Source organism: Sphingobium chungbukense, assembly GCF_001005725.1.
In the GTDB taxonomy this organism is placed as follows: domain Bacteria; phylum Pseudomonadota; class Alphaproteobacteria; order Sphingomonadales; family Sphingomonadaceae; genus Sphingobium; species Sphingobium chungbukense.
In genome coordinates this window covers 218,304-273,565 of the sequence record NZ_LBIC01000003.1, presented here as the reverse complement: position 1 = coordinate 273,565, position 55,262 = coordinate 218,304, and the positions used below count along the sequence as shown (strand labels likewise).

Genomic DNA, 55,262 nt, shown 5'->3' with positions numbered 1-55,262 from the left:
CGGAGCGTGATTTGGTGGCGGCGGCGACTTCGCTTCGGGAGGGGCATCCGCAATGGTGGATCGCGGAAACAAGGATCAGAAGCGCATGAACGAGGCCTATACGGAGGTTGACGGCGGCGATCTCGATATATTGATCATCGGCGATCATGCCTCGGCCCGCGTCCCGGTTGATGTCGAACTGGGCATCGATCCCGCGCTGCTGAACGATCATATCGCGATTGACATCGGCGTGGCCGAGGTCAGCACGCTTCTCGCCCGACAACTGGGCTGCACCGCCATATTGGGTGGTGTGTCCCGTCTCGTGATTGATCTCAACCGGGAAGATGACGCTCCCGGCCTGCTTCCCGTGATGAGCGACGGCCACGCCATTCCCGGTAACCGTCATGCCGACCTTGCCGCGCGGATGATCCGTTTCCACCATCCCTATCATCATCGGATCGGTCGGCTGCTCGACGATATGGGATCGCCCTTCATCCTGTCGGTGCATAGTTTCACACCCCGACTGGCAAGCGATCCCGATCAGCAGCGCCCGTGGGATATCGGCATTCTTTATAATGAGGATGACAGGGCGGCGCGCATCGCCATTCCCCAGCTGGAGGATGCGGGCCTGAAGGTTGGGGACCAGCAGCCCTATTCCGGCAAGTTGCTGAATGCGACGATGAACCGCCATGCGGAGGATAACGGTATCCCCTATCTTGGTGTAGAGATGCGGCAGGATCTGGTTGGCGATCCGGAGGGCCAGGCGCGTTTCGCCAGGATATTGGGCCCGATCGTCCTGGAATGCCGCAACCAGCTGGCATGACGAGCATGCCGAGATATGGCCTTGCAGCGGGTACGATGGCGCTTTTCCTGGCGTTGACAGGATGCCGCGCGCAACCGGGGGCGGGTCATGCCGAACAAACGGTGGAATGCGCGATCGGCATCGGCGCCGACTGGACCGGCCATTGCCCCGTCGAGCGTGATGGCGATCTTCTGACCATACGCCATGCCGATGGCGGGTTTCGTCGCTTCCTGATCATCCAGAATGGGCAAAGCGTCATGCCCGCCGATGGCGCGGAGGAATCGAGCAATCGCAGGGTGGACGGGGACAGGACGGAATTGAGCGTCGGACCTGATCGTTATCGTCTGCCCGCGCGGTTCGGCGAGGTGCTGAAATGAGCAAGGCTGAGGCGATCTTGACTGCCGCGCAAATGCGAGCGGCCGAGCAGGCGGTCTTTGCGACCGGCGTGCCCGAATATGAATTGATGGAGCGCGCTGGCGCGGCTGCGGCGGAGATTGTCTGGCGGGCAGGCGGCAAGAGGGACCTTCTGGTGCTGTGCGGACCGGGCAATAATGGCGGCGACGGTTTCGTGATCGCCCGATTGCTGCGCGCGCGCGGTGTGCCGGTCCGCGTCGCTGCATTGGGTGAAAGCCTGACACCTTCGAGCCTCAAGGCGCGGGCGTGCTGGGCGGGGCCGGTGGAGGATATCTTCAGCGCCGCACCGGCGACCCAGATTGTCGATGCCCTGTTCGGAACCGGTTTGTCGCGGGGGTTGGACCCTGTCCTGGCCGATCGCCTCTGCGCGCTGACGGCCAGCGCCGGTTTCAGCTATGCGGTCGACTTGCCCAGCGGCGTCGATACGGATAGCGGCGCCCTGCTTTCGGCCGTTCCGGCCTTTGGCATATGTGTTGCCTTGGGCGCCTTTAAATCCGCCCATCTGCTGCAACCGTCCGCGAACTGCTGGCAAAGGCTGATCTGTGCAGATATCGGCATTGATGTGTCGGCTGCGACGGTTCATCGCCTGTCTCCGCCACCCATGTTCCCGCCGAAACCGTTGGACCATAAATATAGCCGCGGCCTGGTCGCGGTGGTTGGCGGCGAAATGGCGGGCGCCGGCCAGCTTGCCAGCCACGCCGCTGCGCATTCCGGAGCAGGGATGGTTCGTCATATTGCGCGCGATTTGGTCGGCGGCGGCCCCGATGCCATCATCACGCAAAAGGCCGACGGCGCTGGCGATGTCGGGCGATTGCTGAATGATGCCCGGTTCAAGGCCGTTCTGGTCGGGCCGGGGCTGGGCCTTGATCAGGACGCGACCGCGAGGCTGGAGGCGGCGATGGTGAGCGGGCACCCCCTGGTGCTGGACGCGGACGCGCTTACCCTGCTTGCGGGCAAGGGTGTCGACGCCATTCCGGCTGGCGCGATCCTGACTCCGCATGAGGGCGAATTTGTCCGCCTGTTCGGCGACTTGCCGGGCAGCAAGATCGACCGCGCGCTGGAGGCTGCGAGGCGAGCCGACGCGATCCTGATCTACAAGGGCAGCGATAGCGTCATCGCTGCCCCCGACGGCCGCGCAATGATTGCATCGGGCAGTTCCGCCTGGTTGTCGACGGCAGGCACTGGCGATGTGCTGGCGGGGCTGGTGGCTGGCCGGCTTGCCGTCACTGGGGACAGATATCGCGCAGCTTGTGAAGCGCTGTGGCTCCATGGGGAGGCCGCGCGAAGGGCCGGGGCTGCATTCGTCGCGGATGATTTGCTTGTGGAACTGCCAGCGGCTATCGCCTCGCGCCTGTAATCAAGGCCAAGAGCGTGACCGACATCGAAAACGACATCATCGTTCGCATTGCCGCCAAGGGCGACGGCGTGACGGCCCAGGGGCGCCATGTCCCGTTGAGCGCGCCGGGCGACCGCATCAATCCTGACGGATCGATCCTGCGCGGCCCCCACCATGTCGATCCGCCGTGCCGCCATTTCCCGTCCTGTGGCGGCTGCGAATTGCAGCATGTGGATGAGGCCAGCTATGCCGATTTCGTGATCGCGCGCGTGACCGGGGCCTTGGCCGGGCAGGGTGTGATAGCCGGTAGCATTTTGCCGCCGCATATCTCGCCGCCACGCACGCGACGGCGCGCTTCGCTGCGAGCGAGCAGGCAAGGGCGCAGGGTGGTCATCGGCTTCGCGGAGGCCGGGAGTCATGCGCTGATCGACCTTTCCATGTGCGAGATACTCGATCCCCGCCTGTTCGCCCTGCTGGAGCCTTTGCGCGCGCTTTGTGCAACGATCCTGCCGGATCGGCAGGCGGCGCATGTGCGCATGTCGCTGACCGATCAAGGAATCGATCTGCTGCTGGAAGGCGTGAAGGTCGAAGGATTGGCGGCGGACGAAGCCCTGCTTGGCTTCGCACAGGAACAGGCGCTGGCCCGGCTGACCGTCGATGAAGGCGATGGCCCGCAGACCCGTTGGGAGCCGGAACTCGTCACCGTCAGCTTCGGTGGCGTGCCGGTGGCCTTTCCGCCCTATGCCTTCCTCCAGGCCACGCCTGACGGCGAGGCGGCGCTGGTGGGAACGGTGCGCGATGCGCTGCCGAAGCAGGGTGTGGTGGCCGACCTGTTCTGTGGGCTGGGCACTTTTGCGCTGGCGCTGGGGGAGGCGCGCCCCGTCTATGCGGCGGAAGCGGCGCGCGATCTGGTGCTGTCGCTCAAATCGTCGGCCAATCGCGCGCAGCGGCGGATGGTGGCGGATCATCGCGACCTGTTCCGGCGTCCGCTGACACCGACGGAACTGGACCGCTTTGCCGCCATCGTCATCGACCCGCCCCGGGCGGGCGCCAGGGAGCAGGTGATGCAGATCGCGGCCTCCGCCGTTCCGTCGATCGCCTATGTTTCGTGCAATCCCGCGAGTTTCGCGCGCGATGCGGTTCATCTGATCGGTGGGGGCTATCGGCTGGAAAGCGTCCGTCCGGTCGGGCAATTCCGCTGGTCGACCCATGTGGAACTGGTCGGGATTTTCCGGCGCGGATAAGATTAGCCCCCCGCCGCGGGGGAGTGCGGCGAGGGACCTTGCATCCTCTCCCAAGGGGAGGCCTGAGCCTCTACCCCAGCTTGATGACAGTTGCGCGACGGCGAACCGGAACAGCATCGATATAGAGGCTGGCCATCGGCTCATCTTCCACTTCGACGATTGCTTCCGATGTGAAGCCGTTGAAGCCGGTACGCATCGCAGCGCCGTAGGCTCCGAGCATCCCGATCTCGATATAATCGCCCGCCCGCACATCTTCCGGCAGCATGAAGGGCCCCACCATATGGTCCATGTCGTCGCAAGTGGGACCGTAGAAGGAGAAGCCGGTCAGTTCCGCCTCGCTCTCTTCCTCGCGCAGCAGGGCCACGGGAAAGCGCCAGCCGATATGCGCCGCGTCGAACAGCGCGCCATAGGCGCCGTCGTTGATGTAGAGTTCCGAGCCGCGACGACGCTCCACGCGCACCACGACGGAGCTGTATTCCGCCGACAGAGCGCGGCCCGGCTCGCACCACAGTTCCGACGAATAGCTGACCGGCAGGCTTTCGAAGCCGCGATGGATCGCATCGAAATAGGCCTCCAGCGCGGGCGGTTCCATGCCGGGATAGACAGACGGAAAGCCGCCGCCGACATCGATGATGTCGACCGTGACGGCCGCGTCGACGATCGCGGCGCGCACGCGTTCGATGGCGTCGCTATAGGCCTGGGGCGACATTGCCTGACTGCCCACGTGGAAGCAGATGCCGAGCGCGTCCGCCGCTTGGCGGGTGGCCATCAGCAGTTCGCGGGTTTCGCCCAGTTCGGCGCCGAATTTGGACGCGAGGCTGAGTTCCGAATGTTCGGAGGAAACGCGCAAGCGCACGCACAGCTCAAGGTCGGTCGCGTCGTTCGTGGCGCGCAGGATTTTTTCCAGCTCGTCGAGCGTGTCGAGCGAGAAGGTGCGCACGCCATGGACATGGTACGCCTCTGCGATCGCTTCCTCGGCCTTGACCGGGTGCATGAAGCAGAGCTTGGCCTGAGATCCGTCAGCATCGGCCAGCGTCTCAGCGACAAGCCGCACTTCCGCGATGGAGGCCACGTCGAAATGCGTGATCCCGCTGGCGAACAAAGTGCGGATCAAATCGGGAGACGGATTCGCCTTGACCGCATAGAGCGAGCGCCCCGGAAACTTCTCCGTGAAGAAGCGGGCGGCCCGGGCAGCAGCCTGGGGACGAATCAGCGTTACCGGTGCTGCCGGTGTGAGGGTGGTCGCTACCCCCAGCGCGCTATGATGCTTGTGCAACTCAAGGGACCTCCAGTGTAGTCGTTGGCAAAGAAGCTGCCTTGCGGTGGAAGTCCCATGGGGCAGCGGAGGGCCGATATATGCCCGCCATCCCCCCCTGTAAAGCGCGTGCGTAAATTTTGTTGCGCGGCCGACTACGAAATGTGCGTCAGGAGAGACGGGACTTGAAATCCTCATAGGAAAAACGGCGGATTTCCTTGAGTTCGTCGGTTTCCGAGTTCCACAGCCAGATGGCGGGCAGGGGCACGCCGTTGAATGTATTGGTCTTTACCATCGAATAATGTGCCTGGTCGAGGAAGGCGATCCGCCGTCCCGGAGTCGCGCCGCCGGGGACTCGATAGTCGCCGATAATGTCTCCCGCGAGGCAGGACGGACCACCGAGTCGAGTGGCTTGCCCTTCCGAATCCTCATGCAGCATGGCGGGGCGATAGGGCGCCTCGATGACATCGGGCATGTGGCATGTGGCGGAAATGTCCGTGATGGCGACCGGCATGCCGTTGTCGATCACGTCGAGGATTTCGCCCACCAATATGCCGGCGTCGAGCGCCATCGCCTCGCCCGGTTCGATATAGAGTTCCAGGCCGGTCTGCGCCTTGATGCGTTGCAGGAAGGCGATCAGCAGATCGATCTGGTAGTCGGCGCGGGTGACATGGTGGCCGCCGCCGAAATTGAGCCATTTGAGGCGGCCGACATGCGGCATGACGCGTGACTCGATCGCTGCCCAGGTGCGTTCGAGCGGCAGGAAATCCTGTTCGCACAGATTGTGGACGTGCAGGCCATCGACCCCGTCCAGATGTTCGGGCCGCAACTGGTCGACGGGGAAACCAAGCCGGCTGTGGGGTTGGGAGGGGTCGTATTTGGGCACTTCCCCCTCCGCATGAAGGGGGTTGATGCGCAGGCCGATGTCGAAGTTCACACCGTTCAGACGCGCTTCGTCGATGACGGGACGCAGGCGGGCGATCTGGCCGGGGCTGTTGAAGATCACATGGTCGGAGATCTTGAGGATTTGGGCCAGATCATCGGGCTTGTAGGCGGCGCAATAGGTCGCGACCTCGCCGCCATATTCCTCCCGACCCAGACGCGCCTCGTAAATGCCAGAGGCGCAGACGCCGTCGAGATATTCGGCAACGACGCCGCCCAGCGACCACATGGAAAAGGCCTTGAGCGCGCCCAGCACCTTGATGCCCGCGCGTTCGCCGATGTCGCGCAGGATCGACAGGTTGCGCCGCACCGCCGCCTCGTCGACGACGAAGGCGGGCGAGGGGACGCGGTGGAGATCGAAATGCGCGAAGGCGGCGGGATCGCCGGCTTTGGTTTCCATGGGGCGCTCCCCTTGAGGATCAATAGGCAGTGCCCCGGCGCGATGGCCGGCGCGATGGCCGGGGCGATGGCCGGGGCGATGGCCGGGGCAATGGTCTGTCGTTTCGTGCGGCTCAGAAGTCGAGCGGCGCGTCCAGTTCCTTGACCTGCCAGGGCAGGCCATGCTTGTTCAGCATGTCCATGAAGGGATCGGGATCGAGCTGTTCGATGTTGAACACGCCCTCACCCTTCCACGCGCCGGTCAGCATCAGCGCGGCGCCGATCATGGCCGGGACGCCGGTGGTGTAGCTGACCGCCTGGTTGCCGGTTTCGGCATAGGCTTCCTCATGGTCGCAGACATTGTAGACATAGACGGTCTTCTGCTGCCCGTCCTTCTCGCCGGTCGCGATGTCGCCGATGTTGGTCTTGCCCTTGGTCGTGGAGCCCAGGCTCGACGGTTCGGGCAGCACGGCTTTCAGGAACTGGAGCGGGATGATTTCCTGGCCATTGTAGACGACCGGGTCGATCCGCGTCATGCCGACATTCTGGAGCACCTCCAGATGCTTGAGATAAGCGTCGCCGAAGGTCATCCAGAAGCGGATGCGCTTGATCTCCGGGTAGAATTTGGCGAGCGATTCCAGTTCCTCATGATACATGAGGTACATGTTCTTCTCACCCACCTGGTCGAAGACGAAGGGCTGCTTGTGCTTGAGCGCCGGACCTTCGACCCACTTGCCGCCTTCCCAGTGGCGTGACGGCGCGGTCACTTCGCGGATGTTGATTTCCGGGTTGAAGTTGGTGGCGAAATGCTGGCCATGGTCGCCGCCATTGCAGTCGAGGATGTCGAGCGTGTCGATCCGGTCGAGCAGGTGCTTCTTGATATAGCTCGCAAAGACGCTGGTGACGCCGGGGTCGAAGCCCGAACCCAGCAGCGCCATGATGCCCGCTTCCCTGAACCGATCCTGATAGGCCCACTGCCAGCTATATTCGAACCGGGCGGTGTCGCGCGGTTCGTAATTGGCGGTGTCGAGATAGTCGGTCTTGGTCGCAAGGCAGGCGTCCATGATCGCCAGATCCTGATAGGGCAAAGCGAGGTTGACGACCAGCTTGGGCTGCACCTTCTCAATGAGGGCGATGGTTTCGGCGACATTGTCGGCATCGACCTGCGCCACGTCGATGGTGACGCCGGTGCGCGCCTTCACTGATTCGGCGACCTTCTCGCAGGAGATGATGCGGCGGCTGGCGAGCGTGATATGGCTGAAAATATCAGGATTTTGGGCCATCTTGTGAACCGCGACAGAACCCACGCCGCCCGCGCCAATGACCAGTACCTTGCTCAATTCAACTGCTCCATAGCTGTGCCGCGCATCAGGCGCGAAAGCGCCCATATAGGGGCTGCGCGTGACAGCGCAAAGTCACAGGTTGGGCGGGCGCGATCCGCAGGGTTCGCAGCCCCGAAGAAGGGACGAAATTTTCAACTGACCAGCCGCCGCAGGCCCGCCACCGTGTCCGCTTCATTTGCCGGTTTGTCGCGGCGTATGCGGGCGATGCGGGGGAAGCGCATGGCGAGGCCCGATTTGTGCCGCTTGCTGTCATGGATGCTGTCGAAGGCGACTTCCAGAACCAGCGACTTTTCGACTTCGCGCACGGGGCCGAAGCGGTTGACCGTGTTGGTCCGCACGAAGCGGTCGAGCCATTTCAGTTCCTCGTCGGAGAAGCCGGAATAGGCCTTGCCCACGGGAAGCAACTCGCCGTCCTGCGTCCAGCAGCCGAACGTATAGTCCGAATAGAAGGATGAGCGTTTGCCGTGGCCGCGCTGCGCATACATCATCACGCAGTCGGCGGTCAGCGGGTCGCGTTTCCATTTGTACCAGAGCGCGGCCTTGCGTCCGGCGACATAGGGACTGTCGCGGCGCTTGAGCATCACGCCTTCGATCGAAGCGTCGCGAGCGCCCGCGCGGATCCCGGCAAGGGTCTCGAAATCGGGCGCTTCGATCAGGGCGGAAATATCGAACCGGTCGGGGTCGAGGGCCGGGACGGTGGTTTCGAGTGCCGCGCGGCGTTGTGCCCAGGGAAGCGCACGCAAGTCGTTTTCCCCGTCGAGCAATATGTCGTAGAGCCGGACGAAGGCGGGATAGTCGCTCATCATCCTGGCCGTCACCGCCTTGCGACCCAGGCGTTGCTGGAGGGCGTTGAAGCTGGCGGCTTCACCGCCCTGAAACTCCCCCTTGACCAGCAATTCGCCGTCAAGGACCGCGTGATGGCGGAAGGCCTGCGCTATGTCCGGGAAGGTGGCGGTGATGTCGTCTCCCGCCCGGCTGTAGAGACGGGTTTCCCGCCCGGTCCCGACGATCTGGACGCGGATGCCGTCCCATTTCCACTCGGCGGCATAATGGTCGAGGTCGACGCTTTCCGCCTCCAGCGGGTGAGCGAGCATGAAAGGGCGGAAGAAAGGCGTGCCGGCCGGATCGGGACGGTCGGCCTTGCCCTCGGCCCATCGGAAGAGATCCGTATAGGGGGGAGCGAGGGCGTGCCAGCATTCCTCCACCTCGTCGACGTCGAGGTCGAACGCCTGGGCGAAGCCGGTCTTGGCAAGGCGGGCGGAAATGCCGACGCGCAGGCCGCCGGTGGCGAGCTTGAGCAGGGCGAAGCGGCCGGAGGCGTCGAGATGATCCATCATCCCGGCAAGGACGGCCGGGGCGGAAGCGCGGCTGACGGCGTGGAGGCGGTCGACAATGGCGGACAGGGTGAGGGTGGCGTCGTCCACCTCTTCAGCCTGGCCCTCTGCCCTGGGCCAGAGCAGGGCCACGGTTTCGGCGAGGTCGCCGACATAGTCGCGGCTCATTTCGAAAAGGACCGGGTCCGTGCGGGCGCGGGCCATTGCACCGATGGTGGAGGCCTTGACGGCATTAAGGTCCAGATTGCCGGTGAGCGCGGCCAGCGCCCATCCCCGGTCGGGGTCCGGGGCGGTGCGCATATAATGGGCGATGAGGTCGAGCTTGCCATTGCGGGACCGGGTGTAGACGAGGCCGTCGAGCAATTGCGAGAAGGCGCGCATCACCCCTCATCCTCATCTTCGCGGCCCACCAGGGCCAGGGCGCGGGCGCGCATCTGACGGGTCATGCACCAGTGGAGCAGCGCTTCCTCCCGCCCGTGGGTGATCCAGGTTTCCGATGGAGCGACTTCGCGAATGGTATCGGTCAGCTCGTCCCAATCGGCATGGTCGGAGATGACGAGCGGCAGTTCGACATTGCGCTGGCGCGCGCGCTGGCGGACACGCATCCATCCCGACGCCATGGCGGTGATCGGATCGGGCAGGCGGCGGCTCCAGCGGTCGTTGAGCGCGGAAGGGGGGGAGACGATGATGCGCCCGCGCATCTCCCTGGCCGGCACGTCCGTGGCAGGGCGGAGGTCGCCCAGTTCGATCCCGAACTGGCGGTAGAGGTCGCACATCCGTTCCAGCGCGCCATGGATGTGGATGGGATCGTGATGGCCGCGCCCGCGCAGTTCCATGATGAGCCGCTGGGCCTTGCCGAGCGCATAGGCCCCGACGAGGACGCAGCGGTCGGGATGGGCGTGCAGGGCGGCAAGGAGGCGATCGACCTCGCTGCCCGTGTCGGGATGGCGGAAGACGGGGAGGCCGAAGGTCGCTTCGGTGACGAAGATGTCGCAGGGAACGGGCTCGAACGGCTTGCAGGTCGGGTCGGGGCGGCGCTTGTAATCGCCGGTGACGACGACGCGCTCCCCCGCATGGGAGAGGACGATCTGGGCAGAGCCCAGGACATGGCCGGCGGGCACGAAGCCGATCGTGACGCCGCCCATGCGGACCTCTTCGCCATAGGGGACAGGCGTACCCGATGCCGTGCTATAGCGCAGGGCCATGATGGCGAGGGTCTCCCGCGTGGCCCAGACATGGCCGTGCCCGCCGCGCGCATGATCGGCATGGCCGTGGGTCACGAGGGCGCGTTCGCGCGGGGTGGAAGGATCGATCCAGGCGTCGGCGGGGCGGACGTAGATGCCGGTCGGGTGAGGTTCGATCCAGTGGGGCATGGCTTGTTGGAAAAAGTGGAGCGGGCGGGTTGGTTCCGCAAGGGGCTTCATATTGCCGTAACCTCAGAGTCACGCCAGCGACATCCCGTTGCCCTATGCGCCGCCCCACGACCCGGCAGCGAGGAGGCGCGGACTATGGCATCGAGGGCTCATCGGAATGTTACCCGCGCGGTGCATCGGCACCGGCATCTTTCCCGGCAGGGCTTGCTGGAGCGCGCCTTTACCTTCGCGTTCCGGGGGCTCGTCTATGCACAGATCTGGGAGGACCCGGAGGTCGACATGGAAGCGCTGGCGATCACGCCGGACTGCCATGTCGTCACCATCGCCTCGGGTGGATGCAATGTGCTGAGCTATCTGACCGCCGATCCGGCGAAGATCACGGCGGTCGACCTGAATACGGCGCATATCGCGCTCAACCGGCTGAAGCTGGCGGCGGCGCGGACCCTGCCCGACCATGAGGCGTTCCATCGCTTCTTCGCCAGGGCCGATTGCCGGGAGAATGTGGCGGCATACAGGATGTTCGTGGCGCCACATCTGGACGATGCGACGCGGCGTTACTGGGAAGGGCGCGACTTCATCGGGCGGCGGCGCATCGGCGGGTTCGCGCGCGGCATCTACAAACATGGGTTGTTGGGGCGCTTCATCGGCGCGGCGCATCTGCTGGCGCGGCTGCATGGCGTCAATCCCCGCCGAATGCTGGATGCTCGGAGCCGCGAGGAGCAGCGGGCGATCTTCGAGACGGAGCTGGCGCCTGTTTTCGACAGCGCCTTCATGCGCTGGCTGACGAGCCAGCCCGCTTCGCTCTTCGGCCTGGGCATTCCGCCCGCGCAATATGAGGCGCTGGCCGGGGACGAGCGGATGGACAGCGTGTTGAAGGCGCGGCTGGAGAAGCTGGCCTGCGACTTCGACCTTAAGGATAATTATTTCGCGGTTCAGGCCTTTGGCCGGGGCTATGCCGGGGGCGAGGGGCCTTTGCCGCCTTATCTACAGGCGGCGAACCATCAGGCGGTGGTCGAACGCGCGGAGCGGGTGGATGTGCGGCATGTGAATTTCACCGATTTCCTGGCGTCGCAGGATGAGGGGTCGGCGGATCGCTACATCCTGCTGGATGCGCAGGACTGGATGGACGATGCGCAGTTGAATGCGTTGTGGGCGCAGATCACGCGGACGGCGCGGCCGGGGGCGCGGGTGCTGTTCCGGACGGCGGGAGAGCCGAGCATCCTGCCGGGGCGGGTCGATGACGCGATCTTGTCGCGCTGGGATTACCGGGCCGCTGAATCGATCGATTATACCGCGCGGGACCGATCTGCCATCTATGGCGGCGTGCACCTCTATGTGCTGAAGGGCGCCTGATGAGCGCCGAGCATGGCGGGCTGATGGACAGCGTCTATCGGCATCAGCGGCACATATACGACCTGTCGCGGAAATATTATCTGCTGGGGCGGGATGGATTGATCGCCGATCTCGCGCCGCCGCGGGGCGGGGCCGTGCTGGAAATCGGCTGCGGGACCGGACGCAACCTGATCGCGGTCGGCAAGGCGTGGCCGGAGGCGCGGCTCTATGGCATCGATATTTCCGAAGCGATGCTGGAAACGGCGCGCAAGGCGGCGGTTAAAGCGGGCATGGCCGATCGCGTCGTGCTGATGCAGGGCGATGCCTGCGGATTCGAGGCGCAGGCGCTGTTCGGGCGCGCGGATTTCGAGCGGGTATTCATCAGCTACGCGCTCTCCATGATCCCCGATTGGGAAAAGGCGTTGCGGCAGGCCGCGCGATGCGTGGCGCCAGCCGGGAAGCTGGAGGTGGTGGACTTCGGACAGCAGGACGATCTGCCCGCTTTGTGGAAGCGGGCGCTGTTCGGATGGCTGGCGCGGTTCCATGTGTCGCCGCGTGCCGGGCTCAGGCAGGCGATCGAGGGACTGGCGGCCGACATGGGCGGCTTTCCGTACAGCCGAATGCTGTATCGCGGCTATGCGGTCAGGGGTGGGTTGATCCGGGTGTGACCCGGATCAGGCCGCCTTCCTCAGTTCCAGTTCCAGCCGGTCCCAGATTTCCACCAGCGCGGAGACGAGGTCCTGCATCATCTCTTCGGTATGCGCAGGGCCGGGGGTGAAGCGCAGCCGTTCCGTGCCGCGCGGAACGGTCGGGTAATTGATCGGCTGAACATAGGCGCCATATTCGGCGAGCAGGATGTCGCTGATCCGCTTGGCCTTGACCGGGTCGCCCACCATCAGCGGAACGATGTGCGTGACCGATGGCATCACCGGCAGGCCGGCATCGGCCATCAGCCGCTTGAGGGTGGCGGCGGATGCCTGTTGCCCTTCGCGTTCCTCGCTCGATTGCTTGAGATGGCGGACGCTGGCGAGGACGCCTGCGACCAGCACGGGCGAGAGCGAGGTGGTGAAGATGAAGCCCGGCGCGTAGCTGCGGATCACGTCGACGATCATCTGGTCGGCCGCGATATAGCCGCCCATGACGCCGAACGCCTTGCCCAGCGTGCCCTCGATGATGGTCACCCGATCGGCGACCTCGTCCCGTTCGGAAATGCCGCCGCCGCGCGCGCCATACATGCCGACCGCATGAACCTCATCCAGATAGGTGAGCGCGTTGAATTCGTCCGCCAGATCGCAGATCGCGGCGATGGGGGCGATATCGCCGTCCATCGAGTAGACGCTTTCGAAGGCGATCAGCTTGGGCGCTTCGGGATCTTCGGCGGCCAGAAGCTCGCGCAGATGGTCGACGTCATTGTGGCGGAAGACGCGCTTTTCGCAGCCTGAATTGCGGATGCCCGCGATCATCGAGGCGTGGTTCAGTTCGTCCGAGAAGATGATGCAGCCGGGCAGGATCTTCGCCAGAGTGGAGAGCGTCGCTTCGTTCGAGACATAGCCCGAGGTGAAGAGCAGCGCCGCTTCCTTGCCATGCAGGTCGGCCAGTTCGCCTTCGAGATCGACATGATAATGGGTGTTGCCGCCGATGTTGCGGGTGCCGCCCGAGCCCGCGCCGACATCGTGCAGCGCCTCCTCCATGGCGGCGACGACCTTGGGATGCTGGCCCATGGCGAGATAGTCGTTGGAGCACCAGACGGTGATCGGCTTGGGACCATTATGACCGTGGAAGCAGCGGGCGTTGGGGAATGCGCCCTTGTTGCGCAGGATGTCGATGAACACCCGGTAGCGACCTTCCGTGTGGAGCCGGTCGATAGCCTGCGTGAAAATGTGCTTGTAGTTCACTTAACGCCCTGTCCCTGATCCCGCATCCCCTCTTATGGAGGGGTCATTACCTGCTGCGGCGCCCTATTACCAGTGATAACCGCTCGCAGCGCTAGGGAGAAATACCTATCACACTGATAGAATGGCTTGCGATTGGACCAATGGTCCACCCCCGTTCAAAGCCCTTCCATCCGCTGTAGTCCATAGCGCGCGAGCGCGGCGCGAAGGGGTTCCACCCCCTCATCCAGTCTCGTGAAGACGGCAGTTCCGGGAGGAGCGGCGGCAGGCCAGTCCTGGCCCTGGGTCAGATAGGCGATGCGCCGGGCAATGCCTTCGCCGCCATGTACGAAACGGAGCGGGCGCGGCGATGCGGCGGCGAGTTCCTCCTCGACCAGCGGGAAATGGGTGCAGGCCAGCACCACGACGTCCATCTGGTCGCCGCCCGGTTGATCGAACAGCCCGGCAAGAGCGTCGCGCGCGACGGCGGGATCGAGCGGTTCGCCGCGCAATTTCGCTTCCGCCAGTTGGACCAGTGCCGCCGAGCCATGGCGCAATACCGTGCAGTCCGAGCCATATTCGGCGGCCAGACGGTCCACATAGGGCTGGCGGACGGTCGCATCGGTGCCGAGGACGCCGAAGACCCGGCTCTGCGAGAGCAGGGCGGCGGGCTTGATGGCGGGAACGGTGCCGACGACGGGTATGTCCAGCGCCGCGCGGACGGCCGAAAGGGCGATGGTCGACGCGGTGTTGCAGGCGATGACGGCAAGGCGTGGGCGATAGCGTTCGACCAGTCGCCCGAGCAGGGCGGGCACGCGCGCGGCGATTTCCGCTTCGCTCTTGGTGCCATAGGGGAAGCCGGCGCTGTCCGCCGCGTAGACGATCGGCGCATGGGGCAGTGCTGTCCGTGCCGGAGCGAGGATGGAAAGTCCGCCGACGCCGGAATCGAAGAACAGCAGGGGGGCAGTGGATGCGACTGTCATTATATTCGACATGTCGCGGCGACCGGCGCTGGTGTCAACGGGGCGGTTTAGGGGTGCCCGGCGGGCTGGGGGAAAGCAGGCCGCGCAGCGCCGCCATGCTGGTCTCATATTGCGTGCGGTCGGCCGCATCGGCGGAATCGCGCAGCATGTCGAGATCGCGGCGGAGTTGATCGATGCGCTTGAGCGCCATGGCATGTTTCACCCGATCTACCCGTCCCTTCAGCTCCGCTACCTCGCTATAGGCCTCCGTCCTCTCCCAGTCCGGTTGCCGCTTCACCAGCGCGTCGACGGCGTCCAGCAGCTTGCCGATCTGCCGGCCGTAGCTTTCCTCGGCGAGGATCGCCTGCTCCGTCTGGGGGGCTGAGGAATTATTCTCGTTGACGATGACATTGCCGAACGACCATCCCGAATTGATCGATTGCCATAGCTGCTGAGGCGCGAGCGACGCCGCGATCCAGGGGCGCCAGAAACTGGTCCAGGGTTCCAGGGAGGCATGGTCGGTCATGGCGGCTCCGGCTAAGGCATTGGCAATGGGATTTGTCGGGCGAGCCTAGGCGCCATCCGGGATAAATCAAGCGAATGCCTGTCGAAATCGGGCGCTTTGGGCATTGCCCGGTGCGCCGGGAACGCTATGGTCGCGCCGCAACTATTTCGGCGATATCATGACCCCTCCCTGGCTAATTCCCGCATTCGTCCTGCTGATCGGTTATCTGCTGGGTTCGATCCCCTTCGGCCTGCTGTTGACCCGCTTCACCGGCGCGGGCGACCTGCGCAAGATCGGGTCGGGCAATATCGGCGCGACCAATGTGCTGCGTACCGGGCGCAAGGGGTTGGCGGCGGCGACCTTGCTGCTTGATCTGGCGAAGGGCGCGGCGGCGGTGCTGATCGGTGCGGCGCTGGTCGATGGTGGCGGGCCGATGGCGGGGGCGATGGCCTTTATCGGGCATTGCTATCCGCTCTGGCTGCGCTTTGCGGGCGGCAAGGGCGTGGCGACGATGATGGGCGTGGTGACCGCGCTTTACTGGCCTGCGGGCATCGTCTTCGCGGTGGTGTGGCTGGCCGCGCTGTTCGGGACGAAATGGTCCTCGGTCGGGGGCATGTCGGCGGCGGTCAGCGCGCCGGTCTCCATGTGGTGTTTCGGGCGGATCGATCTGGTGCCCGTGGCGCTGGCGCTCGCGTTGATCGTGTTGTGGCGGCATCGAGAGAATATCGCGCGGCTGGCCAAGGGGATGGAGCCCAAGGTTGGCGCTTCGAAGAAATCAGCGTCCGGCGAATGAGCGAACAGGAGCGGTTCAACCGCCTGCGCCTGATCCGCAGCCCCCGCATCGGGCCGGTGACTTTCCGTCAGTTGATGGCGCGCTTCGGAACCGCGGGCGAGGCCTTGCGCGCGGTGCCGGAACTGGCGGCGCGGGGCGGCGGCAAGGGGGCCGTCATCGATGCCGGACTGGTCGAGCAGGAGATTGCGCGAACCCGCGCGGTGAGCGCGCGCTATCTGTTGATGGGAGACAGGGATTACCCCTTTCTCCTGGATCAGATGGAGGGGGCGCCGCCCGCGCTGATCGTGCGAGGCGACACCGGGTTGATGGCGCGGGAGTGCGTTGCCATGGTCGGAGCGCGTAATGCCTCGGCGGCGGCATGCCGGTTCGCGCGGACATTGGCGCAGGATCTGGGCCAGCGTGGCGCCGTGGTGGTGTCGGGGCTGGCGCGCGGGATCGATACGGCGGCGCATCAGGGATCGATCGGGAGTGGGACGATAGCGGTCATTGCCTGCGGGATCGACATTGCCTTTCCCCCGGAAAACGAGGCTTTGCAGGAGCAGATCGCGGAGCAGGGGCTGCTGGTGACCGAGCATCCGCCGGGCACGCAGCCACTGGCGCGGCAATTTCCGGCGCGCAACCGGATCATCGCGGGGCTGGCGCGGGGCACCGTCGTCGTGGAGGCGGCGCCGAAATCCGGGTCGCTGATCACGGCGCGACTGGCGGGGGAAGCCGGGCGCGAAGTGATGGCGGTGCCGGGGTCGCCGCTTGATCCGCGCGCGCAAGGATGCAACCAGTTGATCCGGGAGGGGGCGGTGCTGGTGCAGAATGCGGCCGATGTGATCGAGGCGATGGGGGCCATCGATCCGCGCATGGTGCGGCAAGGCAGCTTCGATTTCGCGGGCGCGCCTGTGTCGTCCGATGTGGCCGAGCATGAGCGGGCGGCGATCTTCGCGTTGCTGGGGACCGCGCCGGTGCCGGTCGACGAAGTGATCCGGCTTTCGGGTCTTGGTCCGGCGGTGGTGCATACGGTTCTGCTGGAGCTGGAACTGGCGGCCCGGCTGGAGCGGCATGCGGGTGGACGGGTCAGCTTGTCATGATCGCTTCACATTTGGACATAAGGGGCGCTTGACGTCCGCCGAAAACACCTTCCAGACTCGCGCGTGTACGTGAGAGATTTCAGAACCGGGGCTTGAATGCAGCTTGTCATCGTAGAATCGCCGGCCAAGGCGAAGACCATCGAGAAATATCTGGGCGGCGATTTCCATGTGCTTGCGAGCTATGGGCATATCCGCGACCTGCCGGCCAAGGACGGGTCGGTGGACCCGGACAATGGTTTCTCCATGAGCTGGGAAAATTATGGCGACAAGGGCAAGCAGCTGAAAGCCATTGCCGACGAAGCCAAGAAGGCGACGCGCCTGATCCTGGCCACCGACCCCGATCGCGAGGGCGAGGCGATCAGTTGGCATGTGCAGGAGGTGCTGCGCGCCAAGAAGGCGTTGCCGCAGAAGGTGGACCGCGTGACCTTCAACGCGATCACCAAGCAGGCGGTGACCGAGGCGATGGCCCAGCCGCGCGCGTTGGACGAGGATCTGATCGACGCCTATCGGGCGCGGCGGGCGCTGGATTATCTGGTGGGCTTCACCCTGTCGCCGGTGCTGTGGCGCAAGCTGCCCGGCGCCAAGTCGGCGGGGCGCGTGCAATCCGTGGCCCTGCGTCTGGTGGTCGAGCGCGAGCGCGAGATCGAGAGCTTCGTGCCGCAGGAATATTGGTCGGTCGCGGCCGAGATGGAACAGGGCGGGCAGGGCTTCACCGCGCGGCTGGTGCGCTGGCGCGGCGAGAAGATCGAGCGGCTGACCATCGGCAAGGAAGGCGACGCCATGGCCGCGAAAGCGGACGTGGAGGCCGGGCGCTTTACCGTCGAGAAGGTGGAGACGAAGCCGGTTTCGCGCAATCCTCCGGCGCCGTTCACGACCTCGACGCTTCAGCAGGAGGCGGCGCGCAAGCTCGGCTTTTCCGCCAGCCACACGATGCGGATCGCGCAGCAGCTTTATGAGGACGGCGCGATCACTTACATGCGTACCGACGGCGTGCAGATGGACGGCAGCGCCATTTCCGCCGCGCGCAAGGCGATCGCGGAACGCTATGACGGCGGTTATCTGCCTGAAAAGCCGCGGCAGTATCAGACCAAGGCGAAGAATGCGCAGGAAGCGCACGAGGCCATCCGTCCGACCGAATTTTATCGGGACAAGGTGGGGTCGGGCGATCATGCGCGGCTTTATGACCTGATCTTCAAGCGGGCGCTGGCGAGCCAGATGGCTTCGGCGCGGCTGGAGCGGACGGTGATCGATCTGGTGGATGGGACCGGGCAGCATGCCTTGCGCGCTACGGGCCAGGTGGTGATCTTTCCGGGCTTCCTGGCGCTTTACGAAGAGGGCCGCGACGACGCCGAGGACGACGACAGCAAGCTGTTGCCGCGCCTGGGCGTGGGGGATGCGCCCGCCAAGAAAAAGGTGACGGCCGAGCAGCATTTCACCCAGCCGCCGCCGCGTTACTCCGAAGCATCGCTGGTCAAGAAGCTGGAGGAACTGGGGATCGGGCGTCCGTCCACCTATGCCTCGACGCTTCAGGTGCTCAAGGACCGCGATTATGTGCGGATCGAGAAGAACCGCTTCTTCGCCGAGGAGAGCGGGCGGCTGGTGACGGCCTTCCTGGAGCGCTTCTTCGAGCGGTACGTGTCCTATGACTTCACGGCGGGGCTTGAGGAAGAGCTGGACGATATTTCCGGCGGCCGTGCCCAGTGGCAGGCGGTGCTGGAAGCTTTCTGGCGCGACTTCAAGCCCAAGACCGCCGAGGTGATGGAGCAGAAGCCGTCCGACATCACGGCGGAACTGGACAAGTTCCTGGAGCCTATGCTCTTCCCGCCCAAGGCGGACGGCAGCAATCCGCGGGCCTGCCCGATGTGCGGCGATGGGCAATTGTCGCTGCGTGGCGGGCGTTTCGGGGCGTTCATCGCCTGCTCCAACTATCCGGAGTGCAAATATACGCGCAAGTTCGGGCAGCCGGGCGGGAGCGAAGGTGGCGAGGATAGCGGACCCGAAGTGCTGGGTCAGCATCCTGAAACCGGGCAGGACATCGTCAGGAAGTCGGGGCGTTTTGGTCCCTATATCGAAATGGGGGAGGGCAAGGAGGCCAAGCGCGGTTCCATCCCCAAGGATCTGCCCGAGATGACGCTGGACTGGGCGGTGAAGCTGCTGAGCCTGCCGCGCGAGGTCGGGCTGCATCCGGAGACGGGCAAGCCGATCGTGGCGAATATCGGGCGGTTCGGTCCCTATCTGCTGCATGACGGCAAATATGGCCGGCTGTCCTCCACCGCCGAGATTTTCGAGGTGGGGATGAACAGCGCCGTTGCCAAGCTGGCGGATGCGGCGAACAAGGGCGGGCGGGGGTCTTCCTCGCGTGAGCCGCTCAAGGTGTTGGGCAAGCATCCGCGCACCGAGGCGGAGATCAAGCTGATGGCGGGGCGCTATGGGCCTTATGTCACCGACGGCACGACCAATGCGACGCTGCCCAAGACGATCGAGCAGGATGCCTTGACGCTGGAGGAGGCCGCGCAACTGATTGATGCACGGGCAGCGGCGGCGCCTGCGAAGAAGGGGAAGAAGGCGCCTGCGAAAAAGGCGGCGGCGAAGAAGCCTGCCGCCAAGAAGGCGCCGGCCAAGAAGAAGGCAGCGGCGGAGTAATGAAAAAGGGGCCCCCGTCCGGACGGGAGCCCCTTTTTCTCAGGCCGTTCGCCTCGCCGAGCGATTTTCTACTCCACCCAGTCCAGCCCGATGTCGCGGTAGATGAAGCGGTCATCCTCCCAATCTTCCTTCACCTTGACGTGGAGGTAGAGGTGGACCTTGACGCCGAGCAGGCTGGCCAGCTCGGCGCGGGCCTTTGAGCCGATTTCCTTGAGGCGCTGCCCGCCCTTGCCCAGCACGATGGCGCGCTGGCTGGAGCGGCCGACAAGGATCTGCTGGTGGATTTCCACGGAGCCGTCCTCGCGCTCGCTATATTTTTCCGTGTCGACGGCGGCTGCATAGGGCAGTTCGGCGTGGAGCTGGTGATAGAGTTGCTCGCGGGTGATTTCGGCCGCCAGCATCCGGTCTGTGGCGTCGGACACCTGGTCCTCCGGGAAGTGCCAGGGGCCTTGCGGCATGGCGTTCGCAAAGGCGGTCTTGAGTTCCGCAAGGCCGTCGCCGGTCGCGGCGCTCACGAAGAAGGTCTCTGCAATGTCGAGCTGTTCGTAGAGCCGCTGGGTGTGTACCAGCAGCTTTTCCTTGATGGCGATGTCGACCTTGTTGAGGATCAGCCATTTCTTTTCCGGCCGGGCGGCGAGTGCGCTGACGATTGGTTCCATCTTGGCACCCAGGCCCGCCTTGCCGTCGACGACGAGCGCGATCAGGTCGGCGCCCTGCGCGCCGCCCCATGCGGCCTGCACCATGGCGCGGTCCAGGCGGCGCTTGGGGGCGAAGATGCCGGGTGTGTCGACCAGCACCATCTGCGCGTCGCCCTCGATCGCGACGCCCATGACGCGGGTGCGGGTGGTTTGCGCCTTCGGGCTGGTGATTGCCACCTTCTGGCCGACAAGGGCATTTACCAGCGTCGATTTGCCGGCATTGGGCGCGCCGACGATGGCGATGACGCCGCAGCGCTGGGTTTCTAACTCAACAGTCAAACATATCTCCGTTCGGATCGCGCCAAGTGCTCCTGCGAAGGCAGGAGCCCAGTTCTACCGTTTCAACTGGGCTCCTGCCTTCGCAGGAGTACATCATATCATAAAAAGTCGTTCAGATTGTCAGTTTGTCCAGCAGCGCTTGGGCGGCGGCAGTTTCCGCCTCCTGCTTGGAGCCGCCGGTTGCGCTCGCTTCGCCTGCACCCTTGATCGAAACCGTCACCGTGAAACGCAGCGCGTGGTGCGGGCCGGAGCGGTCGGTCATCGCATATTCGGGGGGCTTGCGCTTGTTGGCGGCGGCCCATTCCTGGAGCGCGGACTTGGGATGCTTGGGCGCGCTCGATTGGGTGTCGACGCGTTCACCCCAGAGGCGGCGTACAAGGGTGCGGGCTTCGCCCAGGCCGCCCTCCAGATAGAGGGCACCGATCAGCGCCTCCATCACGTCGCCCAGCACATTGTCGCTATCGGCGGCGCCGTCGTCGCGGGCCTGCTTGCCGAGCACCAGATGAGCGGGAACCCCGGCGCTACGGGCGACTTCGGCGCAGGTCTCGCCGGAAACCAGCGCATTGAAGCGGCGGGAGAGCTTGCCTTCGGGTTCGCCCGAAAAACGGTCGTAGAGCCACTCTGCGATCAGCAGTCCGAGGATGCGGTCGCCCAGGAACTCCAGCCGTTCATAATTCACCATATTGGCGCTGCCATGGGTCAGCGCCTGGGTGAAGGCAGCCGGGTCCTTCGGCGCGCGGCCGATCAGGGCCCTCAGCCAGCCTTCGGTGTCGGGTTTCGTCAAAAGCCTTCCCCGATGCGGCTCCAACGCGCGGCGGAAACCCAAGTCCAGGGGAGCAGCCAGTTCGCGCTGCCATCGGTCGAGAAGACCGAGATCATCGCCTTGCCGACCAGATTTTCCTCCGGCACCAGGCCGATGCCGCCGCCGTCGACCGCCGGGAAGCGGCTGTCGGCGCTGCGGTCGCGATTGTCGCCCATCATGAAGAGATGGCCTTCGGGCACGACCACCGTGTCGCGGTCGTCCGCCGCGCCGTCGGGCATGAGGTCGAGGACATTATAGCTTTTGCCCGGCTTGCCATCGACGGCAGGCAGGGTCTCGCGATATTGCGGGTAGCGGCACTGGCGACCGCCGCCGGGCGCTGCTTCCTCGAATTTCGGGCGGTAGCAGGGGGAGGGGCTGCCTTCCTTCGTCGCCGCGTCGGTCATGTTCGGGGTGACGGGGATGACGAGGTCATCGACCTTCTGCTTGGGGATCGCCTGGCCGTTCAGATAGACCGTGCCATGGCGCACGGAGATCATGTCGCCGGGCAGGCCGATGACGCGCTTGATATAGTCGTTCTTCTGGTTCGGCGGCGCCTTGAACACCACCACGTCGCCGCGCTGGGGCGTCGAGGCGAAGATGCGGCCGGGGATCAGGGGCACGCCGAAGGGCAGCGAATAGCGCGAATAGCCGTAGGGCCATTTCGCCACCAGCAGATAATCCCCGATCAGCAGGCGCGGCTGCATCGATTCCGACGGGATGTTGAATGGCGACACGATGAAGCTGCGCAGGACGAAGACGAACACCGCCAGCTTTGCGAGAAACCAGAGGAAATCCCGCGTTTCGGATTTTGCGCTCATGCTTGGTCGTCTTTTCCTTCAATTCGCCCTGAAAACAGGCCGTCGCGGCTTTTGCGGGTTAGTAAAGCCGCCGTCAAGCGCGCTAGGACGGATCGGCATTCAGTTCTGGCTACCTGCAAATGGTTGAAGCGAGTCACGTGCCTCGCTTCAATCTCCGCGCTTCCGGTGCTCACCTACTTTTAGTACGCTACGCTCCGGGTCGCAGAAAACCACCATTTTCGCCACGTCATCTCCTGAATGTCCATCCGTCCTAAAGACTAACTGCTGCTCTCATCATGCTGTCCTGCAACCTGATTTTTCTGCCTGAGCGGTGCAATAGCGGAACGACTGGGCTAGGATGGGCAAGAATCGACAGGTGCAGCGTCGGTATCGATCAACGGCAAAACAAGAGGATATTCCCCAATGTCCAGCCCTGCACTGGCAGCGCTCGCGGCTCTTCCCCAGGCCGATCTCAAGTCCATCTTCACCACCGATCCCGACCGGCTGAGCAAATTCACCCTGACACAAGGCCCGATCCGCTTCGACTGGTCGAAGACGCATTTGACCGATGGCCTGTTCGACGGGTTCCTGAAGCTGGCCGAGGAAAAGGGCTTCGCCGGGCACCGGGACGCCCTGTTCGCGGGCGAGGCGGTGAACAACACCGAGGGGCGCGCCGCCGAGCATCCCGCCGAACGGGGCGAGGGCAACGCCGACAGCGTGGCGCGGGCCAAGATGTTCCATGCGCGGATGCGGGCGTTGATCGACGCCATAGAGGGCGAGGCACTGGGGCCGATCCGGCATATATTGCATATCGGCATCGGCGGGTCGGCGCTGGGGCCGGACCTGATCGTCGATGCGCTGGGCGGCGATGGGGGGCGTTATGACGTCGCTATCGTGTCCAATGTCGATGGTACGGCGCTGGAGCGGGCGATTTCGCGTTTCGACCCCGAAGCAACCCTGATCGCGGTGGCCTCCAAGACCTTCACCACCACCGAAACCATGCTGAACGCGGCAAGCGCGATCAACTGGATGGTCGAGGCGGGCGTCGACGACCCTTATGGCCGGGTGATCGCGCTGACCGCCTCGCCGGACAAGGCGATCGAGTGGGGCGTGGATGAGACGCGGGTGCTGCCCTTTGCCGAGAGCGTGGGCGGCCGTTATTCGCTCTGGTCCTCCATCGGGTTTCCGGCGGCGCTGGCGCTGGGGTGGGATGCTTTCGAGAGCCTGCTGGAAGGCGCGGCGGCGATGGACCGGCATTTCCGGCTGAGCGACCCCAGGCAGAACGCGCCGCTGATCGCCGCCTTTGTCGACCAATATTATGCGCGGGTGCTGGGCTGCCAGACGCGGGCCTTGTTCGCTTATGACGAAAGATTGCGGCTGCTGCCCTCCTATCTCCAGCAGTTGGAGATGGAGAGCAACGGCAAGAGCGTGACGCGGGATGGGACGCCGGTCGATGGGCCGACGGCGCCGATCACCTGGGGTGGCGTGGGCACCGACGCGCAGCATGCGGTGTTCCAGTTGCTGCATCAGGGGACGATCCTGACGCCGGTGGAATTCATCGCCTCGATCGAGCCGGGCCATGCGCTCGATCCGGCGCATCATCGCGCTTTGCTGGTGAACTGCTTCGCGCAGGGGGCAGCGTTGATGCGCGGCAAGGACAATGCGGCCGATCCGGCGCGAGCCTATCACGGCAACCGGCCTTCGACCACGATCCTGCTGGATGATGTGACGCCGGAGGCCCTGGGCGCGCTGATCGCCTTCTACGAGCATCGGACCTTTGCCAATGCGGTGCTGATGGGGATCAATCCCTTCGACCAGTTCGGCGTCGAGCTGGGCAAGGAGATTGCGCGGTCCATCGAGGCGGAGGGGCCGAAGGGTTTCGACCCGTCGACGATGGCGTTGATCGATCTGGCCCTGGGTGGGGTTTGACGGATTAGCCTCTTTTGGAGGTGGAGGGGTTGCGCAAAGCTCGCTTCGCTCGCGCCCACCCCCGGCCCCTCCCGCTTGCGGGAGGGAGGCACACGATTCTCATTTGTAACTCTGCCGGGGACGCTCCATATGCGGGCGCAACCCTGCGGAGGCATGAATGAGCGACTACGACTTCGACCTGTTCGTCATCGGTGCGGGATCGGGAGGCGTGCGGGCTTCCCGCGTCGCGGCGGCGCATGGCGCGAAGGTCGCGGTGGCCGAGGAATATCGCGTCGGCGGCACCTGCGTCATTCGCGGCTGCGTGCCCAAGAAGCTGCTCATCTATGGCGCGCATTTTGCCGAGGATTTGAAGGATGCGCGGCGTTTCGGCTGGAATGTGCCGGATTGCGACTTTGAATGGACGACGCTGCGCGACAATGTGCTGGCCGATGTGGACCGGCTGGAGGGACTCTACAAGAATACGCTCGACAGCCATAAGGTCGAGTTGATCCCCGAACGCGCGACGATCACCGGGCCGCATAGCGTGAAGCTGGCCAACGGGCGGGAGGTCAGCGCGAAATATATCCTCGTTTCGACCGGCGCCTGGCCGATCGTGCCGGAGATCGAGGGCGCGGAACATGGCGTCACCTCCAATGAGGTCTTCCATCTGGAGGAATGCCCCAAGCGGATCGTGATCGTCGGCGGCGGCTATATCGCCAATGAATTTGCCGGCATCTTCCACCAGTTCGGCAGCCATGTGACGATCGTGAACCGGTCCAATACGCTGCTGCGCGGCTATGACGAGCAGATACGCGACCGGCTGCTCCAGATATCGACGATGAAGGGGATCAATTTCCGCTTCAATGCGGAGATGGAGAAGATCGAGAAGAATGAGGACGGCACGCTCTGCGTCCGTTTCAAGAGCGGCGATCCGATCGCCTGCGACCTGCTGGTGTTCGCGACCGGGCGCAAGCCGGATGTCGACGGGCTGGGGCTGGAAAATGCCGGGGTGGAGCTGAACGACAAGGGCGCGATCAAGGTCGACGACCATAGCCGCACGAGCTGCGAGAGCATCTATGCCGTGGGCGACGTCACGGACCGGATGCAGTTGACGCCGGTGGCGATCCGCGAGGGCCATGCCTTTGCGGACACGGTGTTCGGGGATAATCCGCGCACGGTCGACTATGATTGCGTGCCCTCCGCCGTGTTCAGCCATCCGCCGCTGGCGGGCGTGGGGCTGACCGAGGCGCAGGCCAAGAACAAATATGGGACGGTCAAGGTCTATACGTCCGATTTCCGGCCGATGAAGAATGTGCTGGCCGGGCGGGATGAGCGAGCGCTTTACAAGATGGTGGTGGATGCCACGACCAATCGCGTGGTCGGACTGCACATGATCGGGCCGGATGCGCCCGAAATCTTGCAGGCGGCGGCGATTGCGGTGAAGGCGGGTCTCACCAAGCAGGAATTTGACGACACGGTCGCCCTGCACCCCAGCATGGCTGAGGAACTGGTGCTGCTGAAATAGGTCCTATTCCGCGGCGAAGGTGACGACCAGAGCGTCGCGCCAGGCGGGTTGCGCCGGGTCCACCGGGTGGATTTCGGTGACGCCATGCATGATCCGATGGTCGTCGACGAGCACGGCGTCGCCGGGGCGGGCGAGGGTGAATTCGCCAAGCTCCTTGCCATCGGGCGTGCCGATGCGGGTGACGCCTTCACGGACATTGCGGCGCTCGACCAGCATCACGAAGACCCAGTCCACCCCGTCGCGATGCATGCCTTCGGGCGTCGGGCGGCCGAGTTCGCCGGCGCGCGCTTCGATGCGGAACTGGTGGAGTTCAACATGCTGCCGTCCGATCAGGGGAAAATTGCGGGCGCAGAAGGCGAGGATCGACCGCATCATGACATTGTCGATGGTGGCTTGATCGACGGGATCGAACCAGCGCTGCACATCGCCATTCAGGGGATTATAGTCCCGGCTCTGAAAATGCGGCTGATGGGGCTTGCGGCTGAAGCTGCCGTTCTCGAGGCCAAGGATGGCATGGCGGCGGCGGCGATAACGACCGCCATCGGCCATATAGAGATCCGGACCAAGATGATCCCAGCTTTGGGCGAACGCCTCCCAATCGGCGGCCGGGATGGCAAGTTGGTCGAACAGAAGGGTGCCGGACAGTCGGGCATAACCGCTGTCATCCAGTGCGCGGCCCAGTGGCGTGTCCGTCAGAATGTCCGTATCGCTCATCTATCTTTCCTTAACCGGAGGGACAGACGAGCGACAGGGCCAGTTCCCGCAAGCAGGATTGCACGGAGCTTCGGATGCCGGAATCTCAGGCGATGGTGGGTATGATCCCTCCTTCCGTCCGGATCGCGGCGCCATTGGTGACGGCGGCGAGCGGGCTGGCGAGATAGGCGACCATCGATCCGATCTCGTCGGCCTCGATCAGGCGGCGGATGAGGGAGAGGGGGCGCAGTTTATCAAAGAATTCCGCCTCGCGCTCGGCCTCGGGTGCGTCCTTGTTTTCCACGACCGAACGGATGAAGTCGACGATCCCTTCCGACCGGGTGGGGCCGGGCAGGACGGAATTGACCGTGACGCCCGTGCCGCGCGTCTGTTCGGCAAGGCCGCGGGCGATGGCGAGCTGGGCGGTCTTGGTCATGCCGTAGTGGATCATCTCGCCAGGCGGCAGCAGGGCGCTTTCGCTGGCGATGAAGATGATGCGGCCCCAATTCCGTTCGATCATGCGGGGGAAATAATGGCGGGCGAGGCGCGCGCCGCTGACGACGTTGACCTCGAAGAAATGATGCCAATCCTCGTCCGAGATTTCGGTGAAGGACCTAGCTTCGTATATGCCCAGATTGTTGACGAGAATGTCGATGTCGGGCGCGGCGGCTATCAATGCGGCCGCTCCGTCGGCGGTTGCGGGATCGGCCAGGATCGGGCGAACCTTGCCGACCGGCGCGATCTGGGCAGCGGCCTCGTCCAGCTTCGCCTGGTTGCGGCCGGTGATGACGACCTCCACGCCTTCTTCTGCGAGACGTTTGGCGATGGCGAAGCCGATGCCGGCCGTCGATCCAGTGACGAGGGCGGTCTTTCCGGCGAGTTTCAGATCCATGGGGCACTCCTTTTCCGTGAACGAGTGCAAGAATAAGAAACGCTGCCATTGATGATTAGAATGACATCTATCACTATAGAAGTGATTTTAAATCATGGATGAAAGATGGACAACCGCTTTGGGGATATCGAGACATTTCTGGCCGTCGCGCGGGAAGGCAGCTTCGCAGCGGCCGCCAAGACGCTGAGGCTGACGCCATCCGCCGTGAGCCGGAGCATCGGGCGGCTGGAGCAGCGTCTTGGCGTCACATTGTTGCGGCGGACCACGCGGTCACTGGCGTTGACCCTGGAGGGGGCATCCTATCGCGACCGGATGATGGCGCTGATGACGGAGATGGCCGACGTCGAAGCGGGGTTGGGGCAGCAGGAGCAGGGACCGCGCGGGCTTTTGCGGGTCAATGCGTCCGTCTCCTTCGGTACGGAGTGCCTCCTGCCGATCCTGCCCGATTTCCTGGGGCGCCATCCGGCCGTGGCGGTCGATCTGGCCTTGTCGGATGCGGTGGTCGATCTGGTGGAGGAACGGGCCGATATCGCCATTCGCATCGGACCTTTGCGGGATACGCGATTGCGAGCGAAGAAGCTGGGGCATAGCCGCATGCTTCTGGTCGCCAGTCCCGCCTATCTCGCCGCGCGGGGAACGCCGCGCACGCCGGAGGAACTGGATGGGCATGACTGCCTGCAATTCAGCTTTCGCCGGTCGGTGGACAGCTGGCCCTTCTGGATCGGTGGGCGGGTCGTGCAGCGCCCGGTTCAGGGGCGGTTTTTCGGCAATTCGGGCGAGGTCGTGCGGCAGATGGCGATCGCGGGAGGCGGTATCGCGCGACACGGGCGCTTTCATGTCGCGCGCGATGTGCGGGAAGGGAGGCTGGTGGAGGTACTGGGCGATTTCAGCACGGGGGACGGCGAGGATATCCACGCGCTTTATTCCGCGCAGGACCGGCTGGCCGCACGGGTGCGGGCCTTTCTCGACTTTCTGGACGAGGCACTGGAATTGCCCGGCTAACCGATCCAGTAGGGCACGATCTGCCGGTTGTCGGGATCGACGTGGATCGGGCGGTCGGCGGGTGGGAAGGCGCGCTGATCACAGCTTTGCCGGGAACAGAGGCGGCAGGTGATGCCGATCGGGGTGGCGGCGCCCTCCACCTCGAGCTGCAGGCCGTCGGCATAGACGAAATTGGCCGCATGGGCGATCTCGCAGCCCAGCACCACCGCGAAACGGCGCGGGGTGCGGCTGTAGCTGCCCAGCGGTTTGACGAGACCCTTCGCCATGGAGACATAGCGTACGCCGTCCGGCGTTTCGCCGAGCTGGACGTTGATCCGGTCGGGGATGGCGACGGCTTCGTGGACGTTCCACAAAGGGCAGGCACCGCCGAAGCGGGCGAATTGCAGGCGGGTCGCGCTGTGCCTTTTGGTGATGTTGCCGGCCATGTCGACGCGGCAGAAGAAGAAGGGAATGCCGCGCAGCCCCGGCCGCTGGAGGGTCGAGAGGCGATGGCAGGCCTGTTCGAAACTCACCCCGAAGCGGCGGGCGAGGCGGTCGATGTCATGGCGGACCTCGCGGGCGACTTCGCGGAACTGGGCGTAGGGCATCAGCAGCGCGCCCGCCGCATAATTGCCGAGGCCGATGGCGAGCAGGCGATCGGCCCCCAGGACCGGCAGGGCGGCCTTGTTCACCACGTCGGCGATGACGGCCTGCCCCTCCAGCATCATGAGCTGATGCGCGAGCATGAATTTGCGGCTCTCCGTCGGCAGGGCGGCGTTGATGAACAGCCGCTTCTCCACGCTGGTATAGGATCGGAGCGCGGAATCGGGCGTCTCCGCGATCAGCGTTTCGATGCCGTGGCGGCGCGCGAGCGCTTCGACCAGCATGCCTTCGTCCAGAACCTGCCCGGCGGTGAAGCTGGCGGCCATGTCCTCGGCCAGGCAATCGAGGCTGTGGACGTAATTGCCGGCCTCATGGAACCAGTCGCGCGCGGCTTCCCAGGGGAGGCGGGCCTGGACCGCATGATCGTTGGCGATCGCCTCCTCTATCATGTTGATGCGTTCGTTGGCGCGCATATGGGCGTTGTAGAGATCGACATAGCGCGCCGCGAATTCGGGGAATTGCAGGTGCAGCTTTTCGATCCGTTCCGGCTCCATCGGGACGCCGGGAAGTTCGGGATGGGCGAGCGCGAAGGTGAAGGCGCCCAGCAACTGTTCGTCCTCACGACTGTCGAAACTGGCCCAGTCGGTGGGAAAGGCACTGGCGAGCGCGGCCTTCACCTTGGCGGTGAGGGGGCGATCGTCATTTTCCATCTGGCTGAGATAGGATACGGAAATCCCAAGCGCCTGTGCCATGGTCGCCTGATCCATGCGATGGTCCAGACGGAGTTGCCGCAAGCGGGGTCCTGCAAAGATTCGATTGCCGCGAGCCATGATTTGTCCATAATTTGCAAAATCGCGATTTGCAAATTGGCAAAATCGCATTTGCGAAAATGCGAAAAGGTTGGAAAGGGCGGGCGCAGGAGTCCGCGACAAGCCGGAGAGAAGTCTTATATGTCGAAGCTCGCCATCATTGAACAGCTCGAAGCCAAGCGCGATGCCGCGCGGCTGGGCGGCGGCCAGCGCCGCATCGACGCCCAGCATGCCAAGGGCAAGCTGACGGCCCGCGAGCGGCTGGAAGTGCTGCTGGACGAGGACAGCTTCGAAGAGCTGGACATGTATGTCGAGCATAATTGCATCGACTTCGGCATGGACGAGCAGCATATCCCCGGCGACGGCGTCGTGACCGGATCGGGCACGATCAACGGCCGGCTGGTCTATGTCTTTTCGCAGGACTTCACCGTTTACGGCGGCGCGGTGTCCGAGCGGCACGCGATGAAGATCTGCAAGATCATGGACATCGCCATGAAGGTCGGCGCGCCGGTCATCGGCCTGAATGACTCGGGCGGCGCGCGCATCCAGGAAGGCGTGGCCTCGCTGGGCGGCTATGCGGAGATTTTCCAGCGCAACGTGCTGGCGTCGGGCGTGGTGCCGCAGATCAGCGTGATCATGGGGCCGTGCGCGGGTGGTGCGGTCTACTCGCCCGCCATGACCGACTTCATCTTCATGGTGAAGGATTCGAGCTTCATGTTCGTGACCGGGCCGGACGTGGTGAAGACTGTCACCAATGAGGTCGTGACGCAGGAGGAACTGGGCGGCGCCGTCACCCACACCACCAAGTCGGGCGTGGCCGACGTGGCGTTCGAGAACGACATTGAGGCGCTGCTGGCGGTGCGCGATTTCGTGGACTTCCTGCCCGCTTCCAACAAGGAGCCGGTGCCCGAACGGCCGAGCGCCGATGCGTGGGATCGCATCGAGGAGAGCCTGGATACGCTGATCCCAGCCAATGCCAACCAGCCCTATGACATGCATGAGCTGATCCGCAAGGTGGTGGACGAGGGCGACTTCTTCGAAGTGCAGCCGGCCCATGCGGGCAACATCATCTGCGGTTTCGGGCGTGTCGAGGGCAAGACCGTCGGGATCATCGCCAACCAGCCGATGGTGCTGGCGGGCGTGCTGGACATCAATTCGTCCAAGAAGGCCGGGCGGTTCGTGCGTTTCTGCGATGCGTTCGAAATCCCCATCGTCACCTTCGTCGACGTGCCGGGCTTCCTGCCGGGGACAGCGCAGGAACATTCGGGCATCATCAAGCATGGCGCGAAACTGCTGTTCGCTTATGCCGAGGCGACCGTGCCGAAGATCACCGTCATCACCCGCAAGGCCTATGGCGGCGCCTATGACGTGATGGCGTCCAAGCATCTGCGCGGTGACCTCAACTATGCGTGGCCGACGGCCGAGATCGCGGTGATGGGCGCCAAGGGCGCGGTGGAGATCATCTTCCGCGGCAAGACGCCGGAGGAGATCGCGGAAAAGACCAGGGAATATGAAGACCGCTTCGCCAACCCGTTCGTGGCGGCGAGCAAGGGCTTCATCGACGAGGTGATCCAGCCGCATTCGACCCGCAAGCGGATCGCCCTTGGCCTGCGCAAGTTGCGCAACAAGGCGCTGGAGAACCCCTGGAAGAAGCACGACAATATTCCGTTGTGACGGCCCGGGCCGTCATCCCAGCGAAGGCTGGGATCTCAGGCGGCCAGATGGAGCTTTTGGGGCATGAGACCCCAGCTTTCGCTGGGGTGACGAGAATGGTGAAGTAGTATGAAACTCGGTCGCTTGAACCATATCGGCGTGGCGACGCCTTCGCTGGAGGCTTCGCTGGCCTATTATCGCGACGTCATGGGCGCGACTTTGACGCACGAGCCCTTCGACTTGCCCGCGCAGGGGGTGAAGGTGTGCTTCGTCGACACGCCCGGCGAGAATGGCACCAACGGTACGCAGATCGAACTGATCGAGCCGCTGGGCGAAAACTCGCCCATTCACGGTTTCATCGCCAAGAACCCGGCCGGTGGGCAACATCATATGTGCTATGAAGTGCCGGACATCCATGAAGCCAAGGCCTGGTTCGAGGGGCTCGGCAAGAAGGTGCTGGGCGAGCCGCGCATCGGGGCGCATGGGACGCTGATCTTCTTCGTCCATCCCAAGGATATGAACGGGGTGCTGACGGAGATCATGGAGACGCCGAAAGAGGGCGCACATTAACACCACCCCTCCCGCATGCGGGAGGGGCAGCGAGACTTGGGGCTGCGCAGCAGGCCCTAGTCGCAGCGGGGTGGGCCGGAACAGCCCACTCCAACTTCGGCTAGGCGGACAAGCCGCCAAGCCTGCGTATCCTCTCCCGCCTGCGGGAGAGGAATAAGGGTAGGAAAGATGACCGAGAAGCCGACGCTGGATCAGTGGGCCGCCGCCTCCGCCAAGGAAGTGAAGGGCAAGGATCTCAACTGGGAAACCCCGGAGGGGATCACGGTGAAACCGCTCTACACGGCGGAGGACGTGACCGTCGATCCGGGCCTGCCCGGCTTCGCGCCGTTCACGCGTGGCGTGCGTGCCTCCATGTATGCGGGGCGCCCCTGGACCATCCGGCAATATGCGGGCTTCTCGACCGCCGAGGAATCCAACGCCTTCTATCGCCGCAACCTTGCCGCAGGGCAGAAGGGCCTCAGCGTCGCTTTCGACCTTGCCACCCATCGCGGCTATGACAGCGATCATCCCCGCGTCGTCGGTGACGTCGGCAAGGCAGGCGTCGCGATCGACACGATCGAGGACATGAAGATCCTGTTCGACGGCATTCCGCTCGACCAGATGTCCGTTTCCATGACCATGAACGGCGCGGTGATCCCGATCCTGGCCTTCTTCATCGTCGCGGGCGAGGAGCAAGGGGTCGAGCGCAAGCTGCTCGACGGGACCATTCAGAACGACATTCTGAAGGAGTTCATGGTCCGCAACACCTATATCTACCCGCCCGAACCCAGCATGCGGATCATCTCGGACATTTTCGGCTATACCAGCCGGGAGATGCCCAAGTTCAACAGCATCTCCATCTCCGGCTATCATATGCAGGAGGCCGGGGCGACGCAGGTGCAGGAACTGGCCTTCACCATTGCGGACGGCGCGGAATATGTGCGCTACGGGGTGGCTTCGGGCCTCGATATCGACAAGTTCGCCGGGCGGCTCAGCTTCTTCTTCGCGATTGGCATGAACTTCTTCATGGAGATCGCCAAGCTGCGCGCCGCTCGTGTGCTGTGGCATCGCGTCATGACGAAGCTCGGCGCGAAGGACGAACGCTCCAAGATGTTGCGCACCCACTGCCAGACGTCGGGCGTGTCGCTGACCGAGCAGGACCCCTATAACAACGTCATGCGCACCACCATCGAGGCGATGGCGGCGATGCTGGGCGGCACGCAGTCGCTGCATACCAACGCGCTGGACGAGGCGATCGCGCTGCCGACGGACTTCTCCGCCCGTATCGCGCGCAACACGCAGATCGTCATCCAGGAAGAGACCGGCATGTGCAATGTCGTCGATCCGCTGGGCGGTAGCTATTATATCGAGGCTTTGACCCAGCAGTTGGTCGACGCCGCGCAGGAGATCATCGACCGCGTCGAGGCCGAAGGCGGTATGGCGAAGGCCGTGGGCGCAGGCTGGCCCAAGGCGATGATCGAAACCGCCGCCGCCGCCCGTCAGGCCCGCGTCGACCGGGGCGAGGACGTCATCGTCGGCGTCAACAAATATCGCCTGGCGAACGAAGACCTGCTGGAGACGCTGGAAGTCGACAACACCAAGGTTCGCGAGGCGCAGATCGCCCGCATCAACCGGGTCAAGGCCGAGCGTGACGAGGAAGCGTGTCAGGCCGCGCTGGAATCGTTGCGTCAGGCGGCTGCGGGCGATCAGTCGATCGAGAACAACCTTCTTGCCCATGCGGTCGAAGCGGCGCGGGCGCGTGCCACGCTGGGCGAAATTTCGGCCGCCATGGAGGACAGCTTCAACCGCTACGGCACGCAGCCGACGCCGGTGAAGGGCGTCTATGGCAAGCCTTATGCGCAGGACAGCCGGTGGAAACAGGTTCTTGACGGGGTGCAGGCCGTCGAGCGGCGCCTCGGTCGCAAGCCGAAAATCCTCATCGCCAAGATGGGGCAGGACGGTCATGACCGGGGCGCCAACGTGATCGCGTCGGCTTTTGGGGACATGGGGTTCGACATCGTGTCGGGGCCGCTGTTCCAGACGCCCGACGAAACCGTGGTGCTGGCGTTGGAGAGCGGCGTGGACGTGGTGGGCGCTTCGTCGCTTGCCGCCGGGCACAAGACGCTGATCCCCGACCTCATCCGGCAGCTTCGGGAAAAGGGCCGCAACGACATCAAGGTGATCGCGGGCGGGGTCATCCCGCCGCAGGATTATGACTTCCTCCGTGACGCGGGCGTTCAAGGGATTTATGGACCGGGCTCCAACGTCGTGGAATGCGCCGCCGATGTGCTGCGCCTCCTCGGCCACAACATGCCCCCGGCGGGGCTGGAGGAAGCCGCATAATGACCGTTACGCCTCGCACTGACTGGACCCGCGACGAGATCGCCGCGCTGTTCGACCTGCCCTTCAACGACCTGATGTTCGAGGCGCAGTCGATCCATCGTGCGAACTTTCCGCGCAATGAAGTGCAGCTTTCCACGCTGCTGTCGATCAAGACGGGCGGCTGCCCGGAGGATTGCGGCTATTGCAGCCAGTCGACCGAGGCGGAAAGCGGCCTGAAGGCCACCAAGCTGATGGACGTGCAGGCCGTGCTTCAGGCGGCGGCGCAGGCGAAGGACCATGGTTCGGGCCGTTTCTGCATGGGCGCGGCGTGGCGGAATCCCAAGGAACGGGACATGCCCAAGCTCATCGAGATGGTGAAGGGCGTGCGCCAGATGGGTATGGAAACCTGCATGACGCTGGGCATGCTGTCGGCCGATCAGGCGAAGCAGCTCGCGGACGCGGGGCTGGATTATTACAACCACAATATCGATACCTCGCCGGAAAATTACGCCAACGTCATCACCACCCGGACCTTTGAGGACCGGATCGAGACGCTGGAAAATGTCCGGGACGCGGGCATCAATGTGTGTTGCGGCGGGATCGTCGGCATGGGTGAGACGCGGAGCGACCGCATCGGCTTTCTTCACGCGCTGGGCACCATGCCGCATCCGGAAAGCGTGCCGATCAACGCGCTGGTGCCGGTGGCCGGGACCGTGCTGGGCGATATGTTGAAGGATACGCCGCTCGCCAAGATCGACGAGGTGGAGTTCGTCCGCACCGTTGCCGTGGCGCGGATCGTCATGCCGCGCTCGATGGTGCGGCTGTCCGCCGGACGCGAGAGCATGAGCGAGGCCTGTCAGGCGCTCTGCTTCATGGCGGGGGCGAACAGCATCTTCACCGGCGACAAGCTGCTGACGGCGGCCAATGCCGGGGATGACAAGGATAGCGCGCTGCTTTCCAAGCTCGGGCTGGCGCCGATGATGGCGCAGCCGCATGGGCATCTGGAGGCGGCGGAGTAATTTACACGCACGCTGGCGACCTATCTCTCCCGACAGGGAGAGCGGGTCTTCGGCAACTCGCCCAAAGGGCGAGAGGAATAGGACTGGGGCAAGGACAGATAATGGCAATCACCAAGATCCTGATCGCGAACCGTGGCGAAATTGCATGCCGCGTCATCCGCACCGCGCGGAAGATGGGTATCAAGACCGTCGCCGTCTATTCGGACGCCGACGCGCGCAGCCCCCATGTGCTGATGGCGGATGAGGCGGTTCATCTCGGCCCGCCGCCCGCCGCCCAGTCCTATCTGCTCGCCGACAAGATCATCGAGGCGTGCAAGGCGACCGGCGCCGATGCGGTGCATCCGGGCTACGGCTTCCTCTCCGAGCGTGAGAGCTTCCGCAAGGCGCTTGATGCTGAGGGCATCATCTTCGTCGGCCCACCCGCCAACGCCATCGCCGCCATGGGCGACAAGATCGAATCCAAGAAATTGGCCAAGGCTGCCGGCGTCAACGTCGTTCCCGGCTATGTCGGCGTGATCGAGGATACCGAACATGCCGTCCGCATCTCCAACGAGATCGGCTATCCGGTGATGATGAAGGCGTCGGCCGGCGGCGGCGGCAAGGGCATGCGCCTGGCCTATTCCGAACAGGACGTCCGCGAAGGCTTCGAGGCGACAAAGCGCGAGGGGCTGAACAGCTTCGGTGACGATCGCGTGTTCATCGAGAAGTTCATCGAAAGCCCGCGCCATATCGAAATCCAGATATTGGGCGATCAGCACGGCAATATCGTTTACTTGAATGAGCGCGAATGCTCAATCCAGCGCCGCCACCAGAAGGTGGTCGAGGAAGCGCCGTCGCCCTTCGTCAGCCCCGAGATGCGCAAGAAGATGGGCGAGCAGTGCGTCGCCCTGGCGCGGGCGGTCGGCTATTTCAGTGCGGGCACGGTCGAGCTGATCGTGTCGGGTGCGGACAAGACCGGCGACGGCTTCTACTTCCTGGAAATGAACACCCGTTTGCAGGTGGAGCATCCGGTGACGGAAGAGATCACCGGCCTTGATCTGGTCGAACAGATGATCCGCGTCGCCAATGGTGAGGCGTTGAGCTTCGCCCAAGAGGATGTGAAGATCAACGGCTGGTCGATCGAGAACCGCGTCTATGCCGAGGACCCCTATCGCGGTTTCCTGCCCTCGACGGGCCGTCTGATCCGCTACAATCCGCCCGAAGCCGTGGACGGCGTGCGCGTCGATGACGGTGTGGTCGAAGGCGGCGAGGTTTCCATGTTCTACGACCCGATGATCGCCAAGCTGATCACCTGGGCGCCGACCCGTCTGGAAGCCATCGACAAGCAGATCGCCGCGCTCGACCAGTTCGAGATCGAGGGGCCGGGCCACAATATCGATTTCGTCTCCGCGCTGATGCAGCATGAACGTTTCCGTTCGGGCAACATCACCACCGGCTTCATTGCCGAGGAATATCCGGAGGGCTTCACTGGTGCTCCCGCGTCCGCAACGCTGCTGAAGCGCCTGTCGGCCATCGGCGCCTTTGCCGCCATGGCGCAGGCGGACCGGGCTCGCCGGATCGAGGGGCAATTGGGCAAGCGTCTCGCTCCGCCGACCGATTGGCAAGTGAAGATCGGGGACGCGATCCATGACGTCGTGATCGATGGCGATGACGTTACCGTGGACGGCGACGCGATCGACATGGCGCTCGAATATACGCCCGGCGACCGGCTGATCGAGGCGGAGTTCGGCGAGGAGCAACTGGCGGTGAAGATCGCGCCGGTGCGTTCGGGCTTCGTGCTGACCGCCCACGGCGCCAGCCACAAGCTGCGCATCCTGCCCGCTCATGCGGCGGTGCATGCCAAGCATATGATCGAGAAGATTCCGCCGGATCTGTCGCGTTTCCTGATCTGTCCGATGCCGGGCCTGCTGGTCGCGCTCAACGTCAAGGAAGGCGACAAGGTCGAGGTCGGCCAGCCTCTCGCCGTGATCGAGGCGATGAAGATGGAGAATATCCTGCGCGCGCAAAAGGCAGGCGTGGTGAAGAGCGTGTCGGCGGCGCAGGGCGAGAGCCTGCCGGTCGATGCGATCATCCTCGAACTGGAATAAATCGGACGCGAGGCCGCTGTGCAAGGAGAAGGGATAAGGCCTTTTCCTTGCGCGGCGGACATGCTGTGATGGGGCATGCATCTGGATCATGACCCCAGCTCGCCTGCCGGCGAGGCCATTGGCTTCGACGATTTCCTGAAGGTCGATATCCGCGTCGGCACGATCCTGTCGGCGGAAGCCTATCCGGAGGCGCGCAAGCCGGCCTACAAGCTGCTGATCGATTTCGGGCCGGGGATCGGCCAGAAGAAATCCAGCGCGCAGATCACCGAAAATTATGCGCTGGGGGATCTGCCTGGACGGCAGGTGGCTGCCGTCGTCAATTTTCCGCCGCGCCAGATCGGGAAATTTCTGTCCGAAGTGCTGACGCTGGGGTTCGCGGATGAGGCGGGCGCGGTGATGCTGTTTGCGCCGGACAAGGCGGTGCCGAATGGATCGCGGCTGTTTTGAGCAGTTGGCGTTGTTGGGCAGGAATGGACATATCTCCTCTCCCAGAGGGGGAGGAAGGGGTCCGCTTGGCTGCGGCCGAGTGGGAAGGGGAGAGCGGCCCTTTACACCACCTTTCGCCCTCATCCTTCCGCTCCCTCTCCCGTTGGGAGAGGGAAAGTCCGATTTCACCCATATCGATCGCTGCGGTCATGCCGCTTGCCGGATCGGGGCACTTCATTAGAACGGCTCCGGACGAGGCGCACGGGCAGGGGGTGGAATGAGCGAGGGGACGGTCGGTGGCGACTATGTGATGGATGCGAAGCGGGACCGGCTGGTCATCACCGCGTCCGCTCTTGGCACCGTGTTCGAATGGTATGATTTCTATATCTACGGCGTGCTCGCTCCGATCATCGGGCGAACCTTCTTCCCGACCGACAATCCGACCGTCGAGCTGCTCTATTCGCTGGCGGGCTTTGCCATCGGTTTCGGGTTCAGGCCCTTGGGCGCGGCATTGTTCGGCTATCTCGGCGACAGATGGGGCCGCAAATACACGTTTCTGGCCACCATCGTCCTGATGGGCGCGGCGACGGCGGGTGTGGGACTGACCCCTTCGGCCGCCAGCATCGGGGTGGCGGCGCCGGTCATCCTCATCCTGCTGCGGATCGCGCAGGGGCTGGCGCTGGGCGGCGAATATGGCGGCGCGGCCATCTATGTCGCGGAACATGCGCCTGCCGGGAAAAGGGGGTTCTACACCAGTTTCATCCAGGCGGGCGTGATCGGCGGCTTCATCCTGTCCCTGATCGTCGTCGTGGGCACGCAATCGATCGTGGGCAAGGGGGCATGGGAGGCGTGGGGCTGGCGCCTGCCCTTCATCTTCTCCCTGGCGTTGCTGGCGATTTCGCTCTGGATGCGGCTGATGTTGCGCGAAAGCCCGGTCTTTACCGCAATGAAGGCGGCGGGCGGACAATCGCGCAATCCGCTGAAGGAGGCCTTCACCTATCCCGGCAACAAGCGGCGGATGCTGGTGGCGATGATCGGCATTGCAGCGGGCTTTACCGTCATTGCCTATACGGCGATGTTCCAGGCGCTCTATTTCCTGCAAAGCGGCCTGCATGTCTCGCCCGGCATGGCGCAGTTGCTGGTGGGCGGCAGCGCCTTTGCGGGGATCGCGTCCTTCATTTTCTTCGGCTGGCTGTCGGACCGGGTCGGGCGGAAGAAGCCGATTGTCATCGGCTATGCGCTGGTGCTCCTGCTGCTCATGCCGCTGTACCAGTTCATGGGGAGCACGGCCAATCCGGCTCTCTATCGCGCGGCGGAGCGAGCGCCCGTGGTCGTGAGCGGTCCCGATTGCAGCTTCCACCCCTTCGCCAAGGTCCAGCCGACCGCCTGCGGCAAGCTGCTCGACCATTTTTCCAAGCGCGGCATCGCTTATGAGAAGAGGGAGGCTGCCGCGCCATCGGTCAGCATCGGCGGCAAGGTGGTCGGCGATCTGAGCGCCGGGGGGCTGGACGCGGCGCTGAGGGCGGCGGGTTATGATTCGGGGACGGTGACGCCGGACTGGCCGCGCGCGATGCTGCTGTTCCTGGCCTTGCTGCTGCTCTGGACGCTGTCCGGGGCGACCTATGGGCCGGTGGCTGCGCTGCTTTCGGAATATTTTCCGGCGCGGATACGTTATAGCTCGCTGTCGATCCCCTATCATATCGGGACCGGCTATTTTGGCGGTTTCCTGCCTTTGGTCAGCCAATATATCGTGGCTAGGACGGGCGATCCCTATGCGGGGCTGTGGTACACGCTCGCCGTGGTGGCGGCGGCGTTGCTGACCTGCCTTGTCGCCCTGCCCGAGACGCGCGGCGCGAAGCTGGAGGCATGATGCCTCGACGATGGCGCCGTGGGGCGCTATCCGCTGGGGCATGACTGATTTTTCGGCCCCGTTGCGTCTGCGTCTGGATGGAGACGCGCTGCTGTCCAACTGGCATTGGTTGAAGGGGCAAGGCGGCGCGGCTGCCTGCGGCGCGGCGATCAAGGCCAATGGCTATGGGCTGGGCGCTGCGGAGGTGATGCGGCGGTTGCTGGGAGCGGGCTGCCGTGACTTCTTCGTGTCCAACTGGGCTGAGGCCATGGCTCTGGAGCCGTTGCTCGATGTGGGCGTGTCGCTGTCGGTGCTGCATGGCGTGCGCGCGGAGGATATGGCGGTGGCGCTGCACTCGCGTGCCCGGCCGGTCCTGTGCACGGAAAGCCAGGTCGCGCGATGGAAAGGCGCCGGTGGCGGGGCCTGCGACGTCATGGTCGATACGGGGATGAACCGGCTGGGGCTCGACTGGCGCGGCGATGTCGGAGCGCAGGTGGCGGGGCTTGAAATCGTGACATTGCTCAGTCATCTGGCGTCGGCCGATGAGGATGCGCCGCTCAGCCGGAGTCAGCTTGCGCGCTTTTCCGGGCTGCGAAACGGCGTGGCGGCGGCGCGTTACAGCCTGGCGAACAGCGCCGGTATCTGTCTGGGGCATGCCTATGCCTTCGACATGACCCGGCCGGGCATAGCCCTTTATGGTGGCATCCCGCGCCGGGAGGCGGCGGGGCACATCCGGCAGGTCGTGGTTCCGCAAGCGCAGGTCCTGCAACGCCGCCGCGTTCTGGCGGGCGATGCGATCGGCTATAATGCCACCCATGTCGCCAGCGCGGATATGGAGATCGCCGTGCTGAACCTGGGCTATGCCGACGGCTATTTGCGGGGATTTTCCGGGCGTGGGTCGATGCGGGTGGGGGATATGATCCTGCCGGTGGTCGGGCGGGTGTCGATGGACCTGACGGCGGTGGACGTTTCTGGCCTGCCCGAAGTGGCGGAGGGAGATTGGCTGACCGTCGATTATGCTTTGGAGGAAGCCGCCGCGATTTCGGGGCTGTCGCAATATGAGTTGCTGACGGGATTGGGCGCGCGGTTCGACCGGATCTGGCACTGAACCAAAAAAAGGCCGCCGATCCTTGGATGGATCGGCGGCCTTTTTTTAATGGTCGAATCTTCGCTTGGAGCGTGCTGCGTTAAATCTGACGCAGGCCGCGTGCTCTAAGCTTTTGTTGTCGCATCGTTTTAAGCAGAAAACCGGTGCCCACTTTTCTGCACGATGCTCTAGCGTTCGATGCACATGGCAACGCCCATGCCGCCGCCGATGCAAAGCGTGGCGAGGCCCTTTTTGGCGTCGCGCTTCTGCATTTCGTAGAGCAGGGTGGTCAGCACGCGAGCGCCCGAAGCGCCGATCGGGTGGCCGATCGCGATCGCGCCGCCGTTCACATTGACCTTCGACGGATCCCAGCCCAATTCCTGGCCGACGGCCAGCGCCTGAGCGGCGAAGGCTTCATTGGCCTCGATCAGGTCGAGGTCGGCCAGCGTCCAGCCTGCCTTGGCCAGCGCATTGCGGGTCGCCGGAGCGGGGCCGATGCCCATGATCGACGGATCGACGCCGCAGGTCGCGAATCCGGCGATACGGCCGAGTATCGCGGCATTGCGCTTCGCGGCTTCGTCAGCGGTCATCACCACCAGCGCGGCCGCGCCGTCATTCACGCCGCTGGCATTCGCCGCGGTGACGGTGCCGTCCTTCTTGAAGGCCGGGCGCAGGCCCTGCATCGCCTCGATCGTGGCGCCGGCGCGGATATATTCGTCGGTGTCGACGATCGTGTCGCCCTTGCGGCCCTTGATCGTGACGGGGACGATTTCGTCCTGGAACCGGCCCGACGCGCGCGCCGCTTCGGCCTTGTTCTGGCTGGCGACGGCGAACTCGTCCTGCGCTTCGCGGCTGATCTGGTATTTTTCGGCCAGATTTTCGGCGGTGATGCCCATGTGATAATTGTTGAAGGCGTCGGTCAGGCCGTCATGGATCATCGTGTCCACCAGCGAGACCGCACCCATTTTGGTGCCGCTGCGCAAAAACTGGGCATGGGGCGCCAGCGACATGCTTTCCTGGCCGCCCGCGACCATGATGCGCGCGTCACCGGCACGAATCGCCTGTGCCGCCAGAGCCACGGCCCGCAGGCCCGAGCCGCAAAGCTGGTTGAGGCCGATGGCGGTGCGCTCGACCGGGATGCCCGCATTGACGGCGGCCTGACGCGCGGGGTTCTGACCCTGGCCAGCGGCAAGCACCTGGCCCAGAATGACCTCGTCCACTTCCTCGGGCGCGACGCCGGCCTGGGCGAGAGCGGCGACGATCGCCGTGCGACCAAGTTCATGGGCCGGAGTGGACCCGAATGCGCCCAGGAAGCTGCCGACGGCAGTACGCTTGGCGGCGGTGATGACGATGTCTGACAAAGCCTTGATCCTCAATTCCAGTGGTTGTTTTCGCAGCCGCACATATCATCATCCGTCGTGGCTGGAAAGCCATTGGGACAGGGGGTGCCACAGTTGCTGTGGCGCGTTTCCGCCGACGATCATGCCGACATGACCGAGCGACAATGTCCGTGCTTCCGCCATTTCCGGCGCGGCTTGCGCCGGCACGATGCGATCGCTCGCGGAACGGATTGAGAGCGTTGGACAAGTCAGGCCGGCGGGATCGATCGACCGGTCGCCAATGCGCCATTGCCCCCGTCCACTCGCATTTGCAGCATAGAATTTTTCGAACAGGTCGCACCCCGCCGCATAGCTGAGCGGAGGACCGCCATTGGCCCAATCCTCAACCGCCATGAAGGCGTGCTCCTCGTCTGATCCGGCGGCCATTTCGGCAAAGGCCGCATATTTGCGGATGGTCCGATGCGGGTCCATGGCCCAGAAGCCCGATTGCAGTACCTCCATCGGAACATAGCCCAGGCGCTGGCACATGGGTTTCGCTCCGCGCCACAGGGCACCGATATGCTCGCGGTCCGCAGGCGGGATGCCTTCGAAATTCCAGGGGGCGGCGATGGTCGAAACGGCCCTGGCATTCCGCAATGTTGCAGCGCCGATCACCAGATTTCCGCCCAGGCAATAGCCCACCAGGATCGGATCGCGCGGCAACCGGTCCAGCATCGGCAACAGCCGCTCCGTCACGTGGCGGTCCAGGCCCAGCGTACCATCATCCTGTGCCGGGGTGCCCCAATCCACCAGATAGGCGTCGTGCCCTGCTGCACTCATATGGCGCAGCATGGACCGGCCGGGCGACAGGTCCAGCACATGCGGCGGGTTGATCAGCGAGGGCACGAACACCACCGGCGCCCGCCCGTTTTCCGTGCCATATCGGATCAGTTTCGCGCTGCCCGCGGATGCGAAAGCGGGCGGGGCTGGGGCGCGCACGGGACGCCTAGCCTCTTGATATTTCCGCAAACCCTGGAAAGCGCGCTTTCGCAGTTCGGGATCGCCCTGCGTTTCTCGCCATAAAATATTGAGAAAAAGGGGTAAGGGCCGCGGCCCATGTTGCGACGCGGCATATTGCTGTGCTAATGCGGAAAATGCAGGTGTGGGAGAGGTATCCATGGCCAAATCTAAGACCGCGAACGAATCCGAACCGGTCGTTATCAAGAAGTACGCTAACAGGCGGCTCTATAACACAGAAACGTCGAGCTACATCACGCTGGATCTTTTGTCGCAGATGACTCGCGAGGGGCGGGAGTTCGTTGTCGTCGATGCGAAGACCGGAGAGGACATCACGCATAATGTCCTGACGCAAATCATCATGGAGGAGGAGCAGCGCGGCAAGAACATGCTGCCCGTCAACTTCCTGCGCCAGCTGATCGCCATGTACGGCGATTCCATGCAGTCCATGGTGCCGCAATATCTGGAAGCGTCGATGGATGCGTTCCGCAAGAACCAGCAGCAGTTCCAGGAAGCCATGAAGGGAGCCTTCGGCGGAGGCCCGCTGGCCGAGATCGCCAAGCGCAACATGCAGATGTTCGAGGCGGCGGCGAGCGCCTTTGGAACGGGCATGCCGGGAATGGCCGCACCCACGCCCACGCCCACGCCGTCGTCCGCTTCCGAAGAGGCCAAGGATGACGAGATTGCTGAGTTGAAGGCGCAGCTTGCCGCGCTCAACGCGAAGATCGACAAGCTGAGCTAAGCCGCGCTTCCGGCTATCCTTGGGAGTCGACAGGGAGGGCGCGCTTGGCCTATGGCGCGCCATCCATTCGAAATTTTAAGGTCGATCCCGTGAAGCACGCCCTTTCCGTTACCCGCGAACAGGATTTCGCCGCCTGGTATCAGGCCGTCATTTCCGAGGCCGACATGGCCGAGGAAAGCGGCGTGCGGGGCTGCATGGTCATCCGGCCATGGGGTTATGGCATCTGGGAACGCATGCAGAAACTGCTGGACGAGCGCATCAAGGCGACCGGCCACGAGAATTGCTATTTCCCGCTGTTCATCCCGCTTAGCTATTTCGAGAAGGAAGCCGAGCATGTCGACGGCTTCGCCAAGGAAATGGCGGTCGTCACCCATCATCGGCTGATCCAGAAGGATGGGCGGCTGGTGCCCGATCCCGAGGCGAAGCTGGAGGAACCGCTGGTGGTTCGCCCGACTTCGGAAACGGTGATCGGCGCGGCTTTCTCCCGCTGGGTGCAGAGCTGGCGCGACCTGCCGGTACTGATCAACCAGTGGGCCAATGTCGTCCGTTGGGAAATGCGGACCCGCATGTTCCTGCGCACCGCCGAGTTCCTCTGGCAGGAGGGGCATACGGCGCACGCCACCGTCGATGAGGCGATGGAAGAGACGATGAAGATGCTGGAAGTCTATCGCAGCTTTGCCGAGGAGTGCGTGGCGCTTCCCGTCATCGCGGGCGAGAAGCCGGAGAATGAGCGCTTTCCCGGAGCGGTCGCGACCTATTCCATCGAGGCGATGATGCAGGATGGCAAGGCGTTGCAGGCGGGGACTTCGCACTTCCTGGGCACGACCTTCTCGCAGGCGCAGAATATCAAGTTCCAGAATGCCGAAGGGCAGCAGGAACTGGCGCAGACGACGAGCTGGGGCGTGTCGACGCGGATGATCGGCGGCCTGATCATGGTGCATGGCGATGATGACGGTCTGCGCGTGCCGCCGCGTGTGGCGCCCTATCAAGTCGTCGTCGTGCCGATGCTGCGCGACAATGACGAGGATGCGGCGATCCTGGCTTATTGCGGTGATCTGGTGACGGAGTTGAACAAGCTGGACGTGTTCCGCGAGCCGGTTCGCGCGTTGCTGGATCGTCGCCCGGCCAAGGCTGCCAACAAGCGTTGGGGCTGGGTGAAGAAGGGCGCGCCGATCGTGATCGAGGTTGGCGGACGCGATGTGGCGGGCGGCAATGTGTCCGTCATCCGCCGCGACCGGCTCTATCGCGAGGATGGCAAGCTCGACAGCCAGATCGTGGCGAAGGGGGACTTCCTTGGTGCGGCCACGGGGATGCTGGAGGAGATCCAGCAGGCATTGTTTGCGGATGCGCAGGCGCGGCTGTTGGGGAATATCGACAAGTCGATCACCTCGCTGGACGGGCTCAAGGCCTATTTTGGCGCAAGCAAGAAGCCGGGCTGGGCGCTGGTGCAGTGGGGCAAGCCGACGGGGACTGCGCTCGACAAGGTGGTCGAGTGGTTGAAGGGCGAGAAGCTGACGCTGCGCAATATTCCGTCCGATGCGGACGCGGCTGATGGAGTTTGCGTGTTCACCGGTGAGAAGGCGGTAGAGCGGGTGCTGGTCGGGCGGAGCTACTGATCATTTTTTGTTCCGCCGGAGAGAGATAAGCAGCGGGACCTCCGACAGGAGGCTCGCTGCGCTCGCGCCCACCCCCGGCCCCTCCCGCTTGCGGGAGGGGAGTTAAAACTGTTTACAGCACATATTTGCTGAGGTCGGTGTTGCGCGCCACTACGGCAAGCTGCTTCTCGACATAGGCTGCGTCGACCACCAGCGTTTCGCCCTGGCGGTCTTCGGCGTCGAAGCTCACATCCTCCAGCAGCTTTTCCATCACGGTCTGAAGCCGGCGGGCGCCGATATTCTCGACCTCGCTGTTCACCTCGGCCGCGATCTTCGCCACCGCGCGGATGCCGTCGGACGTCAGGTCGATGGTGACGCCCTCGGTCGCCAGCAGCGCGCGATATTGCGCGACAAGGCTCGCCTTGGTGTCGGAGAGGATCGACACGAAGTCATCCTCGGTCAGCGCCTTCAGTTCGACGCGGATCGGCAGGCGGCCTTGCAGCTCCGGCAGCAGGTCGCTGGGCTTCGCCACATGGAAGGCGCCCGAGGCTATGAACAGGATATGGTCGGTCTTGAGCGGGCCATATTTGGTCGAGACCGTCGTACCCTCGATCAGCGGCAACAGGTCGCGCTGCACGCCTTCACGGCTGACCGATCCGCCACGCACGTCGCTGACGGCGATCTTGTCGATCTCGTCGAGGAAGACGATGCCGTTCTGCTCGGCGCTGGTGATGGCGACGCGGGCGACGTCGTCCTGGTCCAGCCTTTTGTCCTGTTCCTCCTCGACCAGCTTGTCCCAGGCTTCGGCGACGCGCAGCTTGCGCCGCTTCTTCTGTTGCTGGCCGAACGCCTTGGACATCATGTCGCTGAGGTTGATCATGCCGATCTGGCCACCCATGCCGGGGATTTCCATCGGCATGGAGGGACTGTCGGTCACTTCCACCTCAACCTCGACATCGTTCATCTGGTTGTTCTCGATCCGCTGGCGGAAGGAGAGGCGGGTGGCCTCGCTCGCTTCCTTGCCGGTCAGCGCGTCGAGCAGGCGGGCCATGGCGGCCTCGGAGGCGGCTTCGCGCACGGCTTCCCGGCGGCGGTCGCGTTCCAGGCGCACCGCTTCCTCGACCAGATCGCGGACGATCTGCTCCACGTCGCGGCCGACATAGCCGACTTCGGTGAACTTGGTCGCTTCCACCTTCACGAAGGGCGCATCGGCCAGCTTGGCAAGGCGGCGGCTGATCTCCGTCTTGCCGCAGCCCGTGGGGCCGATCATCAGGATGTTCTTGGGCGTCACCTCGTCACGCAGGTCGGCGGAGAGGCGTTGGCGGCGCCAGCGGTTGCGCAACGCCACGGCGACGGCGCGCTTGGCGTCCGCCTGGCCGATGATGTGCGCGTCCAGCGCGGCGACAATGGCTTTGGGGGTCAGGTTGTCGTTCATGATGTTCGGCAAATTTCCGGAAAAAGGGTTCAGTTCACGCTTTCCAGCTCTTCCACGACGAGCTGGTCGTTGGTGTAGACGCAGATTTCCGCCGCCACCTTCATCGCCTTGCGGGCGAGCGTCTCGGCATCTTCCTCATATTCCACCAGCGCACGGGCGGCGGCGAGGGCGAAATTGCCGCCCGAACCGATGGCTGCGACGGTGCCCTGGGGGTGGGCGACCGGTTCCAGCACATCGCCATTGCCGGTCAGGATCAGCGTCACTTCCTTGTCCGCGACGATCATCATGGCTTCGAGATTGCGGAGATATTTGTCGGTCCGCCAGTCCTTGGCAAGTTCGACGGCGGCACGCATGAGCTGGCCATTATGCCGTTCCAGCTTGGCCTCCAGCCTTTCGAACAGGGTGAAGGCGTCTGCCGTGGCACCCGCGAAACCGCCGATGACGGAGCCGTCATGGAGGCGGCGGACCTTGCGGGCATTGGGCTTCATCACCGTCTGGCCCATGGAGACCTGGCCGTCACCGGCCACGATCACCTTTCCGTTCTTGCGTACCGACATGATGGTCGTGCCATGCCAGACCGGCATGGAATGGGAGCGTTGGTCGTTCATGGCCCGGCATATGGGAGCGATGAAAGCAGCGTGCAAGCACCATGCTCTTAAGCGCCGGATCGTGTCATTTTCTGGACAGATTTATTTCAATTCGTTCAGGAACCAACTTGCCTCGATTGACATTGTGCAACGCAGCAACAATCATTCACGCATGTTGCAGAGAGGTAAGAGCATGACCCTCGTAGACCGGCTATTGAGAGCCAGGGCGCAGGAAAAGGTCGAGCGTGCCGGAATATCCAACTATTCCTTCGACCAGGAGGGGCTGGTCATGTGCGGTGTGCGCTACACCATTGCCGCCTGCGATTGCGGCGAACCGGATTGCGACGGCGTGAGTTTGGAGAAGAATGCGGCCGGCGTCACCAGCCGCATCCTACAATGATCCGGTCATCATACCCGATCAGTTGATCGCTTTTTCTCCGGCGCGGCCGACGGATTCGATGTCCCGGCCGGCACCTTTCACGGTGTTGCAGGCTGCGAGCGATGAAAGAAGCAGCCCTGCAATGACAAGGGCGACGGTTTGACGCATGGGATATGCACTCCTTTTGATAGCGTATCGATTATAACGCGCTTGACGCGAATAAGTCCATTTTCGGAAATTAGGTTGGCGGGGCGCTTGACAGGGCGCGCGGTGGATGCCAATGGCCGCCTCCTCCTTACAGGGGGCGCGTAGCTCAGCGGTAGAGCACACCCTTCACACGGGTGGGGTCACAGGTTCAATCCCTGTCGCGCCCACCATTTTTCTCCTTATTTTCAAGGGGATTAATGGCGGAAGGCCGGTATAGGCCAATCTCCAAATTGCGGAACAGTGCGGGAACAAACGCACTTTTGCGACGGTCGTTCGTACAAATCCGGTACAGCGGTTGTGCCGGGGCGGCGTCCTTCGCGAATCGGGAGGCGGCGCATGGCTGACTGGAAGCCTCTCGCCCCTGCTTGCATGAAGTGCGAGCGCGTGACCGGCAAGGATACCTGCTTCCCCGGCCCATGCGTCTACTTCCATGAACAAAACAAGCCCAGCACCAAGGCGAACCAAATCGCGCAGATCGATCGCATCCGTCGCGGCTCGGTCCCCCACCCCCACAGGATCACCCCCATGTCTGAGATGATGAAGCTGGCTGAGATTGTCGAAGGGCTGACGGATTTGGAAACGCCAGAGGCGGCAGTGACCAACAACGCCCTGCATGACCTTCTGCCTGAACCGAAGTGTGTGCAGCCGCCAAATTATCTGCGGTCCCTCGACGCGGCGATGCAGTTGGTGCCGGAAGGGTGGGAATATACCCTGATGAACGCCAACGGCTACGATGAAGCCACATTGACAAACCACGCCATAAAACGGACGGCATGGGCATCGTCCACTTCATTACCGCTCGCCCTCTGCGCCGCCGCATTAAAAGCCCGCGCCCACCTTGAGGGGGAGGAAAAATGAGACAGCAGCCTACGCCTGAGATGGAGGCAGAAAATGCCGCCTATGTATGGGTGCGCGAGTGCCTTAATGAGCATACCAAGGAATGCCGGAAAGCGGATGATTATCTTTCCGACAGCCAGTGGGAAGAAATCGCCTGGACCTTTGAGCGCTTGAGAACGGCCTTCCATCGTCACAAGGATCTTGAAACGGCGCGCCTATCCCAGAAAGGCCCTCATGATGGACGGTAAGGTGGATCAGGATGTGCGGGAGGCGGCTGCGGATAGCTCGCCGCACAATGGGCGCTGGGGCAGTCTTGTTCGGCATGGCCATATGGACGCTGATCCTCTTGTCCAAGCCTTCGCCCGCATGAGGGAAGCCGGTCGCCAAGCTGGGCTTAGGGAAGCGGCGGCTGCTATGCGCGAAGCTATTGCGCGGGGGTATAATGCCCCAGAAGTGAAGTGTGCGCATGAACGCTATGGATGGGAAGATTGCATAGCTTGCTATGACGATGCCCTAGAGAGCGCCATCACCGCCCTTATAGATCAACAGCCATGACCGCCCCCACCCGCTTCCTCCTAGGCGGCCTTCTCATGCTTGCCACTATGGGGATAGCGCATGATATTTCAATTGGGCTGCATCTGGAGGAGTGATAATGATATGACGAAATTATGGGATGAAATTGGTGAAGCTTGCTATAGAGCCTTTGCCGCGAAAGAGAAGATGCTACATTGGCGCATTAATCGTGCTGCGCTTTATTCTCTCATGGCAGATGAGCGCGCTAAACAAATCGATGCTCGCGGAATTTCATTCGAAGATAGGCCATTATACGGCATCCCTATCAAGGTTGATGAATATGACTTACGTAGTGCGCCAGTGTTTGAACTCGTCACATTGGAAAGCCTAGATCGCAGAAATGAAAAGGCCCGCGATCAGCATTAAGCGATCAGCGGGCCATCCCGCGAGGAGGGGATTTACGCGGCCTCTCTCGTATATGCGGTGATTTAGGGGGATATGGGTAAAAATGTCCATGGCCTATTCCGCCGAGTCGCGGTTGTGGTATAAGGGGGAAGACGCGGCGAGCTAGCTTAATGGGTAAAGCAGCCTCGCTAGAGGAAGTCGCTGGTTCGATTCCGACGCCGCCGCGTCACCCCTTGACCGAATCGCGAACAATACGCGAACATGAAGCATGCATAGCTTCGTCGACATCGCCCGCTACAACGGTCACCCGGCCATGCAGCAGTATCAGGCCATCGTGCAGCAGATAGAGCGCGGAGACCCCATGCATCCTCAGGAGGTTCAGGAGGTCGTCGATGCACTGCTAGAGGGCGGGTTTCACCATCAGGCGCAGATGCTGGCGGGCATGAAGGTTAATTGGGATCGAGGGTGAGCGTCCATTCCCTGACGGCTTCCAGGCGGGCTGTGTTATTCGCGCATATGAGCGCGTCTTCCTGAGGAATCAGGATCGATCCTTGAGGAACGATGGTAGGTCCACCGGGTCGGTCGCTGCTCGCGGGGCTTGCGGAGGGGACGGGCAGATCGGTTTGTCGGGCTGCACTTTGAGCGGCGCCGTAGCGCAGGACGGCAGCGCGATACTGCTGAGACAGATCAGCATAGCGGGCATCAGCCGCGTCGGCTTTCTTGGCATCTTCGGCTTCCTTCTTTCGAGCGTCCGCGATGGCGTTGGCCGTTGCTTCGGCCTGCGCGCGGCGGTATTCACTGCGGTCAGCGGTTCGCCCCGCTCTTTCCGCCTCCAGCGCGGCCTGTGTGTTCTGGAGGCGGAAAGTCTGGACGATCAGCAGCAGGACGATTCCCGCACCTAGCAGCAGCTTCCAGTTGCCGCGCAGGAACGCGATCGAGAAGGCGGGGAGGTTCACTGGCTGATCCTCTCGATAGTAGCGGCCTTGTCGGAACTGCCCTTGGACGACCCCAGCCAGAAGCCGACCGCGAGCATGACGACATTCTTGAGCGTTTCCTCCAGCCCTTCGGACCAGTGGTTGATCAGCGCGTATCCGAAATAGGTCATGATCACGGCGGTGATGATGACGCGGGGGAGGTCTTTGGCGGTCATATCCCGATGACCCCCTTGATGATGGCAAGCCGCGACTGTCGGTCAGCAAGTCCGTTCACCCCGCCGTTGATCTTCTTGGTGATCGTCAGGGCGTCATCCGCATCGGCCCAAGCGTTCAGCCCCTTGCGCTTCCAATACTCGCAGGCGATGTGCAGGCCGATAGCAGGGATGGCGGCCAAGGTGGGCTTGTCGGTCAGCCACAGGCCGATGGCGTTGCCATATTCCTCGTAATTGGCCCTGCCGGTGATCTGGATAGGCCCGCGCCCCCGGAACAGGGAGCCATCGCCTTTTACGGTATTTCCAAGGTCCTTACGGCCCTCATAGCGCTTCTGCGCCTCAGTCGGACCCCATATCTCTTCCATGTACCGGAAGCCGCCGCTTTCGTGGGCGACCTGAGCGAGGAAGTGGGCGAGGCGAAGGCCATTGTCGAGAAGGCCATAGGAGCGGAAATGGACATTGGCCGATATGCCAAGCTCAACCGCTCGGCCCGTGTCGGCCCCAAGGCGCTGAAACAGAGCGCGCAATGTGCCACGGTCCACAATCCCGGTCGCCGTGACGCCCAGATTGCGCTGGAGAGGCTTCCAGTCGGTCATGCCTTATCACCCAACACTCGCTCCTCGGAAAGCGCTGCCTGCAACTGCTGGCGCAACTGCCCTGGTCCGTGGAGCAGCAACAGCGTCTCAAGCTGGTTGATGCGCTGCGCCGATCGCTCGTCCCGCTTCTCGCACTCGTCCTTGAGTTCCCTAATCTGCTTCTTGAGCGGCCCCACCAGCACGGTTTGGATAAACCCCCATGTCGCCACGCACCCAGCGCCGAACGCTACCGCGAGTTGCCCCCCGCTGGCGCCAAGCCAATCAATCTCATTCACTTGCGCCCTCGCTGACTGCATGGTTCATGCCGCCTCAGTTCACGTTGCAGCTTATGTAGAGGGCCTTGGTGTTCGGATCGAAGCCGTTGCCCTTCCAGTAGATGTCCATGTAACCATTGGCGCTACCGGTGGGAGGCGCGATCAGAACCCATGGCGTGCCGATCGCTGGGTCACTCGGCTGCACATAGCAGGCGCGGTAATCCGTGCGGGTTCGGAAGGTGATACGGGCAGGGCCATAGGTCGTCCCGTTCACAAAACCGAGACCAGTTCCATAAATCACCACGAACGCCCGTTCTTGCCCCTGAACCGTGCAGCCGGTCCCGCAACCGCTGGTGGGCGTCGGCGTGCCGGGCTGGCTGACCGCGCCCTCGGCATAAACCTGCCCGCATGTGGTGCCGGGGAGATAGGTGAGAGCGCATGCTGAATAGCCGCCTGTCTGACCGCCTGTGTACAGGAAGGCGTTATTGGCGATGCTGAACTGGTCGCCCGTGACGGCGCCTGTGATCGGCGTCGAGATGAAGGCAATCGTCCCCGCATCGGTGGCCGCCGCGAAGGCCAGCGTAAAGGTAGGGCTACCCGTGATGTTGAGCGAAGTGCCTTCGATCTGGATACCGCCCGATTCCTGCGCCAGGAAAGCCGCAAGGCCGCCGCCAGTGATGTTGATCACGGTATTGGCAGGGCAAAGGCTCGTCGGGCAGGTGACAACCTGAGCGCCACCATAAGCCCATATGAGCGGGAAGCCGGGCGCGGCAGCCCCCAAGGTAACACCCTCTTTGATGCCAATGAATCCGGCACCACGCACAAGGATCGGGCCGCCGACAGTACCGCTTGCCTGAAGCGTGACGTTGTGCAGTTCGACCGCGATCGGCGTGTAGTACAGCTTCACAGCCCAATCGTTGGTCGTGCTGATCGTGCTGCCGTGGCCGTCGAAGGAGATGTTGGTGATGCCAGAGCATTGCGGCAGTGCTGTGGAAAGCAGCCCCCCGGTGAAGGCGAGTCCCTGCGTATAAACCTGACCCGCGACCCCATGAATGGTCGGAACAGCGGTATGGTTGTAATTGACGCAGAGATTGCGCGAAGCCTGCGGGATGGTTCGGCATGCCGCTGCACCGGTGCCGGTGCCGCATGTCGCGCTATCCGTTCCCGCTACCGCGTCGACATAGATATTGACGCCTGATGCCTGATGCGATGCGCCGAACAGTTGCGCGATCGTGCATCGCTTCGTGCCTCCGGCGACTGCCCCGGAAGGCATACAGGCGACGTTATCAGTCGGCGCCGGAGAGGTATTGGCCGGAAGGCTGTTGATGGTGGTCTGCGCGAAGGCGGGCGACTGGAGAGCCGCGAGCGCCATGAACGCGAGCAGCAGGCGCGCGAAACTCATATCATACTCCCATGAAGCCATCGAACAGGCCTTGGGCCTGCATGGCGTTGAAAAGGTCGGTGAGTTGGGTGGGGGAGAAAGCCCCGGTGTCGATCACGGTCGTCGCATTATCGACGGTCCAGATCGTGACATCAGAAGCGTCCTTCAGGACGATCTTGTAATTGCCGTCCCAGAAGATCGTGGCTTCGCCGCGTGTGTCGAGAATGACGGGATTGGCGTTGGGGACAGTCTTGGCCGGATCGGCCCATGTCGTGGCAGGCGTCGATGTGCCGGCCAGATAGGTGTAGAGCTTGCCGCCCACCAAAGGTAGGCCAAGAGCGTTCTGATAGGATTGCTTGCCTTCGGGCAGGAGAATGGCGGGCATGCAGACAACTCTTCATCCGGTCGGATGCGGTTGTCTGTTCGGCTGCACGTCCCGCGATCGTGCGCGCGCAAAGGCGCTGCCTGATGGTTTAATAGCAGGATTGGCGGGGTAGGGGAAGAAAAGAAAGGCGGCCCGAAGGCCGCCGATAGGTCAGGAAATCAGCCGCTTGGCCTGTTCGACCATTTGCAGGCGGTATTCTATCGCCGGGGTTCCGCCTTCTTCATATTGAGCTATGAACTTTCGCAGGAGGTCGCGCTGCGTCGACGGCTCCCACTGGTCCAATTCGACTATCACTTGCGTATAGTCCTCGTCGCTCATGCGATTGGCGTTTACGGCGTCGGTTGCGGCATAATAGCGGTCAACAGGGTCTGCCGGCCGAGCTAGGGCGGGCGCCGCGATAACAATGGGCGCGGCAAGCGCAGCGGTGATGAAGGAGCGACGGTCGGTCATTAGTGCGCCCCATTCTGGCTGGGTTGGGCGCGATAGGTCAAACCCTTGTAGAGCAGCGCATCTCCAGCTTGGGCCAACTCGCTTTCGAGCTTTGCCTTCTCAAGGATTTCCCTCCACATATCGAGCATGCCCGGCGCTATCGCGGCGCGGACTTGCAGGTCACCGTCTTTCGGAAATCGAGCCGCGTCTTCGATATAGCCAAGCAGTTTGGCGATCATCCGTTCTGCTTCGCGAATTTTCTGACCCGCAACCACTTGGGGCGGGAACACAACAATGTTATTAGGGCGAGTAGCCATGATGCGAAGCTCCTTTTCGCATTAGGGGTTAGGAGCGGCGCGGGGTTGCAGCCCTGCGCCGTTCTGTTTGTTTGGATCAGCCCATTACGGGGCTATCGATCCAATCTCGGAACCACTGACGATCTTCTTCAGTGGCGTTATTCCAAGCCGACATCATCCGACGCCGAGCTTGATCGTGAACATCATGAACTTCTTTGGGCGGCTCATGATGTACGGGCTTAGGTTTCAGCGCACGGCGAACCGTATCGACGCTCAACCCTGTTTCTTCAGCGATTTGGCGTGGGATGCCTTTTTCGTGCTGCGGGCCTTTACTCCTCCCGTCCGTCAGTTTGGAGACAGGTGCAGCATTTTGCGTCACCTGTCTCGCCTCCAACAATTCCGCATAGCGGCGAATATGCTCGTCGCGCTGTTCCTTGGACAGATCGTGGCGATGCAGGTTCTCAGCTATCTCCCAAAGCTCAGCGGATAGATCGTCGTCATCAGCATCAATGGCGTCGATTTTTTCCCAGCCAAGAATGCGAGCAGCTTCAAGTCGGTGGTATCCCGCAACAAGCACCGGAACCCCATCGGCCTTTTGACCATCGCTGCCGACATAATCATCAACAACCCGGATGGTGATCGGCTGACGAAGACCAATCTGCTTCATTGATTCCGCCAGCCGCCGAGCAGCCTCATGATTGACCGGCCGATGGCGTTGACCAACGGCGATCAAATCTAGATGGATGGAATATTGCTGTGAATCAGAAAAGCGTATCGCGCCCTTCGGGCTTCGTTTGCCTCCCGACCTCAAGCAGCGGGTTATTGAAGCCGCCAGCCAATCTAAAACGAGCGTGAATGCCCTCATCACATCCGTGCTGGAGCGCGAGTTTCCCCAGCCAACGATCAATGCGCATGAGCTTGCCGCTTTCCTTAGTGGCCTTGTCACCCAGACATATGAAAGCGACGGGGGAGCCGAATATTTCGCGGAAGTGAACCGCGCTTTGGCGAGCGCCAAAACCCCTTGGTGCGTCAAGTGCGTGGACGACGTGGTAAGCTTCTATCCCTATGCGGATAGCGCTCCAGAATGAAAGACATTGATGCCGTCCGCTTCAACGAAGCCCAGAAAGCCATATCGTCCTTCTGCGGCAATGCCAGTCTGGCGTGGTTTGCTGGC

At 63.4% G+C, this 55,262-nt stretch carries 58 protein-coding genes and 1 tRNA gene (2 of these 59 cut by a window edge); 31 read left to right on the top strand and 28 right to left on the bottom strand.

Features of this window, described 5'->3' with window-relative positions; translation table 11 throughout:
- The 5 genes in view from YP76_RS07405 to YP76_RS07385 are tightly spaced (at most 14 nt apart) and all read left to right on the top strand, a layout consistent with a single transcriptional unit that may run on beyond the window.
- Positions 1-89, top strand: partial view of a 4-(cytidine 5'-diphospho)-2-C-methyl-D-erythritol kinase gene (locus YP76_RS07405; protein ID WP_046762955.1) — the 3' portion only. The gene continues 793 nt to the left of window position 1, outside the view; 89 of the gene's 882 nt are visible here — the last part of the coding sequence; its start codon lies off the left edge, out of view; its stop codon occupies positions 87-89.
- Entirely contained in the window at positions 86-802 is a 717-nt protein-coding gene (locus YP76_RS07400; protein ID WP_046763273.1) for an N-formylglutamate amidohydrolase, read from the top strand. The genes YP76_RS07405 and YP76_RS07400 overlap by 4 nt, the downstream gene beginning before the upstream one ends.
- Positions 799-1,158 (top strand): hypothetical protein, encoded by a 360-nt coding sequence (locus YP76_RS07395; RefSeq protein ID WP_232307475.1) that lies wholly within the window; start codon positions 799-801, stop codon positions 1,156-1,158. Before YP76_RS07400 ends, YP76_RS07395 begins: the two co-directional genes overlap by 4 nt.
- Complete coding sequence (locus YP76_RS07390) at positions 1,155-2,552, top strand: bifunctional ADP-dependent NAD(P)H-hydrate dehydratase/NAD(P)H-hydrate epimerase (RefSeq protein ID WP_046762954.1); 1,398 nt, start codon at positions 1,155-1,157, stop codon at positions 2,550-2,552. The genes YP76_RS07395 and YP76_RS07390 overlap by 4 nt, the downstream gene beginning before the upstream one ends.
- Positions 2,553-2,566: 14 nt before the next feature.
- Positions 2,567-3,775, top strand: coding sequence for a class I SAM-dependent RNA methyltransferase (locus YP76_RS07385; protein ID WP_046762953.1), 1,209 nt, complete (start codon positions 2,567-2,569; stop codon positions 3,773-3,775).
- Between the two features lie 70 nt (positions 3,776-3,845).
- Here the strand turns inward: YP76_RS07385 and YP76_RS07380 are convergent, their stop codons facing one another.
- From YP76_RS07380 to YP76_RS07360, 5 genes are all read right to left on the bottom strand, one after another.
- Positions 3,846-5,051, bottom strand: a complete 1,206-nt coding sequence (locus tag YP76_RS07380) for a type III PLP-dependent enzyme (protein ID WP_046762952.1) — start codon at positions 5,049-5,051, stop codon at positions 3,846-3,848.
- A gap of 148 nt (positions 5,052-5,199) precedes the next feature.
- Entirely contained in the window at positions 5,200-6,372 is a 1,173-nt protein-coding gene (locus YP76_RS07375) for a carboxynorspermidine decarboxylase (protein ID WP_046762951.1), read from the bottom strand.
- A gap of 112 nt (positions 6,373-6,484) precedes the next feature.
- Complete coding sequence (locus tag YP76_RS07370) at positions 6,485-7,690, bottom strand: saccharopine dehydrogenase family protein (RefSeq protein ID WP_046763271.1); 1,206 nt, start codon at positions 7,688-7,690, stop codon at positions 6,485-6,487.
- Positions 7,691-7,824: 134 nt separating this feature from the next.
- Positions 7,825-9,408: a cisplatin damage response ATP-dependent DNA ligase gene (locus YP76_RS07365; protein WP_046762950.1), complete on the bottom strand. Its 1,584-nt coding sequence runs from the start codon at positions 9,406-9,408 to the stop codon at positions 7,825-7,827.
- Entirely contained in the window at positions 9,408-10,400 is a 993-nt protein-coding gene (locus YP76_RS07360; protein ID WP_046762949.1) for a ligase-associated DNA damage response exonuclease, read from the bottom strand. Before YP76_RS07360 ends, YP76_RS07365 begins: the two co-directional genes overlap by 1 nt.
- Before the next feature lie 135 nt (positions 10,401-10,535).
- Here YP76_RS07360 and YP76_RS07355 point away from each other — a divergent pair, with 135 nt between their 5' ends.
- Together YP76_RS07355 and YP76_RS07350 are read left to right on the top strand one after the other, a co-directional pair.
- Entirely contained in the window at positions 10,536-11,753 is a 1,218-nt protein-coding gene (locus YP76_RS07355) for a DUF3419 family protein (protein WP_046762948.1), read from the top strand.
- A complete protein-coding gene (locus tag YP76_RS07350) occupies positions 11,753-12,400 on the top strand; it encodes a class I SAM-dependent methyltransferase (protein WP_046762947.1) in 648 nt (215 codons plus the stop codon). Before YP76_RS07355 ends, YP76_RS07350 begins: the two co-directional genes overlap by 1 nt.
- Positions 12,401-12,406: 6 nt before the next feature.
- On the opposite strand, the gene hemA is transcribed toward YP76_RS07350, so the two are convergent.
- From hemA to YP76_RS07335, 3 genes are all read right to left on the bottom strand, one after another.
- Positions 12,407-13,627 carry a 5-aminolevulinate synthase gene (gene hemA / locus YP76_RS07345; protein ID WP_046762946.1) on the bottom strand — a complete coding sequence of 407 codons (1,221 nt, stop codon included), beginning with the start codon at positions 13,625-13,627 and terminating at the stop codon, positions 12,407-12,409.
- Between the two features lie 155 nt (positions 13,628-13,782).
- Positions 13,783-14,586, bottom strand: a complete 804-nt coding sequence (gene murI / locus YP76_RS07340) for a glutamate racemase (protein WP_046762945.1) — start codon at positions 14,584-14,586, stop codon at positions 13,783-13,785.
- Between the two features lie 34 nt (positions 14,587-14,620).
- Entirely contained in the window at positions 14,621-15,091 is a 471-nt protein-coding gene (locus YP76_RS07335) for a hypothetical protein (protein WP_046762944.1), read from the bottom strand.
- A 157-nt stretch (positions 15,092-15,248) separates the two neighbouring features.
- Here YP76_RS07335 and plsY point away from each other — a divergent pair, with 157 nt between their 5' ends.
- The 3 genes from plsY to topA all read left to right on the top strand — a co-directional run bounded on the left by plsY (position 15,249) and on the right by topA (position 19,585).
- Positions 15,249-15,863 carry a glycerol-3-phosphate 1-O-acyltransferase PlsY gene (gene plsY, locus YP76_RS07330; protein ID WP_046763270.1) on the top strand — a complete coding sequence of 205 codons (615 nt, stop codon included), beginning with the start codon at positions 15,249-15,251 and terminating at the stop codon, positions 15,861-15,863.
- Positions 15,860-16,942 carry a DNA-processing protein DprA gene (dprA, locus tag YP76_RS07325; RefSeq protein ID WP_046762943.1) on the top strand — a complete coding sequence of 361 codons (1,083 nt, stop codon included), beginning with the start codon at positions 15,860-15,862 and terminating at the stop codon, positions 16,940-16,942. The genes plsY and dprA overlap by 4 nt, the downstream gene beginning before the upstream one ends.
- A 96-nt stretch (positions 16,943-17,038) precedes the next feature.
- Positions 17,039-19,585, top strand: a complete 2,547-nt coding sequence (gene topA, locus YP76_RS07320; protein ID WP_046762942.1) for a type I DNA topoisomerase — start codon at positions 17,039-17,041, stop codon at positions 19,583-19,585.
- A 68-nt stretch (positions 19,586-19,653) separates the two neighbouring features.
- Here topA and era read toward each other — a convergent pair whose 3' ends face one another.
- The 3 genes from era to lepB all read right to left on the bottom strand — a co-directional run bounded on the left by era (position 19,654) and on the right by lepB (position 22,182).
- On the bottom strand, positions 19,654-20,562 hold the full coding sequence (era, locus tag YP76_RS07315; RefSeq protein WP_046762941.1) for a GTPase Era: 909 nt from the start codon (positions 20,560-20,562) through the stop codon (positions 19,654-19,656).
- Positions 20,563-20,674: 112 nt separating this feature from the next.
- Positions 20,675-21,346, bottom strand: a complete 672-nt coding sequence (gene rnc, locus YP76_RS07310) for a ribonuclease III (protein WP_046762940.1) — start codon at positions 21,344-21,346, stop codon at positions 20,675-20,677.
- The gene (gene lepB / locus YP76_RS07305) at positions 21,343-22,182 is read right to left on the bottom strand and encodes a signal peptidase I (protein ID WP_046762939.1); all 840 of its coding nucleotides are present in this window, start codon (positions 22,180-22,182) and stop codon (positions 21,343-21,345) included. Before lepB ends, rnc begins: the two co-directional genes overlap by 4 nt.
- Before the next feature lie 402 nt (positions 22,183-22,584).
- Between lepB and pgi the strand changes: the two genes are divergently transcribed.
- Complete coding sequence (gene pgi / locus YP76_RS07300) at positions 22,585-24,090, top strand: glucose-6-phosphate isomerase (RefSeq protein ID WP_046762938.1); 1,506 nt, start codon at positions 22,585-22,587, stop codon at positions 24,088-24,090.
- Between the two features lie 157 nt (positions 24,091-24,247).
- On the top strand, positions 24,248-25,594 hold the full coding sequence (gene gor, locus YP76_RS07295; RefSeq protein ID WP_046762937.1) for a glutathione-disulfide reductase: 1,347 nt from the start codon (positions 24,248-24,250) through the stop codon (positions 25,592-25,594).
- Between the two features lie 3 nt (positions 25,595-25,597).
- Here the strand turns inward: gor and YP76_RS07290 are convergent, their stop codons facing one another.
- Together YP76_RS07290 and YP76_RS07285 are read right to left on the bottom strand one after the other, a co-directional pair.
- Entirely contained in the window at positions 25,598-26,308 is a 711-nt protein-coding gene (locus YP76_RS07290; RefSeq protein ID WP_046762936.1) for a 2OG-Fe dioxygenase family protein, read from the bottom strand.
- 85 nt (positions 26,309-26,393) lie between these two features.
- Entirely contained in the window at positions 26,394-27,179 is a 786-nt protein-coding gene (locus YP76_RS07285; RefSeq protein WP_046762935.1) for an SDR family NAD(P)-dependent oxidoreductase, read from the bottom strand.
- Between the two features lie 105 nt (positions 27,180-27,284).
- On the opposite strand from YP76_RS07285, the gene YP76_RS07280 reads away from it, so the two are divergent.
- Positions 27,285-28,181 (top strand): LysR family transcriptional regulator, encoded by an 897-nt coding sequence (locus tag YP76_RS07280; RefSeq protein WP_046762934.1) that lies wholly within the window; start codon positions 27,285-27,287, stop codon positions 28,179-28,181.
- Here the strand turns inward: YP76_RS07280 and YP76_RS07275 are convergent.
- Positions 28,178-29,593, bottom strand: coding sequence for a helix-turn-helix domain-containing protein (locus YP76_RS07275; protein WP_046763269.1), 1,416 nt, complete (start codon positions 29,591-29,593; stop codon positions 28,178-28,180). The genes YP76_RS07280 and YP76_RS07275 overlap by 4 nt on opposite strands.
- Positions 29,594-29,713: 120 nt before the next feature.
- On the opposite strand from YP76_RS07275, the gene YP76_RS07270 reads away from it, so the two are divergent.
- The 8 genes from YP76_RS07270 to alr all read left to right on the top strand — a co-directional run bounded on the left by YP76_RS07270 (position 29,714) and on the right by alr (position 40,585).
- Positions 29,714-31,246 (top strand): acyl-CoA carboxylase subunit beta, encoded by a 1,533-nt coding sequence (locus YP76_RS07270; protein WP_046762933.1) that lies wholly within the window; start codon positions 29,714-29,716, stop codon positions 31,244-31,246.
- Between the two features lie 108 nt (positions 31,247-31,354).
- Positions 31,355-31,795: a methylmalonyl-CoA epimerase gene (gene mce, locus YP76_RS07265; protein WP_046762932.1), complete on the top strand. Its 441-nt coding sequence runs from the start codon at positions 31,355-31,357 to the stop codon at positions 31,793-31,795.
- A 168-nt stretch (positions 31,796-31,963) separates the two neighbouring features.
- Entirely contained in the window at positions 31,964-34,117 is a 2,154-nt protein-coding gene (gene scpA / locus YP76_RS07260) for a methylmalonyl-CoA mutase (protein ID WP_046762931.1), read from the top strand.
- Positions 34,117-35,115, top strand: a complete 999-nt coding sequence (gene bioB, locus YP76_RS07255) for a biotin synthase BioB (protein ID WP_046762930.1) — start codon at positions 34,117-34,119, stop codon at positions 35,113-35,115. The genes scpA and bioB overlap by 1 nt, the downstream gene beginning before the upstream one ends.
- A gap of 101 nt (positions 35,116-35,216) precedes the next feature.
- Positions 35,217-37,202 (top strand): acetyl-CoA carboxylase biotin carboxylase subunit, encoded by a 1,986-nt coding sequence (locus tag YP76_RS07250; protein WP_046762929.1) that lies wholly within the window; start codon positions 35,217-35,219, stop codon positions 37,200-37,202.
- Positions 37,203-37,277: 75 nt separating this feature from the next.
- Positions 37,278-37,649 carry a tRNA-binding protein gene (locus YP76_RS07245; protein ID WP_046762928.1) on the top strand — a complete coding sequence of 124 codons (372 nt, stop codon included), beginning with the start codon at positions 37,278-37,280 and terminating at the stop codon, positions 37,647-37,649.
- Positions 37,650-37,905: 256 nt separating this feature from the next.
- Positions 37,906-39,498 (top strand): MFS transporter, encoded by a 1,593-nt coding sequence (locus YP76_RS07240; protein WP_046762927.1) that lies wholly within the window; start codon positions 37,906-37,908, stop codon positions 39,496-39,498.
- Between the two features lie 40 nt (positions 39,499-39,538).
- A complete protein-coding gene (alr, locus tag YP76_RS07235; RefSeq protein WP_046763268.1) occupies positions 39,539-40,585 on the top strand; it encodes an alanine racemase in 1,047 nt (348 codons plus the stop codon).
- Positions 40,586-40,752: 167 nt separating this feature from the next.
- Here the strand turns inward: alr and YP76_RS07230 are convergent, their stop codons facing one another.
- Together YP76_RS07230 and YP76_RS07225 are read right to left on the bottom strand one after the other, a co-directional pair.
- Positions 40,753-41,925 carry an acetyl-CoA C-acetyltransferase gene (locus tag YP76_RS07230; protein ID WP_046763267.1) on the bottom strand — a complete coding sequence of 391 codons (1,173 nt, stop codon included), beginning with the start codon at positions 41,923-41,925 and terminating at the stop codon, positions 40,753-40,755.
- A gap of 48 nt (positions 41,926-41,973) precedes the next feature.
- Positions 41,974-43,062, bottom strand: coding sequence for an alpha/beta hydrolase (locus tag YP76_RS07225; protein ID WP_084733067.1), 1,089 nt, complete (start codon positions 43,060-43,062; stop codon positions 41,974-41,976).
- Here YP76_RS07225 and phaR point away from each other — a divergent pair.
- A complete protein-coding gene (gene phaR / locus YP76_RS07220) occupies positions 43,061-43,642 on the top strand; it encodes a polyhydroxyalkanoate synthesis repressor PhaR (RefSeq protein ID WP_046762926.1) in 582 nt (193 codons plus the stop codon). The two genes, YP76_RS07225 and phaR, sit on opposite strands and share 2 nt — an antisense overlap.
- Positions 43,643-43,731: 89 nt before the next feature.
- Positions 43,732-45,258: a proline--tRNA ligase gene (proS, locus tag YP76_RS07215; RefSeq protein ID WP_046763265.1), complete on the top strand. Its 1,527-nt coding sequence runs from the start codon at positions 43,732-43,734 to the stop codon at positions 45,256-45,258.
- A gap of 112 nt (positions 45,259-45,370) precedes the next feature.
- Here the strand turns inward: proS and hslU are convergent, their stop codons facing one another.
- On the bottom strand, positions 45,371-46,672 hold the full coding sequence (hslU, locus tag YP76_RS07210) for an ATP-dependent protease ATPase subunit HslU (protein WP_046762925.1): 1,302 nt from the start codon (positions 46,670-46,672) through the stop codon (positions 45,371-45,373).
- Positions 46,673-46,701: 29 nt separating this feature from the next.
- Positions 46,702-47,280 (bottom strand): ATP-dependent protease subunit HslV, encoded by a 579-nt coding sequence (gene hslV, locus YP76_RS07205; RefSeq protein WP_046762924.1) that lies wholly within the window; start codon positions 47,278-47,280, stop codon positions 46,702-46,704.
- Between the two features lie 172 nt (positions 47,281-47,452).
- On the opposite strand from hslV, the gene YP76_RS07200 reads away from it, so the two are divergent.
- Positions 47,453-47,659, top strand: a complete 207-nt coding sequence (locus YP76_RS07200; RefSeq protein WP_046763264.1) for a hypothetical protein — start codon at positions 47,453-47,455, stop codon at positions 47,657-47,659.
- Positions 47,660-47,677: 18 nt separating this feature from the next.
- Here the strand turns inward: YP76_RS07200 and YP76_RS07195 are convergent, their stop codons facing one another.
- Positions 47,678-47,806, bottom strand: coding sequence for an entericidin A/B family lipoprotein (locus YP76_RS07195; protein WP_013846709.1), 129 nt, complete (start codon positions 47,804-47,806; stop codon positions 47,678-47,680).
- A 134-nt stretch (positions 47,807-47,940) separates the two neighbouring features.
- Between YP76_RS07195 and YP76_RS07190 the strand changes: the two genes are divergently transcribed.
- From YP76_RS07190 to YP76_RS07165, 5 genes are all read left to right on the top strand, one after another.
- Positions 47,941-48,015, top strand: a tRNA-Val gene (locus YP76_RS07190).
- A 166-nt stretch (positions 48,016-48,181) separates the two neighbouring features.
- A complete protein-coding gene (locus YP76_RS07185; protein WP_046762923.1) occupies positions 48,182-48,703 on the top strand; it encodes a hypothetical protein in 522 nt (173 codons plus the stop codon).
- Positions 48,700-48,930: a hypothetical protein gene (locus YP76_RS07180; RefSeq protein WP_157035707.1), complete on the top strand. Its 231-nt coding sequence runs from the start codon at positions 48,700-48,702 to the stop codon at positions 48,928-48,930. The genes YP76_RS07185 and YP76_RS07180 overlap by 4 nt, the downstream gene beginning before the upstream one ends.
- 409 nt (positions 48,931-49,339) lie before the next feature.
- A complete protein-coding gene (locus tag YP76_RS07170; protein ID WP_157035706.1) occupies positions 49,340-49,621 on the top strand; it encodes a hypothetical protein in 282 nt (93 codons plus the stop codon).
- A 247-nt stretch (positions 49,622-49,868) separates the two neighbouring features.
- The gene (locus YP76_RS07165) at positions 49,869-50,069 is read left to right on the top strand and encodes a hypothetical protein (RefSeq protein WP_046762919.1); all 201 of its coding nucleotides are present in this window, start codon (positions 49,869-49,871) and stop codon (positions 50,067-50,069) included.
- On the opposite strand, the gene YP76_RS07160 is transcribed toward YP76_RS07165, so the two are convergent.
- From YP76_RS07160 to YP76_RS26955, 9 genes are all read right to left on the bottom strand, one after another.
- Positions 50,050-50,556: a hypothetical protein gene (locus YP76_RS07160; protein ID WP_046762918.1), complete on the bottom strand. Its 507-nt coding sequence runs from the start codon at positions 50,554-50,556 to the stop codon at positions 50,050-50,052. The genes YP76_RS07165 and YP76_RS07160 overlap by 20 nt on opposite strands.
- Positions 50,553-50,750 (bottom strand): hypothetical protein, encoded by a 198-nt coding sequence (locus YP76_RS07155; RefSeq protein ID WP_046762917.1) that lies wholly within the window; start codon positions 50,748-50,750, stop codon positions 50,553-50,555. The genes YP76_RS07160 and YP76_RS07155 overlap by 4 nt, the downstream gene beginning before the upstream one ends.
- Complete coding sequence (locus YP76_RS07150) at positions 50,747-51,343, bottom strand: glycoside hydrolase family 19 protein (RefSeq protein ID WP_046762916.1); 597 nt, start codon at positions 51,341-51,343, stop codon at positions 50,747-50,749. Before YP76_RS07150 ends, YP76_RS07155 begins: the two co-directional genes overlap by 4 nt.
- Positions 51,340-51,618 (bottom strand): hypothetical protein, encoded by a 279-nt coding sequence (locus YP76_RS07145; RefSeq protein ID WP_157035705.1) that lies wholly within the window; start codon positions 51,616-51,618, stop codon positions 51,340-51,342. Before YP76_RS07145 ends, YP76_RS07150 begins: the two co-directional genes overlap by 4 nt.
- Positions 51,619-51,652: 34 nt before the next feature.
- Positions 51,653-52,999, bottom strand: coding sequence for a hypothetical protein (locus YP76_RS07140; protein ID WP_046762914.1), 1,347 nt, complete (start codon positions 52,997-52,999; stop codon positions 51,653-51,655).
- Between the two features lies 1 nt (position 53,000).
- Positions 53,001-53,363 carry a hypothetical protein gene (locus YP76_RS07135; RefSeq protein ID WP_046762913.1) on the bottom strand — a complete coding sequence of 121 codons (363 nt, stop codon included), beginning with the start codon at positions 53,361-53,363 and terminating at the stop codon, positions 53,001-53,003.
- A 150-nt stretch (positions 53,364-53,513) separates the two neighbouring features.
- Positions 53,514-53,813 (bottom strand): hypothetical protein, encoded by a 300-nt coding sequence (locus YP76_RS07130; protein ID WP_046762912.1) that lies wholly within the window; start codon positions 53,811-53,813, stop codon positions 53,514-53,516.
- Positions 53,813-54,109 carry a hypothetical protein gene (locus YP76_RS07125; RefSeq protein WP_157035704.1) on the bottom strand — a complete coding sequence of 99 codons (297 nt, stop codon included), beginning with the start codon at positions 54,107-54,109 and terminating at the stop codon, positions 53,813-53,815. The genes YP76_RS07130 and YP76_RS07125 overlap by 1 nt, the downstream gene beginning before the upstream one ends.
- A 76-nt stretch (positions 54,110-54,185) precedes the next feature.
- Positions 54,186-54,755, bottom strand: a complete 570-nt coding sequence (locus YP76_RS26955; RefSeq protein WP_456320441.1) for a hypothetical protein — start codon at positions 54,753-54,755, stop codon at positions 54,186-54,188.
- A 76-nt stretch (positions 54,756-54,831) separates the two neighbouring features.
- Between YP76_RS26955 and YP76_RS26950 the strand changes: the two genes are divergently transcribed.
- Together YP76_RS26950 and YP76_RS07110 are read left to right on the top strand one after the other, a co-directional pair.
- Positions 54,832-55,176, top strand: coding sequence for a hypothetical protein (locus YP76_RS26950; RefSeq protein ID WP_046762909.1), 345 nt, complete (start codon positions 54,832-54,834; stop codon positions 55,174-55,176).
- Positions 55,173-55,262, top strand: the 5' portion of a protein-coding gene (locus tag YP76_RS07110; RefSeq protein ID WP_046762908.1) for a hypothetical protein. 126 nt of this gene lie beyond the right edge of the window; only the first 90 of its 216 coding nucleotides appear in the window; the start codon lies at positions 55,173-55,175; its stop codon lies beyond the right edge, outside the window. The genes YP76_RS26950 and YP76_RS07110 overlap by 4 nt, the downstream gene beginning before the upstream one ends.

Bases quoted from the DNA above. Each gene is read 5' to 3' on its own strand.
- YP76_RS07185 (WP_046762923.1), top strand. From the start codon at position 48,182: ATGGCTGACTGGAAGCCTCTCGCCCCTGCTTGCATGAAGTGCGAGCGC.
- YP76_RS07195 (WP_013846709.1), bottom strand. From the start codon at position 47,806: ATGCGTCAAACCGTCGCCCTTGTCATTGCAGGGCTGCTTCTTTCATCG.
- YP76_RS07225 (WP_084733067.1), bottom strand. From the start codon at position 43,062: ATGGATACCTCTCCCACACCTGCATTTTCCGCATTAGCACAGCAATAT.
- mce (WP_046762932.1), top strand. From the start codon at position 31,355: ATGAAACTCGGTCGCTTGAACCATATCGGCGTGGCGACGCCTTCGCTG.
- YP76_RS07125 (WP_157035704.1), bottom strand. From the start codon at position 54,109: ATGGCTACTCGCCCTAATAACATTGTTGTGTTCCCGCCCCAAGTGGTT.
- YP76_RS07280 (WP_046762934.1), top strand. From the start codon at position 27,285: ATGGACAACCGCTTTGGGGATATCGAGACATTTCTGGCCGTCGCGCGG.
- YP76_RS07365 (WP_046762950.1), bottom strand. From the start codon at position 9,408: ATGCGCGCCTTCTCGCAATTGCTCGACGGCCTCGTCTACACCCGGTCC.
- YP76_RS07150 (WP_046762916.1), bottom strand. From the start codon at position 51,343: ATGACCGACTGGAAGCCTCTCCAGCGCAATCTGGGCGTCACGGCGACC.
- YP76_RS07250 (WP_046762929.1), top strand. From the start codon at position 35,217: ATGGCAATCACCAAGATCCTGATCGCGAACCGTGGCGAAATTGCATGC.
- plsY (WP_046763270.1), top strand. From the start codon at position 15,249: ATGACCCCTCCCTGGCTAATTCCCGCATTCGTCCTGCTGATCGGTTAT.
- dprA (WP_046762943.1), top strand. From the start codon at position 15,860: ATGAGCGAACAGGAGCGGTTCAACCGCCTGCGCCTGATCCGCAGCCCC.
- scpA (WP_046762931.1), top strand. From the start codon at position 31,964: ATGACCGAGAAGCCGACGCTGGATCAGTGGGCCGCCGCCTCCGCCAAG.
- YP76_RS07140 (WP_046762914.1), bottom strand. From the start codon at position 52,999: ATGAGTTTCGCGCGCCTGCTGCTCGCGTTCATGGCGCTCGCGGCTCTC.
- YP76_RS07165 (WP_046762919.1), top strand. From the start codon at position 49,869: ATGCATAGCTTCGTCGACATCGCCCGCTACAACGGTCACCCGGCCATG.
- hslU (WP_046762925.1), bottom strand. From the start codon at position 46,672: ATGAACGACAACCTGACCCCCAAAGCCATTGTCGCCGCGCTGGACGCG.
- topA (WP_046762942.1), top strand. From the start codon at position 17,039: ATGCAGCTTGTCATCGTAGAATCGCCGGCCAAGGCGAAGACCATCGAG.
- YP76_RS07275 (WP_046763269.1), bottom strand. From the start codon at position 29,593: ATGGCTCGCGGCAATCGAATCTTTGCAGGACCCCGCTTGCGGCAACTC.
- YP76_RS07390 (WP_046762954.1), top strand. From the start codon at position 1,155: ATGAGCAAGGCTGAGGCGATCTTGACTGCCGCGCAAATGCGAGCGGCC.
- YP76_RS07270 (WP_046762933.1), top strand. From the start codon at position 29,714: ATGTCGAAGCTCGCCATCATTGAACAGCTCGAAGCCAAGCGCGATGCC.
- YP76_RS07245 (WP_046762928.1), top strand. From the start codon at position 37,278: ATGCATCTGGATCATGACCCCAGCTCGCCTGCCGGCGAGGCCATTGGC.
- YP76_RS07375 (WP_046762951.1), bottom strand. From the start codon at position 6,372: ATGGAAACCAAAGCCGGCGATCCCGCCGCCTTCGCGCATTTCGATCTC.
- lepB (WP_046762939.1), bottom strand. From the start codon at position 22,182: ATGAGCGCAAAATCCGAAACGCGGGATTTCCTCTGGTTTCTCGCAAAG.
- phaR (WP_046762926.1), top strand. From the start codon at position 43,061: ATGGCCAAATCTAAGACCGCGAACGAATCCGAACCGGTCGTTATCAAG.
- YP76_RS26950 (WP_046762909.1), top strand. From the start codon at position 54,832: ATGGAATATTGCTGTGAATCAGAAAAGCGTATCGCGCCCTTCGGGCTT.
- bioB (WP_046762930.1), top strand. From the start codon at position 34,117: ATGACCGTTACGCCTCGCACTGACTGGACCCGCGACGAGATCGCCGCG.
- YP76_RS07400 (WP_046763273.1), top strand. From the start codon at position 86: ATGAACGAGGCCTATACGGAGGTTGACGGCGGCGATCTCGATATATTG.
- murI (WP_046762945.1), bottom strand. From the start codon at position 14,586: ATGACAGTCGCATCCACTGCCCCCCTGCTGTTCTTCGATTCCGGCGTC.
- YP76_RS07395 (WP_232307475.1), top strand. From the start codon at position 799: ATGACGAGCATGCCGAGATATGGCCTTGCAGCGGGTACGATGGCGCTT.
- pgi (WP_046762938.1), top strand. From the start codon at position 22,585: ATGTCCAGCCCTGCACTGGCAGCGCTCGCGGCTCTTCCCCAGGCCGAT.
- YP76_RS26955 (WP_456320441.1), bottom strand. From the start codon at position 54,755: ATGAAGCAGATTGGTCTTCGTCAGCCGATCACCATCCGGGTTGTTGAT.
- gor (WP_046762937.1), top strand. From the start codon at position 24,248: ATGAGCGACTACGACTTCGACCTGTTCGTCATCGGTGCGGGATCGGGA.
- YP76_RS07135 (WP_046762913.1), bottom strand. From the start codon at position 53,363: ATGCCCGCCATTCTCCTGCCCGAAGGCAAGCAATCCTATCAGAACGCT.
- YP76_RS07240 (WP_046762927.1), top strand. From the start codon at position 37,906: ATGAGCGAGGGGACGGTCGGTGGCGACTATGTGATGGATGCGAAGCGG.
- YP76_RS07170 (WP_157035706.1), top strand. From the start codon at position 49,340: ATGACGAAATTATGGGATGAAATTGGTGAAGCTTGCTATAGAGCCTTT.
- YP76_RS07200 (WP_046763264.1), top strand. From the start codon at position 47,453: ATGACCCTCGTAGACCGGCTATTGAGAGCCAGGGCGCAGGAAAAGGTC.
- YP76_RS07285 (WP_046762935.1), bottom strand. From the start codon at position 27,179: ATGGATCTGAAACTCGCCGGAAAGACCGCCCTCGTCACTGGATCGACG.
- YP76_RS07350 (WP_046762947.1), top strand. From the start codon at position 11,753: ATGAGCGCCGAGCATGGCGGGCTGATGGACAGCGTCTATCGGCATCAG.
- hslV (WP_046762924.1), bottom strand. From the start codon at position 47,280: ATGAACGACCAACGCTCCCATTCCATGCCGGTCTGGCATGGCACGACC.
- YP76_RS07130 (WP_046762912.1), bottom strand. From the start codon at position 53,813: ATGACCGACCGTCGCTCCTTCATCACCGCTGCGCTTGCCGCGCCCATT.
- YP76_RS07290 (WP_046762936.1), bottom strand. From the start codon at position 26,308: ATGAGCGATACGGACATTCTGACGGACACGCCACTGGGCCGCGCACTG.
- YP76_RS07355 (WP_046762948.1), top strand. From the start codon at position 10,536: ATGGCATCGAGGGCTCATCGGAATGTTACCCGCGCGGTGCATCGGCAC.
- YP76_RS07180 (WP_157035707.1), top strand. From the start codon at position 48,700: ATGAGACAGCAGCCTACGCCTGAGATGGAGGCAGAAAATGCCGCCTAT.
- YP76_RS07335 (WP_046762944.1), bottom strand. From the start codon at position 15,091: ATGACCGACCATGCCTCCCTGGAACCCTGGACCAGTTTCTGGCGCCCC.
- YP76_RS07360 (WP_046762949.1), bottom strand. From the start codon at position 10,400: ATGCCCCACTGGATCGAACCTCACCCGACCGGCATCTACGTCCGCCCC.
- YP76_RS07155 (WP_046762917.1), bottom strand. From the start codon at position 50,750: ATGACCGCCAAAGACCTCCCCCGCGTCATCATCACCGCCGTGATCATG.
- alr (WP_046763268.1), top strand. From the start codon at position 39,539: ATGACTGATTTTTCGGCCCCGTTGCGTCTGCGTCTGGATGGAGACGCG.